The 57,671-nt window shown below is 71.3% G+C and carries 48 protein-coding genes and 1 pseudogene (1 of these 49 running past the window's edge); 16 read left to right on the top strand and 33 right to left on the bottom strand.

What is annotated here, in order from left to right; genetic code table 11:
- Nucleotides 1-371: 371 nt before the first annotated feature.
- Nucleotides 372-1,301: an SMP-30/gluconolactonase/LRE family protein gene (locus OP04_RS13165; RefSeq protein ID WP_033340104.1), complete on the bottom strand. Its 930-nt coding sequence runs from the start codon at nt 1,299-1,301 to the stop codon at nt 372-374.
- Nucleotides 1,302-1,451: 150 nt separating this feature from the next.
- On the opposite strand from OP04_RS13165, the gene OP04_RS13170 reads away from it, so the two are divergent.
- The 3 genes from OP04_RS13170 to OP04_RS13180 all read left to right on the top strand — a co-directional run bounded on the left by OP04_RS13170 (nt 1,452) and on the right by OP04_RS13180 (nt 5,782).
- Complete coding sequence (locus OP04_RS13170) at nt 1,452-3,962, top strand: ABC transporter permease (RefSeq protein ID WP_157239783.1); 2,511 nt, start codon at nt 1,452-1,454, stop codon at nt 3,960-3,962.
- Between the two features lie 498 nt (nt 3,963-4,460).
- On the top strand, nt 4,461-4,790 hold the full coding sequence (locus OP04_RS13175) for a MerR family transcriptional regulator (RefSeq protein WP_033339941.1): 330 nt from the start codon (nt 4,461-4,463) through the stop codon (nt 4,788-4,790).
- 80 nt (nt 4,791-4,870) lie between these two features.
- Complete coding sequence (locus OP04_RS13180) at nt 4,871-5,782, top strand: cation diffusion facilitator family transporter (protein WP_033339942.1); 912 nt, start codon at nt 4,871-4,873, stop codon at nt 5,780-5,782.
- A gap of 6 nt (nt 5,783-5,788) precedes the next feature.
- On the opposite strand, the gene OP04_RS13185 is transcribed toward OP04_RS13180, so the two are convergent.
- Complete coding sequence (locus tag OP04_RS13185) at nt 5,789-6,910, bottom strand: cellulose-binding domain-containing protein (protein WP_051797802.1); 1,122 nt, start codon at nt 6,908-6,910, stop codon at nt 5,789-5,791.
- 134 nt (nt 6,911-7,044) lie between these two features.
- On the opposite strand from OP04_RS13185, the gene surE reads away from it, so the two are divergent.
- Complete coding sequence (gene surE, locus OP04_RS13190) at nt 7,045-7,842, top strand: 5'/3'-nucleotidase SurE (protein WP_063746601.1); 798 nt, start codon at nt 7,045-7,047, stop codon at nt 7,840-7,842.
- A 17-nt stretch (nt 7,843-7,859) separates the two neighbouring features.
- Here surE and OP04_RS55580 read toward each other — a convergent pair.
- Nucleotides 7,860-8,597, bottom strand: a pseudogene (locus tag OP04_RS55580) (serine/threonine-protein kinase); the annotation flags it as partial.
- An 85-nt stretch (nt 8,598-8,682) separates the two neighbouring features.
- Nucleotides 8,683-9,042: an STAS domain-containing protein gene (locus OP04_RS13200; protein ID WP_033339945.1), complete on the bottom strand. Its 360-nt coding sequence runs from the start codon at nt 9,040-9,042 to the stop codon at nt 8,683-8,685.
- Nucleotides 9,043-9,724: 682 nt separating this feature from the next.
- Here OP04_RS13200 and OP04_RS13205 point away from each other — a divergent pair.
- Nucleotides 9,725-10,117 carry a hypothetical protein gene (locus OP04_RS13205; protein ID WP_033339946.1) on the top strand — a complete coding sequence of 131 codons (393 nt, stop codon included), beginning with the start codon at nt 9,725-9,727 and terminating at the stop codon, nt 10,115-10,117.
- 55 nt (nt 10,118-10,172) lie between these two features.
- On the opposite strand, the gene OP04_RS13210 is transcribed toward OP04_RS13205, so the two are convergent.
- The 4 genes from OP04_RS13210 to OP04_RS13225 all read right to left on the bottom strand — a co-directional run bounded on the left by OP04_RS13210 (nt 10,173) and on the right by OP04_RS13225 (nt 13,257).
- Nucleotides 10,173-10,976, bottom strand: coding sequence for an alpha/beta fold hydrolase (locus OP04_RS13210; RefSeq protein WP_033339947.1), 804 nt, complete (start codon nt 10,974-10,976; stop codon nt 10,173-10,175).
- 4 nt (nt 10,977-10,980) lie between these two features.
- The gene (locus OP04_RS13215; RefSeq protein ID WP_033339948.1) at nt 10,981-11,211 is read right to left on the bottom strand and encodes a phosphopantetheine-binding protein; all 231 of its coding nucleotides are present in this window, start codon (nt 11,209-11,211) and stop codon (nt 10,981-10,983) included.
- A complete protein-coding gene (locus tag OP04_RS13220) occupies nt 11,208-12,527 on the bottom strand; it encodes a lysine N(6)-hydroxylase/L-ornithine N(5)-oxygenase family protein (RefSeq protein WP_033339949.1) in 1,320 nt (439 codons plus the stop codon). The genes OP04_RS13215 and OP04_RS13220 overlap by 4 nt, the downstream gene beginning before the upstream one ends.
- Before the next feature lie 145 nt (nt 12,528-12,672).
- The gene (locus OP04_RS13225) at nt 12,673-13,257 is read right to left on the bottom strand and encodes a GNAT family N-acetyltransferase (RefSeq protein WP_033339950.1); all 585 of its coding nucleotides are present in this window, start codon (nt 13,255-13,257) and stop codon (nt 12,673-12,675) included.
- 189 nt (nt 13,258-13,446) lie between these two features.
- Between OP04_RS13225 and OP04_RS13230 the strand changes: the two genes are divergently transcribed.
- Both OP04_RS13230 and OP04_RS13235 read left to right on the top strand, forming a co-directional pair.
- On the top strand, nt 13,447-13,713 hold the full coding sequence (locus OP04_RS13230) for a hypothetical protein (protein ID WP_033339951.1): 267 nt from the start codon (nt 13,447-13,449) through the stop codon (nt 13,711-13,713).
- 33 nt (nt 13,714-13,746) lie between these two features.
- Nucleotides 13,747-14,553: an ABC transporter ATP-binding protein gene (locus tag OP04_RS13235; RefSeq protein WP_033339952.1), complete on the top strand. Its 807-nt coding sequence runs from the start codon at nt 13,747-13,749 to the stop codon at nt 14,551-14,553.
- A gap of 35 nt (nt 14,554-14,588) precedes the next feature.
- On the opposite strand, the gene OP04_RS13240 is transcribed toward OP04_RS13235, so the two are convergent.
- Nucleotides 14,589-15,902, bottom strand: coding sequence for an MFS transporter (locus tag OP04_RS13240; protein WP_033339953.1), 1,314 nt, complete (start codon nt 15,900-15,902; stop codon nt 14,589-14,591).
- Between the two features lie 112 nt (nt 15,903-16,014).
- Here OP04_RS13240 and OP04_RS13245 point away from each other — a divergent pair, with 112 nt between their 5' ends.
- Nucleotides 16,015-16,629: a 5-oxoprolinase subunit B family protein gene (locus OP04_RS13245; RefSeq protein ID WP_033339954.1), complete on the top strand. Its 615-nt coding sequence runs from the start codon at nt 16,015-16,017 to the stop codon at nt 16,627-16,629.
- Entirely contained in the window at nt 16,626-17,477 is an 852-nt protein-coding gene (locus OP04_RS13250; protein WP_033339955.1) for a 5-oxoprolinase subunit C family protein, read from the top strand. The genes OP04_RS13245 and OP04_RS13250 overlap by 4 nt, the downstream gene beginning before the upstream one ends.
- A 12-nt stretch (nt 17,478-17,489) precedes the next feature.
- On the opposite strand, the gene OP04_RS13255 is transcribed toward OP04_RS13250, so the two are convergent.
- Complete coding sequence (locus OP04_RS13255) at nt 17,490-18,395, bottom strand: AraC family transcriptional regulator (protein ID WP_033339956.1); 906 nt, start codon at nt 18,393-18,395, stop codon at nt 17,490-17,492.
- An 88-nt stretch (nt 18,396-18,483) separates the two neighbouring features.
- Here OP04_RS13255 and OP04_RS13260 point away from each other — a divergent pair, with 88 nt between their 5' ends.
- Entirely contained in the window at nt 18,484-19,521 is a 1,038-nt protein-coding gene (locus OP04_RS13260; protein ID WP_033339957.1) for an acyl-CoA dehydrogenase family protein, read from the top strand.
- Here the strand turns inward: OP04_RS13260 and OP04_RS13265 are convergent.
- The 4 genes from OP04_RS13265 to OP04_RS13280 all read right to left on the bottom strand — a co-directional run bounded on the left by OP04_RS13265 (nt 19,513) and on the right by OP04_RS13280 (nt 21,840).
- Nucleotides 19,513-19,929 carry a hypothetical protein gene (locus OP04_RS13265; protein WP_033339958.1) on the bottom strand — a complete coding sequence of 139 codons (417 nt, stop codon included), beginning with the start codon at nt 19,927-19,929 and terminating at the stop codon, nt 19,513-19,515. The genes OP04_RS13260 and OP04_RS13265 overlap by 9 nt on opposite strands.
- A gap of 44 nt (nt 19,930-19,973) precedes the next feature.
- Entirely contained in the window at nt 19,974-20,720 is a 747-nt protein-coding gene (locus OP04_RS13270; protein WP_033339959.1) for a TIGR03089 family protein, read from the bottom strand.
- A 14-nt stretch (nt 20,721-20,734) separates the two neighbouring features.
- Nucleotides 20,735-21,508: a GntR family transcriptional regulator gene (locus tag OP04_RS13275; protein WP_232323575.1), complete on the bottom strand. Its 774-nt coding sequence runs from the start codon at nt 21,506-21,508 to the stop codon at nt 20,735-20,737.
- A 140-nt stretch (nt 21,509-21,648) separates the two neighbouring features.
- Entirely contained in the window at nt 21,649-21,840 is a 192-nt protein-coding gene (locus OP04_RS13280; protein ID WP_033340107.1) for a hypothetical protein, read from the bottom strand.
- Nucleotides 21,841-21,857: 17 nt separating this feature from the next.
- Here OP04_RS13280 and OP04_RS13285 point away from each other — a divergent pair, with 17 nt between their 5' ends.
- Nucleotides 21,858-22,520, top strand: a complete 663-nt coding sequence (locus OP04_RS13285; protein WP_033339960.1) for a hypothetical protein — start codon at nt 21,858-21,860, stop codon at nt 22,518-22,520.
- Nucleotides 22,521-22,564: 44 nt separating this feature from the next.
- Here OP04_RS13285 and OP04_RS13290 read toward each other — a convergent pair whose 3' ends face one another.
- Together OP04_RS13290 and OP04_RS54610 are read right to left on the bottom strand one after the other, a co-directional pair.
- Nucleotides 22,565-25,264 (bottom strand): cellulose-binding domain-containing protein, encoded by a 2,700-nt coding sequence (locus OP04_RS13290; RefSeq protein ID WP_051797804.1) that lies wholly within the window; start codon nt 25,262-25,264, stop codon nt 22,565-22,567.
- Nucleotides 25,265-26,177: 913 nt separating this feature from the next.
- Nucleotides 26,178-26,558: a hypothetical protein gene (locus OP04_RS54610; RefSeq protein WP_033339962.1), complete on the bottom strand. Its 381-nt coding sequence runs from the start codon at nt 26,556-26,558 to the stop codon at nt 26,178-26,180.
- 273 nt (nt 26,559-26,831) lie between these two features.
- On the opposite strand from OP04_RS54610, the gene hrpA reads away from it, so the two are divergent.
- Nucleotides 26,832-30,773 carry an ATP-dependent RNA helicase HrpA gene (hrpA, locus tag OP04_RS13300; RefSeq protein ID WP_033339963.1) on the top strand — a complete coding sequence of 1,314 codons (3,942 nt, stop codon included), beginning with the start codon at nt 26,832-26,834 and terminating at the stop codon, nt 30,771-30,773.
- A gap of 73 nt (nt 30,774-30,846) precedes the next feature.
- Here the strand turns inward: hrpA and OP04_RS13305 are convergent, their stop codons facing one another.
- The 4 genes from OP04_RS13305 to OP04_RS13320 are packed head-to-tail and all read right to left on the bottom strand — an operon-like array spanning nt 30,847 to nt 34,549.
- Nucleotides 30,847-31,125, bottom strand: coding sequence for a hypothetical protein (locus OP04_RS13305; protein WP_033339964.1), 279 nt, complete (start codon nt 31,123-31,125; stop codon nt 30,847-30,849).
- A 32-nt stretch (nt 31,126-31,157) separates the two neighbouring features.
- On the bottom strand, nt 31,158-32,642 hold the full coding sequence (locus tag OP04_RS13310) for an adenylosuccinate synthetase (RefSeq protein WP_035086232.1): 1,485 nt from the start codon (nt 32,640-32,642) through the stop codon (nt 31,158-31,160).
- Between the two features lie 2 nt (nt 32,643-32,644).
- Entirely contained in the window at nt 32,645-33,685 is a 1,041-nt protein-coding gene (locus OP04_RS13315; RefSeq protein ID WP_033339965.1) for a hypothetical protein, read from the bottom strand.
- 24 nt (nt 33,686-33,709) lie between these two features.
- Nucleotides 33,710-34,549, bottom strand: a complete 840-nt coding sequence (locus OP04_RS13320; RefSeq protein WP_033339966.1) for an NUDIX hydrolase — start codon at nt 34,547-34,549, stop codon at nt 33,710-33,712.
- Nucleotides 34,550-34,725: 176 nt separating this feature from the next.
- Between OP04_RS13320 and OP04_RS13325 the strand changes: the two genes are divergently transcribed.
- The 3 genes from OP04_RS13325 (at nt 34,726) to OP04_RS13335 (ending at nt 40,147) form a co-directional block, all read left to right on the top strand.
- The gene (locus OP04_RS13325; RefSeq protein ID WP_051797806.1) at nt 34,726-37,032 is read left to right on the top strand and encodes a putative bifunctional diguanylate cyclase/phosphodiesterase; all 2,307 of its coding nucleotides are present in this window, start codon (nt 34,726-34,728) and stop codon (nt 37,030-37,032) included.
- 51 nt (nt 37,033-37,083) lie between these two features.
- Nucleotides 37,084-38,832 (top strand): bifunctional metallophosphatase/5'-nucleotidase, encoded by a 1,749-nt coding sequence (locus tag OP04_RS13330; RefSeq protein ID WP_033339967.1) that lies wholly within the window; start codon nt 37,084-37,086, stop codon nt 38,830-38,832.
- Between the two features lie 112 nt (nt 38,833-38,944).
- Nucleotides 38,945-40,147 (top strand): acyltransferase family protein, encoded by a 1,203-nt coding sequence (locus tag OP04_RS13335; RefSeq protein WP_051797808.1) that lies wholly within the window; start codon nt 38,945-38,947, stop codon nt 40,145-40,147.
- Nucleotides 40,148-40,185: 38 nt separating this feature from the next.
- Here OP04_RS13335 and OP04_RS13340 read toward each other — a convergent pair whose 3' ends face one another.
- The 10 genes from OP04_RS13340 to OP04_RS13385 form a co-directional block, all read right to left on the bottom strand.
- Nucleotides 40,186-42,204: a sigma-70 family RNA polymerase sigma factor gene (locus OP04_RS13340; protein ID WP_033339968.1), complete on the bottom strand. Its 2,019-nt coding sequence runs from the start codon at nt 42,202-42,204 to the stop codon at nt 40,186-40,188.
- Nucleotides 42,205-42,383: 179 nt separating this feature from the next.
- Complete coding sequence (locus OP04_RS13345) at nt 42,384-44,219, bottom strand: carbohydrate-binding module family 20 domain-containing protein (protein WP_033339969.1); 1,836 nt, start codon at nt 44,217-44,219, stop codon at nt 42,384-42,386.
- Between the two features lie 169 nt (nt 44,220-44,388).
- Nucleotides 44,389-46,023 carry a phosphoenolpyruvate--protein phosphotransferase gene (gene ptsP, locus OP04_RS13350; RefSeq protein ID WP_033339970.1) on the bottom strand — a complete coding sequence of 545 codons (1,635 nt, stop codon included), beginning with the start codon at nt 46,021-46,023 and terminating at the stop codon, nt 44,389-44,391.
- Nucleotides 46,016-46,303 carry an HPr family phosphocarrier protein gene (locus tag OP04_RS13355; RefSeq protein WP_033339971.1) on the bottom strand — a complete coding sequence of 96 codons (288 nt, stop codon included), beginning with the start codon at nt 46,301-46,303 and terminating at the stop codon, nt 46,016-46,018. The genes ptsP and OP04_RS13355 overlap by 8 nt, the downstream gene beginning before the upstream one ends.
- A 25-nt stretch (nt 46,304-46,328) precedes the next feature.
- Nucleotides 46,329-47,369 (bottom strand): zinc-dependent dehydrogenase, encoded by a 1,041-nt coding sequence (locus tag OP04_RS13360; RefSeq protein ID WP_033339972.1) that lies wholly within the window; start codon nt 47,367-47,369, stop codon nt 46,329-46,331.
- An 84-nt stretch (nt 47,370-47,453) separates the two neighbouring features.
- Nucleotides 47,454-47,900: a PTS sugar transporter subunit IIA gene (locus tag OP04_RS13365; RefSeq protein WP_033339973.1), complete on the bottom strand. Its 447-nt coding sequence runs from the start codon at nt 47,898-47,900 to the stop codon at nt 47,454-47,456.
- Complete coding sequence (locus OP04_RS13370) at nt 47,893-48,201, bottom strand: PTS lactose transporter subunit IIB (RefSeq protein WP_033339974.1); 309 nt, start codon at nt 48,199-48,201, stop codon at nt 47,893-47,895. The genes OP04_RS13365 and OP04_RS13370 overlap by 8 nt, the downstream gene beginning before the upstream one ends.
- A gap of 107 nt (nt 48,202-48,308) precedes the next feature.
- Nucleotides 48,309-49,481 (bottom strand): PTS mannitol transporter subunit IICB, encoded by a 1,173-nt coding sequence (gene mtlA / locus OP04_RS13375; protein WP_085066434.1) that lies wholly within the window; start codon nt 49,479-49,481, stop codon nt 48,309-48,311.
- Between the two features lie 305 nt (nt 49,482-49,786).
- Entirely contained in the window at nt 49,787-50,731 is a 945-nt protein-coding gene (pfkB, locus tag OP04_RS13380) for a 1-phosphofructokinase (protein WP_033339975.1), read from the bottom strand.
- The gene (locus OP04_RS13385; RefSeq protein WP_033339976.1) at nt 50,728-51,489 is read right to left on the bottom strand and encodes a DeoR/GlpR family DNA-binding transcription regulator; all 762 of its coding nucleotides are present in this window, start codon (nt 51,487-51,489) and stop codon (nt 50,728-50,730) included. Before OP04_RS13385 ends, pfkB begins: the two co-directional genes overlap by 4 nt.
- Nucleotides 51,490-51,749: 260 nt before the next feature.
- On the opposite strand from OP04_RS13385, the gene OP04_RS13390 reads away from it, so the two are divergent.
- A complete protein-coding gene (locus OP04_RS13390) occupies nt 51,750-52,928 on the top strand; it encodes a GNAT family N-acetyltransferase (protein ID WP_033339977.1) in 1,179 nt (392 codons plus the stop codon).
- A gap of 42 nt (nt 52,929-52,970) precedes the next feature.
- On the opposite strand, the gene OP04_RS13395 is transcribed toward OP04_RS13390, so the two are convergent.
- From OP04_RS13395 to OP04_RS13405, 3 genes are all read right to left on the bottom strand, one after another.
- Entirely contained in the window at nt 52,971-53,609 is a 639-nt protein-coding gene (locus tag OP04_RS13395; RefSeq protein ID WP_051797813.1) for a CG0192-related protein, read from the bottom strand.
- A 1,294-nt stretch (nt 53,610-54,903) separates the two neighbouring features.
- Nucleotides 54,904-55,917 carry a LacI family DNA-binding transcriptional regulator gene (locus OP04_RS13400; RefSeq protein ID WP_033339978.1) on the bottom strand — a complete coding sequence of 338 codons (1,014 nt, stop codon included), beginning with the start codon at nt 55,915-55,917 and terminating at the stop codon, nt 54,904-54,906.
- Between the two features lie 145 nt (nt 55,918-56,062).
- Nucleotides 56,063-57,671, bottom strand: the 3' portion of a protein-coding gene (locus OP04_RS13405) for a glycosyl hydrolase (protein WP_033339979.1). Its footprint extends 1,274 nt past the window's final position; the window shows 1,609 of its 2,883 coding nt (coding positions 1,275-2,883); the start codon falls outside the window, past its right edge — the gene reads right to left on this strand; it ends in the stop codon at nt 56,063-56,065.

A 57,671-nucleotide genomic window follows, 5' to 3' on the forward strand; every position in this document is an offset into this window, starting at 1 on the left:
ACCCGCCACCACCCACGCCCGGAGGACGACAAAACCGGCCGCACCACCATCATCCACAACCACAAATGGGCAACAGAGTCGCTCCCGCGGGCAAACCTCCGGCTACCCGAAGACTCCGCTGGCGCTCCGCTTCGGTCCGCCGGTCGGAGCCGGTCCCGCCGCTGGTCACGGAAGAGCACGCGAGACGGGCGGTGGTCACGGCAGATGCCGCGACCACCGCCCGTCTCCGCACGGTCGCCGTGGGCCGCGCCACCGGGTGGGTCTTCGCTCTGAGCCGGTGCCGCGCGGAAGCGGAAGGGAGGAGCGCCAGCGACGACCGGTGCCCGCGGGAGCAACGCTGCCGGACCACAGCGAAGTGGGAATATCTGCTTTCAGGGCTTTTTGATGGAAACGGCCGCGTAGGTCGTTTCCGGCGTGGGCGGGGTGGTGAAGCGCGCGTTCGGGAGCCAGAGGCGGTTGCCGAACGCGGCGACGGTGGCGGGGACGTCGAAGGCCGGGTCGGTGACGCGGGTGAGGACGCGGCCGGAGGTGCCGTCGTGGGAGAGGCGGACGGCGGCGACCTGGTTGAGGCGGTTCTGGACCGCGTAGAGCGTGCGGCCCTCCAGCAGCAGTCCGTCGCCGTTGACCAGCGTCTCGCCGGCCAGGTCGACCGCGGTGGCGGCGCCGGTCCGGGTGTTGACGCGGTAGAGCACGCCGCTCGGGGAGTGGATCACCAGGAGCGCGCGGCCGTCCGGCGTGAGCGTGAGGCCGTTGGTGTTGACGCCGCCGGAGGTGAACGGGATGCCGGTCAGCGCAAGCGGCGTCGCCTCCGCGGGCAGGCTGCCGCGGCGGCCGAACGCGAGCCGGTACAGCACCGGGTTGAACGAGTCGGTGAACCACGCGCCGTCGCCGGTGAGCACCACGTCGTTGATGAACGCGCCGCTCGCGGCCAGCCGGTAGGAGCGCAGGACCGCGCCGGAGCGGGCGTCGAGCACGCGCGCGTCGCCGCCGGTGCCGCCGGAGACGAAGAGCCGGTCGCGGTCGTCGAGCTTCAGGCCCAGCGACGGCGTGCCCGGTCCCGGGCTGAAGACCTTGCCCACGCCGGTACGCAGGCTGGCCCGGTAGATCGCGCCGTCGGCGCGGGAGCCGAAGTAGGCGTACGGGCGGCTCCCGATCGCGATGCCCTCGGGCTGCCAGCCGGCCGGCAGATCGATGGTGGTGACCCCGGCGCCGGCGTAACCGGCGGCCTGCGCGGTGCCCGGCGCGGCCAGCGCTGCCACGGGAACGGCGGCGGCGATCGAGAGAACAGTGCGGCGTTGCATGATCAACTCCATCCATGGACGTCTCTGATGCGTACCGAATCATGCCTGTCCCGGCCGGTTCCCGCAGACGTTCGCCTATTTGGCGCTTCAACGTTGAGAGGCCACACTTGGCGCCGTGCCGCCTGTTGATCAACTCTCGTGCCGGTCCTCGTGAGGTACCCGCTGCTCCGCACCGCGCTGGCGGGCCTCCGCGCGCACTACGTCCGGCTGCTGATGACCGCGGCCGCGATCGTGGTCGGTGTGAGCTTCCTCGCCGGATCGCTGGTCTACGGCGACACCGCGCGCGCCGCGTTCTACGACGACCTGGCCAAGTCCTCCCGGAACGTGGACGTGGTGGTCCGGTCCGGCTGGAGCCTGCTCGACCGCGGCACGCTGGACCGGGTACGCGCGGTCGACGGCGTGGCCGCGGCGGACGGCCGGGTCATCGCGAACATGGGCATGCTCGGCGCGGACGGCAAACTGCTGATCACGGGCGGACACGTCGGCTACGGCATCTCCGTGCCGGCCGAGCCGGGCCTGTCCCGCTTCGACGTCGCCGAGGGCCGCGTGCCGGCGAGCACCGGCGAGATCGCGGTCGAGAAGCAGACCGTGGAACAGCAGGGCCTCACGCTCGGCGGCACCGTGCGGCTGGTCGGCCGGGACGGTACGCCGGTCGCGTTCACCCTGGTCGGTGTGCTGGACCTGGGCGTGAACAAGCTCTTCGGCGGCTCGTCCGTGGGTGCGCTCACCGACGCCGACCTGCTGCGGATCACCGGCACCGACCGCTACACGCAGGTGGTCGCGACCGCCGCACCCGGTGTCGGCCAGGAGGAGCTGCGCTCGCGCGTGCAGTCGGCGGTCCGGGGCGGCTGGACCATGACCGGCGACGAGCTGGCGGACGAGCTCGCGACCGAGGCCGCGAAGTACGTGGACGGCTTCCTCTCCGTGCTGATCGGTTTCGGGCTGGTCGCGCTGACCGTCTCCGGGTTCGTCATCTACAACACGTTCTCCGTGCTGGCGGCGCAGCGTGCCCGTGAGCTGGCGCTGCTGCGCTGCGTCGGCGCGTCCCGCCCGCAGGTGCTCGGCATGGTGCTGATCGAGGCGTCCGTGCTCGGCGTGATCGCATCGCTGGGCGGCGTGCTGGCCAGCATGGTGGTCGGCTGGGGCCTGCTCGTCTCGCGCGAGCTGGTCGCCACCTCGATCCCGGACCACGCGCTGGTGCTGCGCTGGCCGACCGTGCTGGTGGCGGTCGTCTTCGGGACCGCGCTGACGCTGCTGGGCGCGCTGGTGCCGGCCGTGGCCGCGAGCCGCGTGCCGCCGCTGACCGCGCTGCGCGACGCGGGCACGATCGAGCACCGTTCCACGGGCCGCCGGTCGCGCGCGCTGGTCTGCGCCGTGCTGATCGGGCTCGGGCTGCTGATCCTGCTGGGCGGCCTGGGGCTGGACTTCGCCGGTCTGCCGCTGGTGCTGGGCGGCGCGATGCTGATGTTCCTCGGAATGGCCGCGGGCGCGCCGCTGGCGATCGGGCGGGTGATCCGCGCGGTGGGCTGGCTGCCGTCCCGCGTGTTCGGGCTGCCGGTGCGGCTGGCGACGCTGAACGCCTACCGCAACCCGCGCCGCGTCGCGGCCACCACCACCGCGCTGATGATCGGCGTGACGTTGATGTCGCTGTTCAGCGTGCTGCTGGCCACCGCGCGCGACCAGGCCGGGCGGGAGCTGGCCGAGAACTTCCCGGTCGACTTCGTGCTCACGCCGAAGCGGGTGAACGTGGACGGGCCGGTGACCGCGGCGGACGGCGTGCCGCAGGCCGTGATCGACGCGCTGGCCGCCCGCCCGGAACTGGCCGTGGTCGCGCCGGTGCGGCTGGCCTCGCGGGAGACGGATCCGCGCTTCTACGGCGACGCGGCGGTGTGGGCGACGTCCGGCACGCTGGGCCCGGAGGTCGTGGAGGGGGACCTGGCCCGGCTCGGTGCGGGGACCGCGGCCGCGCGGCGGGACTACGGGGTCTCGCTGGGCGACCGGATCACGCTGCGTTCCGGGACGGCCACGGTGGTGGCGCTCTACGACGACTCGCCGGTGGACGCGCAGATCATGCTCTCCTGGGACGGGTTCGCCGCCGCGTACGGCACCGGGCAGCCGAACCGCGTGCTGATCGACGTGGCGGACGGCACCCCGACCGCCACCGCGCGTCAGGCCGTCGACGCCGCGCTGGCCGGGTATCCGCTGGTGCAGGTGGAGAGCGCGGCGGACCAGGCCGAGTCGCTGGCCGCCTCGCTGGACGAGCTGCTGGCCATCTTCGCGGCGCTGCTCGGTATGTCCGTGCTGATCGCGCTGTTCGGCATCAGCAACACGCTCTCGCTCTCCGTCTTCGAGCGCACGCGCGAGTCCGCCACGCTGCGCGCGCTCGGTCTGACCCGGGCACAGCTGCGCGCCATGCTGCTGAGCGAGGCCGCGCTGATGGCGCTGGTCGGCGCGCTGGCCGGGATCGCGTTCGGCGCGGCGACCGGGTGGGCCGCGTCGCTCGGGCTGATCAGCGCGTACGGGCACGGCCTGCCGGTGCTGCCGGCCGGTCAGCTGGCCCTCTTCGCCCTGGTGGCGGCGTTGTCCGCGCTGGTGGCGGCCGTGCTGCCGGCGCGCCGGGCCGCGAACGCGTCCGTGGTGTCCGCACTGACCGACAGTTGATGTGACCTCGAAACTGTTGACCGTTGTACTAAAAAATCTCCCGTCGCGGGGCTAGATATTTGCCCGTCGCGGATCTAGTCTTCTTCGTAGAAAGCCCGCTCGCAATGACCGAGAGCATGGCGACCGGGCAAGAGGCGCCGGTGCAGCCTCCGCACCGCCGAGAGGCGTGAGCGTTCGGGCGGCCCGGCTCTGTAAGCCGAGTTGGTAAGGAGGGCGACGACATATCTCAGGTATCTGAAGTTATCCCGTCCCCAACCGACAAAGGGGTGGTCGCCACGAGCGCTACCTTGGCCGATTTCGGTCGGCTCACGAGATTTGGGTAGTTTTCCGTCGCCGGGCAGCACAAATACCCGGCAGTTCGGATTGTTTCGCGCGGCGCCGTTCGTCATCGTGGTCTCGTACCTGAAGGCGAACGACGACCGAGCAGGAAACTGTCTGCCCCGGGCCCCGGGACGCTCAGCGTCCCGGGGCTCTTTACGCGCGCGAAAGGCATCACCGGTGGCCACCCGCCCCAGCCACTTCCATGACGAGAACTACCCCGCCTACACCATCGGCACGGCCGCGGACCTGGTCGGCACCACGCCGGCATTCCTCCGCGCGCTCGGCGAGGCCGGGCTGATCAGCCCGCAGCGCTCGGCCGGCGGCCACCGCCGCTACTCCCGCCACCAGCTCGATCTCGCGGCCCGCGCCCGGGAACTGCTCGACGAGGGACTCCCGCTCACCGCCGCCTGCCGCATCGTCCGCCTGGAGGACGAGCTGGCCGAGGCCCGCCGCGAACTCACCGCGCTCCGCGACGCCATCCCACCCCCGCGCACGCCGCGGGACTGATTTCCAGTGCCATGTTTGCATACATAGCAATACGAACATATATTGCGTGCGTGAGGACGGCACGACGGAAGGTGTAGCTCGTGGGTGCAGGACACGACCACGGACACGCGCTGGCCGACGCCGGGCAGAAGCACCGGGGCAGGCTGTGGGCGGCCGTCGCGCTGCTCGCCGTGTTCCTGCTGGTCGAGGCGGTGGCGGCGGTCCTGAGCGGGTCGCTGGCGCTGCTGTCCGACGCGGGGCACATGTTCACCGACGTGCTCGGCATCGCCATGGCGCTGGCCGCGATGACCGCGGCGGCCAAGGCGGCGGGCGGCGATCAGCACACGTTCGGGCTGTACCGGCTGGAGGTGCTGGCCGCGCTCGCCAACGCACTACTGCTCACCGGCGTCGCGGTCTACGTGCTGATCGAGGCGGTACGCCGCCTGGGCGCACCGCACGAGGTGGCGACCGGCCCGATGCTGCTGGTCGCGGTCGGCGGCCTGATCGTCAACCTGATCGCGTTCGCGCTGCTGCGCTCCGGCGCGAAGGAGAGCCTGAACGTGCGCGGCGCCTACCTGGAGGTGCTCGGCGACCTTTTCTCCTCGGTCGGCGTGATCGTGGCCGCGCTGGTCATCTCCGTCACCGGCTGGTGGTACGCGGACCCGCTGGTCGCCGTGGTCGTGGCCGTGCTGATCGTGCCGCGCACCTGGAAGCTGGGCATGGCCGCGCTGCGCATCCTGGTCCAGGCCGCGCCCGCGCACCTGGACGTGACCGCGGTCCGGTCCCGGCTGGCCGAGGTGCCGGGCGTGTGCGACGTGCACGACCTGCACGTCTGGACGCTGACCTCGGGCATGGACGTGGCCAGCGCGCACCTGCGCCTGGAGCCGGCCGCGGAGGCGTCGATGGTGCTGACCACAGCACGTGAGGCGCTGCACCACGACTTCCACATCGACCACGCCACGCTCCAGCTGGAGCCGCAGACTCCGACGCCCTGCGGCCCCAGCTCCTGGTAGGGCGTCTCAGCAGCCGATCCGGGACGCGCCGAGCGCCACGTCGTCGTACCAGAGTGTGTCCGCACCGTCGCCGTAGCTCTCCCAGCCGAGCCGGAAGTCGGTCAGCGCGGGACGCCACGTCCTGGTCAGCCACTGCCGGTCCACGTCCGGCGTGGGCACGCCGTCCACCTGCAGGCCGGTCACCTCGGCGCCGTCGACCCAGGTCTGCAACTGAGACCCTTCGACGCGGAACTCCACGCAGGTCCAGGCGTTGAGCGGCAGTGGGCGGCTGAGCGCCACCCCGGCCGGGCTCTGCTCGGGCAGCGTGGCGTCGTCGGACTGCCGGTTCCACTGCAGCGCCGCGTTCTGACCGCCCATCCGCAGGTCCGTGTTGCCGTCGTTGGCGTCGCGCATCGCCAGGAAGGTGACGTGCGCGGCCGGGAGCGCGGTGGTGTGCCGGACGTAGAACCGGCCGAAGCTGAACGCGGCGGGCGCGGCACGGACGAACACGTGATTGCAGTACCCCGCCGCACCGGCGATCTTGATCGAGCGGGTGCCGCTGTGCGCCGTGGTGGGGTCCACGGTCGCGGCGCCCAGTCCGGAGCAGTCCTGGGACGTGATGGTCCAGGCGCCGGCGGGCGCGGTGCCGGTCTGCGACTCGAAGTCGTCACAGAGCACCGTCCCGGTGCCACAGCCCACGCCGGGTGACGGAGTGGGCGTCGGCGATCCCGTGGGGACCGGGTCTGAGCCGTTACAAGGGACCCCGTTGAGCGTGAAGCCGGTCGGCGCCCCGTTGCCGGACGAGAACGTGCCCTGGACACCGAACTCGGCCGCACCGTTCGCCGGAATGTTCCCGTTCCAGCCGAGATTGACCGCGGTGACCGCGGCCCCGGACTGGTTGACCTGCGCGTTCCACGCGTTGGTGATCCGTGAGTCGCCCGGGTAGGTCCAGGTGACGGTCCAGCCGCTGACCGAGGACGCGCCGGGGCTGACCCTCACGTTCGCGGTGAACCCGCCGGCCCACTGGTTGACCGTGTAGTCGACGGCGCAACCCGCGGCGGCGTTCGCCGAGGGAGCGAGCGCCCAGCCGGCCGCGACCGCGACCAGCGCCGCGGTGAGGACGGCGAGAAGATGACGTGCTGCTGCCAAGGAAGGATCCTTCCGGATGGCACCGCCGCGGACACGGCGGGCCGAAGCTGACGAGGACGGCTGCCCGGCTCCCGAATCCATCGACGCCCATCATTCTAGCCACGAACGGACCGCGCGCGGCGACAATGGACGTCATGCGGGTTCTCATCACGAACGACGACGGCATTCACGCGATCGGGCTCCGGGCCCTGGCCGCGGCGGCGGTGCGGGCCGGCCACGAGGTGGTGGTGGCCGCGCCGAGTTCGGAGCACAGCGGTTACAGCGCCGCGCTGATCGCCACGCGCACCGAGGACAAACGGATCGGGGCGGAACCGCACGAGTTCGACGGGCTGCCGGACGTGCCGGCCTACGGCGTCGACGCCTCCCCCGCGTTCATCGTGGTGCTGGCGCTACGGGACGCGTTCGGCCCGGCACCGGACGTGGTGCTCTCCGGCCCGAACCGCGGCGCGAACGCGGGCCACGCGGTGATCCACTCCGGGACGGTCGGTGCCGCGCTCACGGCCGCGGCCGGCGGGATCTCCGCGATCGCGGTCTCGCTGGACGTGGTCTCGCCGCTGGCCGGTGGCTCGCTGCACGCGCTGAGCGAGGCCACGGACGAGGGGCGGAACTGGGACGTCGCCGCCGGCACCGCGGTGGGCCTGCTGGACGTACTGACCGGCCTGCCCGCCGGCACCGTGCTCAACCTCAACGTCCCGGACGTGAAGGCCCAGGATCTCAAGGGGGTACGCCGCGCGGCGCCGGCCGGCTTCGGCCAGGTGACCGTGACGCTGGACGAGTCCGGCGAGGGCTACCTGCGGACCGGCATGCGGATCAGCGAGGAGCGTGGCGCGCCCGGCACCGACCTGGGGCTGCTGGCCGACGGCTGGGCCACGGTCACGCCGCTCACGTCCGTGGACGACGACCGCGCGCTGGAACTGCCCGCGCTCTCGTAACCGCGCCACAGCGCCCTGGCCAGCTCCTCCGCGGTGGGCCGCTCCGCCGGTGGCTTGCGCATGCTCCACCGGCAGGCCTCCGCGACCGAGGGCGGCAGCCCGTCGATCGGCAGCACCGGCGTGGGCGCGAGCCCGTGCATCGGCCCGGCGAGCAGCGCGCCGGACCGTGCCCCCGGGTACGGCGACCGCCCGGTGAGCAGCTGGTAGAGCAGCACGCCGGCCGCGTAGACGTCGTCGGCCGGCGACGGTGGCGGGCCGGGCCGGGCCCGGCGCCGCCCCTCCGGCTCGATCAGCGCGGCCAGCCCGAAGTCGACGATCTTGATGCCGTGCGAGGTGAGCATGACGTTCGACGGGTTCAGGTCGCGGTGCACGACGCCACGGCGGTGGGCGGCCGCGAGCACGTCCGTGACGGTGGCGGCGATGCGGACCGCCTCGCGCCAGGGCAGCGGGCCACCGGCGACCCTGCCGGCCAGCGAGACGCCGGTGAGCAGCTCCATCACCACGTAGGGCACGGTGCGTCCGTCGGCCACGGCGTCGCCGTAGTCGTAGACGCGGGGCACGCCGGGGTGGACGAGCCGCGCGGTGATGCGGGCCTCGAGACGCACGCGCTCGCGGACACCGGGATCGTCCGAGCCGAGCACCTTGACCGCGGCGGCGCGCCCGTAGAGCGAGTCGATCGCGCGGTAGACCGTGGACACGCCACCCCACGCGACGGGGCCGATCAGAACGTAGCGCCGGGCGAGGGCGGTGCCCATCCGCAGGGTCCGCCCGGCGTTGAGCTGCGAGGAGGCCACGAGTGGACTCTTCCGCAGCGGCTCGCGCCGGGCAAGACCCGCGTTGTCAGGCTCCCGCGGGAGCTTCCGGCACCGCGTCCGCGAAATAGGGCTCCGGGGCACCGAACAGGCCGAGAAGCCCGGTCACCCAGAGTTGCCGGTGAACGAACCGGCTGGGCTGCGTCACCGCGAGCTTGCAGCCGCTCACCTCGGAGGCTTGGAAGCCCGAGACGAGCGCGCTGATGCCGACCGAGTCGATGAAGCTGACCAGTCGCATGTTCAGCTCGATGCGGGACGGGCGCCCCTTGGTCAGCACCGCTGAGACCGCTTCGCGGATCTCATGTGCCGTGTCAACATCGATTTCTCCGCGCGGAGCGATCTCGACGACATCATTGGGGAGCATGGTCGTGATGATCGACAGGCTCACGCGAGCACCTCCACCCAACACCGTGATTCAACAGAGTCTCTAAAGTGCGCGGGCCGCGACCGAGCGTATTCCGCCGCCAAGCCCGGTCGCTAGTCCTTCGACACATGGCATTTTCACGGATCTGCAGCGTGAATCTCAGCGCCAAATCAGTCAAAACGCCCATAGTGCATACAAAGCATCCCATCCTCGCGGGCACCGACCCCTCCGGGCTCGCGACCCGCACCACCATAGCGACAGCGAACCAACTTCGCCTGTGTGGAAGCTGAGTGGCTGATCGGAAAAGGGTTTCCCGCGTGACGGACGGTGACAGAGGTTAGCAAGGGACACCTGGTACCTGCCGCCCCTTTTCCCGCGCCGTGCGAATATCCGCAGCGCCCGCGCCGGTCACCCGATCGGGGGCGCGGAACCCGCCGCGGGGGTACCCGATCGGGGTACCACCCACGCGGCGGTGCCCGGCGCCAAGGGTCCGGCGCCGAAACCAACAGGAAACATATCCCCCCTCCGGGTGGCGCCCGCATCCGACCTGGGCATACGTGACGCCGCACACGGACCGTGTCAATCGGCACGCGAGGGTTTGCCCAGGCCGATCCGGGGGCACCCACATCGCAGGGCTCACGCGAACGAGTTGCACGGGCGCCGCGCTTTCTCTGGTGGCCGGCAAGGACCTGGAGGAGGTAGAGCTATGGGAACCAATCTGCTTCACCGGAAGAGCAAGACCGAGAAGGCGACCCAGCAGGCCTGGGAATACCTCAAGCACACGGTGGAGTCGGCCGGAGATCTGGCCGGCAGCACCCGCAGCACGGTCAGTTCCGCCGCCGGCACGCTCGGCGCGGCCGGGAGCGAGGCCAAGTACCGCGCTTCCGCCGCGCTGGACGCGCTCGCCGGCCGTCGCCGGTCCATGCCCTGGACGTGGATCGCGGGCGCCGCGGTGATCGGCGCGCTCGCCGGTTTCGCGGTGACCGTCGCCGCGCGCCGGACGCTGGCGGAGCGCCCGGCCGACGATGAGATCGACGACGCCGACGAGGTGGTGGCGATCTACACCGGCGACCGGACGCCGGTCGGTCTGAACGACTGACGCACACGGTGCGGAAGGGGACGCCACGGCGTCCCCTTCTTCATGCCCCGGACGGTCATGCCCCGAAGAACTCCAGCAGCGCCGCGTTGACGGCCTCGGGCTGCTCGAAGTAGCCGTAGTGACCCGCGCGCGGGATCTCCGCGTACCGCGCGCCCGGGATCACGCCGGCGATCTCCCTGCCCCGCGCCGGCGGCGCCACGATGTCGTCCGTGAACGACAGCACCAGCGCGGGCGTGCGGATCCCCCGGTACGCCTCCAGCCGGTCCCCCATCAGGTCCACGTCCAGCTGCGCACGCGTCCCCTTGCCGTCGTCCGGCGGGCCCGGCAGCTGGAAGATGTCCAGCCAGTCGCGCACGGCACGGTCGTCCGCGAGCGTGTGCGGTGACAGGTTCTGGCTCGCGCGCACCACCGCGGCGTACCCCGGAGGCAGCATCGTCCCCCGGTCGAACAGCTCCCGGTCCGCGTGCAGCAGCGCGGTGCAGAACGCGTCGTCCCGGCCGCGCGCGCCGAGCAGCGCAACGCGGCCGACCAGGTCCGGCCGGGCCAGGCACAGCTCCTGCGCGATCTGCGCGCCCATCGAGTGCCCGGCCACCCGGCACGGCCCGAGGCCCAGCGACTCGATCACGCCGGCCGCGTCCCGGACCAGGTCGTCTATGGTCATGGCCGGCGTGACCGTGCTCGGCGGGATGCCCCGGTTGTCGTAGGTGACCACCCGGTACCCGGCCGCGACCAGCGCCGGGACCTGGTGCAGGTGCCAGGTGCGGCCGCGCGCACCGGTCCCGGCGATCAGCAGCACCGGCGGTCCGGCGCCGGTGTCGTCCACGTGCAGCCGCACGCCGTCGAGGTCGAGGAACGGCACGTGCTCAGTCCCCGCGGGCGAGCACGGACTGCCAGCCCGCGACCGTGGGGTTCTCCGCCAGGTCCAGGTAACCGGCCTCGTGCCCGTCCTGCCGCCACTTCTCGACCAGCGTCATGATCCGGATCGAGTCGAGGCCGCGGTCCAGCAGGTTCTCGTCGTCGGTGAGGCCGTCCGGGCTCTCGCCGAGCGCCTCGGCCACGTCCGCCCGGATCCGGTCCCGGCCGAGCGCGGTCACGACGCGCCCCGCACCAGCGCGAGCGGCGCGGCGACGTCGACCCGCGGCGTGGCGGCCACCGCGCGCACGATCTCGCCGGACCGGATCGCCACGTTGGACAGCAGCGTGGAGGTGATGCCGTGCACGTGCTCGGTGCCGCCCTGCAGGTAGATGCCGGCGCGCACGCCCGCCACCGTCCCGACGCGGTAGTCACGATCCACATCGACGAGCCCCTCACCGGTACGCCGCGCGAGCGGCCCGGCCGTGCCGAGCAGCCGCACCGGGTCCACCGGGCGGTAGCCGGTCGCGTAGACCAGCACATCCGCGTCGAGCTGCTGCCGGTCGCCGGTCGGCAGTGCCTCGACCGTGACCGTGACGCCGTCCTCGCGCGGGGCCACGTCGACCACGCGGGACGCGTTGAGCATGCGCAGGCGCTCGCGGCCGAGCACCTTCTCCCGGTAGACGCGCCGGTAGAGGTCGTCGATCAGGTCGATGTCCACCACGGAGTAGTTCGTGTTGCGGTGGTAGTCGAAGAGCATGCGCTTCACGTCGGCCGGCGCGTCGTAGTAGAGGTCCACCGCCTCCGGGTCGAAGATCCGGTTCGCGAACGAGCTGTCGTCGGCCGGGCTGTAGCCGTACCGGTAGAAGACGGAGCAGACCTCGGCGGACGGGTAACGCTCGTGCAGGTGGCCGACCACCTCGGCCGCGCTCTGCCCGGCGCCCACCACGACGAACCGGCGCGGCGCCGCCTCCGGCAGCGTGGACAGCCGGCCCAGCAGGTCGAGGTTGTGCCAGACGCGGGCGGAGAGCTTCGCCTCCGGCGGCAGGCTCAGCTCCAGGCCGAGCGCGATCACCACGTTGCGGGCGCGGCGCACGCCGTCGCGCGCCACCACGTCGAAGCAGACCACCTCGCCGGACTCGTCGTGCACCGGCAGCACGTCGGTGACCTCGGCGTCGTAGGCCACCAGGTGGTCCATCCGCGCGGCCGCCCAGGCCAGGTAGTCGTGGAACTCGATGCGCAGCGGGAACAGCGTCTTGTGGTTGACGAAGTCGACCAGCCGGCCGCGCTCGTGCAGGTAGGAGACGAAGCTGAAGTCGCTCGACGGGTTGCGCAGCGTCACCAGATCCTTGAGGAACGAGACCTGCATGGTGGCGTCCTCGAAGAGCATGCCGCGGTGCCAGCCGAAGCCGCTCTGCCGCTCCAGGAACACCGTGCGCAGCGCCTCGGCCGGCGCCACGCGGTCGTTGTGCTCCTGCACCGCGACGGCGAGCGCCAGATTCGACGGGCCAAATCCGATCCCGACCAGGTCATAGACCGGGGTTTCCGGTTCGCTCAAGGCACAAGCCCTTCTCTGGTACGGCCGGGACCGGCGCCGCCACTACGGTGTGTGCACGAGTCCGCCCAATGAGTGAGGTAAGGCTAACCTAATATTTCGTACCGGTAAAGACGTCGAATGTGATGTATATCTACATATATGCTGCTTAAACAGCAGGGCGTACATAGCGCAGAATGGCGGCCCGCTTGTGGCCCAGATCCCGCACGCCCCAGAGCGTGAAACCGGCACCGGCGAACATCCGCCGTGCCATCCCGTGCCGCTCGTCCGGGTCCGCCACCACCACCGCGCACCGCGGATCCGCCTCGAACAGGCCGTCCGCCACCGCCCGCACCATGGCCCGGCCCAGCCCGCGCCCGGTCGACGCCCGCTCGCCGATCGCCAGGTGAATGCCCAGATCGTGGGCGTCCGCGTCGTACTGCAGGCCGACCACGTCGCGGGCCACCCGGTAGATCTCGACGTAGGCCAGCGGCGCGTCCTCGTAGGACACGACGTACGGCCGGGAGTAGTCGCCGCCCAGCTGGCCGTCGATCGCGGCCCGCCACCGCGCGACCGGCCAGGCCTGCTCCCAGAACAGGTCCACGTGCGGCGCGGCCATCCAGCGTGCGACCAGCGCGACGTCCTCGTCGGAGGCGGCCGGGCGCAGCGACCACGGCGCGGACAGCTTCGGCTCGGGCGGCGCACCGGCCGCGACCACGGCCTCCGCCAGCCCTTCGGTGACCTCGCGACTCATGCTCGCTCCACTTCGGTCCGGGCACTGCACACAGAGCGCGAGGGGTGCGCTGGACATCGACCGCCCTCACGCCCACAGAAGCTTAGGCGACCCTAACCTAAGGGCCGCGAGGGTGACGTGGCAAGGAGCGGCTCCCACCCGTACCCCCGCCGGCTTTGATCGTGATCCGGGGTCGATACGGTGTGGACCATGGCGCGGCAGCAGTCCCCCGAGGAGATCGTCCAGACCCGGCAGGTGTCGGTCGGCGCGGTGCTGGAGGGACGCGCGGACCTGCGGGACTACCACTACAAACATCTGGCCGTGCTCTCCGACGGCTCGGTCGAGCCGGAGCGGCTGGCGCGCCTGATGGCCGCGGTGGAGCACCTCGACGCCTACGGCTGGGAGCTGGTCACCATGTCGCCGTCGACGGACGCGCGACGGCTGATCGCGATCCTTCGCCGCAAGTTGTTAGGCTAGCCTCACCTGAGTCCGTCGTGAGGGGTAGGCACCGTGAGCAGGCTTAGCGCCGATGGGCTGACGCTGGCGTATGACGCGCGCGTCGTGGCCACCGGTCTCAGCGTGGAGATCCCGGACAACTCCTTCACCGTGATCGTCGGGCCGAACGCATGCGGCAAGTCCACGCTGCTCCGCGCGCTGTCCCGCATGCTCAAGCCGCGCACCGGCACCGTGCTGCTCGACGGGAAGGGCATCGGCTCCTACCCGGCCAAGGAGGTCGCCCGCCGCCTCGGACTGCTCCCCCAGACCTCGATAGCGCCGGACGGCATCACGGTCGCGGACCTGGTCGGGCGCGGCCGTTTCCCGCACCAGCGGCTGCTGCGGCAGTGGTCGCGCGAGGACGAGCGCGTGGTCGCGGAGGCGATGGCCGCGACCGGCGTCGCCGAGCTGTCCGGCCGGGTCGTCGACGAGCTCTCCGGCGGCCAGCGGCAGCGCGTGTGGCTGGCGATGGCGCTGGCCCAGCAGACGGACATCCTGCTGCTCGACGAGCCGACCACGTTCCTCGACATCACGCACCAGATCGAGGTGCTCGACCTCTGCGCGGACCTGCAGGAGGCCGGCCGCACCATGGTCGCGGTGCTGCACGACCTCAACCAGGCCTGCCGGTACGCCACGCACCTGATCGCCATGCGCGACGGCGCGATCGTGGCCCAGGGCGCGCCCGGCGACATCATCACGGCCGACCTGGTGCACGACGTCTTCGGCCTGCAGTGCCGCGTGGTCCCGGACCCGGAGTCCGGCACGCCGCTGGTCGTCCCGGCCGCCCGCCGCCGCGCGGCACCGGTCACGATCGCCGCCTGATGCCCTCGCGCTGAGGACATCAGGCAGGCGATGGATCAGGCCTTGACCGGCGCGGGCTCCTCGTCCAGGTCGAGCGCCGGAAAACGGGACGTCTCCGGTGCGAAGGCCAGCGCGACCAGCGTGAGCAGCAGCGCGGCGGCGACGTAGACGGAGACCGCGAACGCGCTCCCCGTCGACGCGACCAGCTTGATGGCGATGATCGGCGCGAGCGCACCGCCGAAGATGCCGGCGATCTGGTAGCCCATCGACGCGCCCGAGTAGCGCAGCCGGGTGGAGAACAGCTCCGCGACGAACGCGGCCTGCGGGCCGTACATCGTGGCGTGCGTGGCCAGCGCGACCACCACGGTCAGCACGATGACCAGCGTGTTCCCGGTGTCGAGCAGCGGGAAGAACGCGAACGCCCAGACCGCGGCCGCGATCGCGCCGGCCGCGTAGACCGGCCGGCGGCCGACCCGGTCGGAGAGCGCGCCGAAGTACGGAATGAGCAGCAACTGCAGGCCGGAGGCGACCAGCACGCCGGTCAGCGCCACCGTGCGCGGCAGGCCGACCGTGCCGGTGACGTAGGTCAGCACGTAGAGCGAGAACGTGTAGAACGCCACGTCCGTGCCGATGCGCGCGGCCATCGCGACCAGCAGGCCGCGCGGGTGACGGCGGAGCACCTCGATCAGCGGGAGCTTCGCCTTGACGCCGTGCGACTCGACGGCCGCAAACGCCGGCGACTCCGTGACCGAGACGCGGATCCAGAGGCCCACCAGCACAAGCAGGCCAGACAGAAGGAACGGGATGCGCCACCCCCAGCCGAGAAAGGCATCCTCCGAGAGCGTGGCGGAGAGCAGCCAGAGCACGCCGGACGCGAGCAGGTTGCCGGCCGGCACGCCCACCTGCGGCCACGATGCGGAGAGGCCGCGCCGTGCCGGGTCGCCGTGCTCCAGCGACATCACGACCGCGCCGCCCCACTCGCCGCCGAGGCCGAGGCCCTGCAGGAATCGCAGGGACACCAGCAGGAGGGGCGCGGCGATGCCGATGGTGGCGTGCGTCGGCAGCAGGCCGATGAGAAACGTGGCGCCGCCCATCAGGATCAGCGTCACGACCAGCACGCCCTTGCGGCCGACCCGGTCGCCGAAGTGGCCGAAGACGATGCCGCCGAGCGGGCGGGCGACGAAACCGACCGCATAGGTGGTGAACGCCAGCAGCGTGGCGGTGAGCGGCTCGAACGTGGGGAAGAACAGCTTGCCGAAGACGAGCGCGGCGGCGGAGGCGTAGAGAAAGAAGTCGTACCACTCCAGTGAGGTGCCGACCAGACTGGCGATGATGACGCGGCGGGCTTCCTTCGGGTTACGGGTCGTCATGACGGGCTCCTCTGTGGGATCCGATGTGCCGTATGCCACACTGTAGGAAATCGTAGAACGATCCGGCAATCCTTCAATATGAAGATGGTGTAAACGACAGAGGAGCGACGTCATGCACGTGCGCCGGGCCGGACCGTCGGCCATCCTGATCGAGCTCGCCGGCACCGAAGCCGTCTTCGCCGCCTATGAGCTGCTCACGGCCGCGCGAGAGCGGGGCGAACTGACCGCGGAGGAGATCATCCCGGCCGCGCGCACGGTGCTGCTCGACGGCGTGCCCGACCCGGACCTCGTCTTCCGGCTGCTGCCCGCCGAGCCTTCCCTCTCCGGGGAAAAGCCCGAAGACCCGAAAACCATCACGATCAGCACGCGGTACGACGGAGAGGACCTGGACGACGTCGCCCGGCTCTGGGACACCGACCGGGCCGGCGTGATCGCGATCCACACCGGCACGGAGTTCCGCGTGGCGTTCTGCGGGTTCGCGCCCGGCTTCGCGTACCTGACCGGGCTCGGCCCCCGGCATCACGTGCCGCGCCGGCCGTCGCCGCGGACCCGGGTGCCGGTCGGGACGGTGGCGCTGGCCGGGCCGTACAGCGGCGTCTATCCGACGGCGTCGCCGGGCGGGTGGCAGCTGATCGGGCGTACCCGCGAGCGGCTCTTCGATCTGGAGAGGGACGAGCCCGCGCTGCTCACGCCGGGTGCGGTGGTCCGTTTTGTCGAGGACGAATGACGCTGGAGATCATCCGAGCCGGCGTCCGGACCACCGTGCAGGACCTCGGCCGGCCCGGCCTGGCCCACCTCGGCGTGCCCCGCTCCGGCGCGCTCGACGCGGGCGCGCTGCGACTGGCCAACCGGCTGGCCGGCAACCCGCCGGACGCGGCCGGGCTGGAGATCACGCTCGGCGGGCTGCGGGCGCGCGCGACCCGGGCGCTGACGCTCGCGGTCACCGGTGCGCCCTGCCCGGTCCGCGTCGACCGGCGGCCGGCCGACCCGGGGCTGCCGCTCGCGGTGCCGGCCGGCGCGGTGGTCGAGATCGGGCGCGCGAGCGCGGGGCTGCGCGTCTACCTGGCCGTCGGCGGCGGGATCGCGGTCGCGCCGGTGCTGGGCAGCCGCGCCACGGACACGCTCTCCGGGATCGGGCCGCCGGTGGTCGCGGACGGTGACGTGCTGCCGGTCGGCCCGGCCACCGCACTGCCACCGGGCGTGGACCTGGCCGTCGTCCCGCCGCCGCCCGCCGCGCTGTGCCTGCCGGTCTGGGCCGGGCCGCGCGACGACTGGTTCACCGCGGAGGCGCGGCACACGCTGCGCAGCGCGGAGTTCCGCGTGTCGACGCAGACGGACCGGGTCGGCGCGCGGCTGACCGGGCCGGCGCTCGCGCGCGCGATCACGGACGAGCTGCCCAGCGAGGGCCTGGTGCTCGGCGCGATCCAGGTGCCGGCGGACGGGCAGCCGCTCGTCTTCCTGGCCGACCACCCGACGACCGGCGGCTACCCGGTGATCGCCGTGATCGACCCGTCCGGCGTGGACTCCCTCGCCCAGGCCCGCCCCGGCACGCCCGTCCGCTTCCGCACACCGTGATCCGGGAGCGGCTCAGCTCAGCAGCGGCTCGGTGAGCTGGCGGAAGCGGCCCGGCGAGATGCCGAACTCGCGGCGGAACGCGCCCGCGAACGCGAACTCGGTGGCGTAGCCGACCTGGCGCGCGATCGCGGAGAGCGGCGCGTCCGACTCCCGCAGCAGCTGGGCGCCCTGGTGGAGGCGGCGGCCGATCAGGTACGTCATCGGCGGCGTGCCCACCAGCGACGTGAACCGGCGGGTGAACGCGGTCCGCGACATCCCGGCCGTGCGACTGAGCCGGTCCACGGTCCACGGCGACTGCGGGCGCTCGTGGATCTCCTGCAGCGCGGCCGCTATCCCCGGGTCGCCGAGCGCGCTCCACGCCGGGGCCGCCTGGTCCTGCCCGGCCCGCCAGAGCCGCAGCACGTGCACCAGCACCAGGTCGACCAGCGCGGGCCGGGTGACCAGCATGCCCTCGCCCGGCCGGTCCAGATCCTCGGTGAGCAGCTCGATCAGCGCGGCCAGCTTGTTCTCCCGGCGGTAGTCCGGCGAGACCAGCACCACCTCCGGCAGCGAGCGCAGGAACCGGTGGATGCTGCCGCCGCGCTCCAGCCGGTAGATGCCGCAGATCATGTCCACGGCCATCGGCGCCGGCGGCCGGGGCTGCGGGCCCATCGGCGCGGTCGGCAGCGCGTCCAGCATGCACGGCGACGGCGCGAAACCGTGCGCGGCACCGTACGGCACCAGCACGATGTCACCGGCGCGCATCCGCAGCGGCGCGGCCGACCCGGAGATCAGCCAGCCCTCGCCGCGCAGCATCACGTGGAACCCGACGCCGTTGACGGCCTCGAACCGGGCCGCGAACGTCGCCGGCACCTCGGCGCGGCGCCCGTAGACCTGACCGATGCGCAGATCGTCGATGGCCTCACTTATCACGTCCACCTGGCGAATGGTATCCGGCGCACAGACGCGTATTGCCCGGGTCCGATCGCGCATGGCCGCGGCGTACCCCCGCTGATTGGCTCTGTTGATGAGCACAGAGATCGTGAGCACAGCACCGATAGCCGCACAGGCGGCGGACGGTGAGGCCCGGGACCGGCTGACCCCGGAGGCGATCGCGGCGCTGCGGGCGGCCGGCGACTTCGCGCTGGCGGTGCCGGTCGAGTACGGCGGCCGCGGCGCGAGCACGGAGACCATCCTGCGCCGCCAGATCGAGATCGGCCGGGCGGACGCCTCCGCCTCCTGGGTCGTCGGCGTGGCCGTGACCAGCAAAACAATGGCCGCGGCGATGGCCACCGAGGCGACGAAGAAGGAGCTGTTCGCGGACCCGGACGCGCTGATCTGCGGCTCCGGCCGGCCGGACTGCGGCCAGGGCGACGGCACCACGATCACCGGCGCCTGGCCCAACGTCTCCGGCTGCGAGGACGCGGCCTGGGCCGGCGTCGCGCTGATGGTGAACGGCGTGCCGCACTTCGCCCACGTGCCGCTGGCCGACCTGCGGATCGAGAAGACCTGGCGGGTGGCCGGCATGCGCGCGACCGGCAGCCACACCGTCGTCGCGGAGGGCCTGGAGGTCCCGGACGGGCGGCTGGTGCCGTTCCGCCCGTTCGCGGTCAACGACGCGCTGCGCTTCGGCCTGACCGTGCTCGGCCCGGTGATCGGCGGCGCGCGTGGCGCGCTGGACACGGTCCGGGCCATGTTCGGCTCCGGCCGGAAGCCGTTCATGACCGCCTACACCTCGATGGGCGAGTCGCCCGGCGCACGGCACTGGCTGGCCGAGGCCACGCTGTTGATCGAGCGCGCCGAGCGCACCGCGCTGGCCGTGGCCGCGGCCGCGGACGGGCCCGAGGTGTCACGGGGCGAGATGCCGCGCTGGCACATCGAGGAGGCGACCGCGGCCCGCGACTGCCGGACCGCCGTGGACATGTTGCTCGACCTGCACGGATCGAGCGGTTTCGGCACGTCGAACCCGTTGCAGCGGTTCTGGCGGGACGTGGCGGTGGGCAGCCGGCACCCGCACCTCAACCCGTACCTGGCGGTGGAGAACTTCGGGAAGGCGCTAGTTTAGGTCCTTCTCGTCGTCCGCGACCGGGCCGCCGAGCTCGCCGGTGCCGTAGGCATCCAGGATCTCGGTGACCCGCCGGCCCCACCGCTCGTGCGCGGCCTGACGACTGGTCCCGGCCGCCTTGGCGATCATCTCCCAGGTGACGCCCCAGCGGCGCAGGCCCATCACGATGAACAGCGGGTCCAGGTCGGCGGCGAGGCTGAGCCGCAGTTGGACGAGCTGGTTGGCCAGCTCCCACTCGGTCGCCTCGGCGCTGTCCTGCCACGCGTCCCAGCCGGGGTCGCCCGGGGCCTTGCGGCCGCCGAGCAGCGCGTCGGCCTGACGGGAGACCTCCAGCACGGCGGCCGAGGTCACGGCCGCGGTCGCCGCGGTGAGGTCCACCGCCAGCGCCATGTCGGTTGCGTTCTTCATGACGTCAAGGCTGCCCTGACAGCCTCGCACTGTCAAGGCCACCCTTACAGAATGCGCGTCACGCGCTCCGACTCCGCGCGCGCGGCCGTCTTCGACGCGTCCGGGTTCGCCACCAGGACGATCGTCGCGCCCGCGGCGAGCGGCGCCAGCAGCCACTGCACCGGCTGCTCGTGCTTGGCCGCGTCGATCAGCACGCGGTCGCCCGGCTTCAGGTCCATCTCGCCCGCGATGTGCGCGATGATCTCGCCCCACGCGCCGAACGTGGTGCCGTCCGCGGTGGCCGGCGTCGACGGCGAGGGCACGGCGGACGCGCGGAAGAAGTCGCCGTAGAGCCGCACGTCCGCGTTGAAGTCCCGGTAGCCGTCCGGGACCTCGCGCATCGGCATCGCGAACGGATGCATGCTCAGCACGAACCGCTCGTCCGCGTCCGGCACGTCCTCCAGGAAGCTGCGCTCCCGCTCCTGCGACACGAACACGACGTCCGGCGTGCCCTCCTCCGGCGTCAGCCCGGCGGTCGACCACGGCCGGTAGCCGACCGTCAGCCCCGCGGACCAGGACGCCAGCAGGATCGCCGCGGTCTGCCAGTGCGGCGGCAGCAGCAGGTCCGCCCGGTCGCCCGGCCCCAGGCCCAGGCCGTCCACCAGCAGGTTCGCGGTCTTGGACACCCAGTTGCCGAGCGTGATGCCGGACAGCTCGGTGCGCTCGCCGGTCGCGTCGTCGTAGTAGGTCAGCAGCGGTCGGGCCGGATCCGCCGCCACCGCGGCGGCGAGGATCGCCGGAACATCGGACACGTGAGTTCTCCCTGTCAGGCGTTGACCGCGGCGTACGCCGCGAGCAGCTGTTTCTCGGCCTCGTCGAAGTAGCGCTGCAGCGCCTCCTCGGCCCCGCGCACGTCGCCGCCGGCCAGCAGCGTGTAGAGCGCACGATTGCCCGCGACGTAGGGCTCGTGAAGCTGCCGCGGGTCCGCCACCACCAGGAACACGAGCCGCAGCTCGGCCAGCAGCGCGCGCACCGACTCGGCCACCCGCCGGCTCCCGGACAGGTCCGCGATCGCCTGGTGGAAGCGCATGTTCGCGGTGCCGACCGCGCTCCAGTCCGCCCGCGCGGCCGCCTCGTCCGCGGCGTCGATCGCGGTCTTCAGGCCCTCGACCGCGGGCGTCGGCACCGCGTCCAGGTTGCGCAGCGCGCCGCACTCCAGGATCCGCCGGATCGCGTAGAGGTCACGGATGTCCGCGCTGGTCAGCAGCCGCACGAACACGCCGCGGTTGAGCTGGTGCTCCAGCAGGCCCTCGTGCGCGAGCAGCCGGAACGCCTCGCGCAACGTGTTCCGCGAGATGCCCAGCGCGTCGCGCAGGCTCTCCTCGCTCAGCCGCGTCCCGGGCCGGAACACGCCCTCGGTGATCCGCTCCCGGAGGATGTCCGCCACCCGCTCCGCGGTGCTGCCGCGATCGAGCAGCGCCCGATCCCCGGCCAGCCGCGCGCCCCACCCGGTCCCGTCGCCGCTCACGCCGCCGGTCACGTCGTTCGGCACGCCGCCGGTCACGTCGTTCGGCACGCCGCCGGTCACGTCGTTGGTCACGCTCAGATCGTAGAACAATCCATCGCTTCACCCACTCACGCCGTGGTCCGGAGGGTTGGCGTTCACTCCGGTGCAGGGGTGGGGGCCGGGGCGGCAGCGGGCCGCGGGCTCACCGCCCGTGGGTGGTCGCGCTCAGACCCTCACGAGTCTTGAATCTCCGCATGCCTCGCACGGAGCCGGTCCTTGATCTCATCGGGCGTATACGAGCGCCGCCGGCGCTCGGCCCGCGCCACGACGATGCCGGTGGCGGCCACGCCGACCACACCCGCCACGCCGAGGATCTTCCAGAAGGGGAGCGCCTTACCGGTCTGCCGCACCTTGGACCACTGCATCCACATAGAGTAGTTCGATGGCCGAAGCGACGAGCATCACCCTGGACGAAGCAGTCGATCTCGCTCGTACGGGTGACATGTGGGTGTTCCGCGGGCGCAGCGCGGCCGATCGCGCTATCCAGACGCTGACCAACAGCCCGGTCAACCACGTGGGCATGGCCGTGGTGCTGGACGACATGCCGCCGCTGATGTGGCACGCGGAGCTGGGCCGGTCGCTGCCGGACATGTGGAGCGGCGGGCACCAGCGCGGCGTGCAGCTGCACGACATGCGGCAGGCCGTGACCGTCTGGGGCATGCGGTACGGCCAGCGCGGCTGGCTGCGGCAGCTGGAGCCCGGCGTGACGCGTCAGATGGAGGACGCGGTGCTGAAGACGATCGCACGGCTGGACGGCACGCCGTTCCCGTCGACCGCGCAGCTGGCCCTGCGGTGGGCGAAGGGCCGCGTGCCGAACATCCGGTTCCGCAAGAGCGAGGCGCAGGAGAACGAGCTGGAGAAGGCGTACTGCGCCGAGGTGGTGGCCGTGACCTACGAGGAGATGGGCCTGCTCGCGCCCGGGAAGCGGCCGAACTGGTACGACCCGGGCTCGTTCTGGTCCGGCGACGACCTGCCGCTGCGGCTCGGCTACAAGCTCGGTGACGAGATCGCGGTGCAGATTCCGGGCGTGGACGAGAGGGACTGAACGGGCGCCCCGGGGCGTACCCCCGGGGCGCCCTTTGTGGGTTCTCAGATCCTGGTGCAGGTCACGGCCGGGATCGCGTTGGTGCCGGTCCACGAGCCGAGGAAGCCGAACGTGGTGGACGCGTTCGGCGCGAGCGTGCCGTTCCAGGACACGTTCGCGACGGACACGGCCGTGCCGGTCTGGGTCAGCGTGCCGCCCCAGACCTGGCTGATCGACTGTCCGTCGGCGAACGTCCAGCCCACGCGCCACCCGGTGGTGGCGGTGCTCCCGGAGTTCGTCACCGTGACCTCGCCCTGGAATCCGCCGGTCCACTGCCCGGTGACCTTGTAGACGGCGGCACAGCCACCGGCCGGATTACCGGTCGGGCTCGGGCTCGCCGTCGGGCTGACGGTCGGGCTCGCGGTCGGCGTCGGGGAGGCCGGGCCGGTCGGCGTGGCCGTGGCGGTCGGCGTGGACGTGCTGTTGCGGTCCGCGTAGAGGATGCCGCGGCCGTTCGTGCCCAGGTAGACCCGGCCGAAGATCCGCGGGTCGCCGGTCAGCGCGTCGCCCATGTTCCCGTACTGGTGGGCGTCGTCGTTGATCCGCACCCAGGCGCCGCCCGCGTTGTCCGAGCGGAACACGCCGGTCACGCCGTCGACCGTGCCGACCAGGTAGACGGCCTGGTAGGAGCCGCCGGGCGCGGCCTTGCCGAAGCCCACGTTGATCGCGGACGTGACCGTGGCGACCTTGGTGAACGACGCGCCGGAGTTCGTCGACCGGAACAGGCCCTGGTCACCGGTGATCCAGACGTCGCCCTCCGACCCGGCGACCGCCTTGAAGTTCACCCGTCCGCTGGTCGGGACCGTGGCGGACGAGGCCGTGAACGTGGCGCCGCCGTTGGTGCTGACGTAGAACACGCCGCCGGACCAGCCGTAGAACGTCGCCGGGTTGACGCGGTCCGCCTCGATCTTCGCGCCGGCCGGGATGCCGGTCGACTGCGACCACGAGCTGCCGCGCGTGGTCGAGTAGAAGACGTTCGTGCCGTCCGGCGCCCACACCACGGAGCCGGCGTCCGCGCTGATCGCGACCTTGCCGCCGTTCGTGACGCCGGCCGGCTCCTGGCCCTGGTACCAGGTCTTGCCGCCGTCCGTGGAGACGCCGATCCGGTTGACGTTCGGATAGTCGGTCTTGTTGACGTTGCCGACCCGGACCATCACGGACGGATTCAGCTCCGCGAAGTCGATGCCGGTGTTGCTGCCCAGCGTCGGCGACAGGTGCATGTCGGCCGGGACCGTGTCCAGGTTCGCGTGGTGGAAACCGCCGATGTCGCCGAGCGCGGAGACCAGCGGCGCGCCGGTCGGCGGGCTGACCAGGTCGAGGACCGCGGTCTCCTCCAGGCCTTTCACGAACGGCTTGATCGTGAACGTGGCGCCGGAGTCCCAGTTGGTCAGCTGCGTGGTGCCGTAGACGGTGGCGCCGGTGCCGTACAGCATGCGGTCGGAGTTGAACGGGTCGATCTCGATGGACTCGTTCATCCAGCCCAGCTTCGGGGCCTGGACCGGCGCGGACGGCGACTCGCCGAAGTCCAGCCACGGCGCGGAGGAGATGTCCATCGTGTACTTGTTGACCCGGTTCGGGTAGCCGTTGTAGTCCCAGATCCGGCTCCAGGTCGCGCCGCCGTTCGTGGACCGCCAGAAGATCGCGTCCGGCCACCAGGAGATCTGCGTGCCGACGATCAGCGTGTTCGGGTTCTGCCGGTCGACGGTCAGGCCGGAGTAGCCGAAGTACTGGTCCGCGGAGGAGACCGGGACCGGGGAGATGTCGGTCCAGGCGCCCGTCCCGGTGCCGAACTTCCAGACCTGGCCGTGGCCGCCGTCGTACGGGCCGCCGGTATCGCTGGTCGCCAGGTAGAGCTGGTCGTTGACGGTGTCCAGCACGCCCTTGTGCGCGAGGTATCCGGTCGGTGAGCCGGGGAGGCGCTCCCAGCTCGTACCCCCGTTGGTGGTGCGGTAGACGGGGTTGGCCTTGTCCGCCACGCCGACATAGATCGTCTGCGTCGTCGAGCCCGCACTGCCGGTCGACTCGTCGAACGTCACCCAGGTCACGCCCTGGTTGTGGTTGAGATATCCGTTCGCGTCGCTCGGGTCCTGCGCGTAGTTGCCCACGTTCGGGAAGTTGGTGACCTTGGCCCAGGTAACGCCCTGGTCGGTGGAGCGCCAGAGCCCGTTGCCGTCCTCGGCGCCGAAGTACAGAATCCTGTTGTTGTTCGGGTCGATCGAGAGCCGCTCGCCCTGGCCACGGCCGGGCATGTTGCCGCCGACCTTGAAGGGCAGCGGCGTGACCTGCCAGGTGGCGCCGCGGTCCGCGGACCGGATGATGGCGCCGTTGTTCGGGTCCCAGTCGTTCGTATACATGCCGACGGCCGCGTAGACGCGGTTCGGGTCGACCGCGTCCGTGGCGATGCTCAGCACGCCGTTGTAGCCCCAGTTGTTCTGGCCCACCCAGTCCAGCAGCGGCACCCAGTTCTGCCCGGTCTCGTTCCACCGGTACGCGCCGCCGATGTCGGTGCGCGCGTAGATCAGGTTCTTCTCCTTCCGGTTGAAGACGACGCCCGGCACGAAGCCGCCGCCGTCGATGCGCACATTTTTCCAGGTGTACGGGTCGGCGGCGGCCGCGAAGGCCTGCTGGCCGGTGGCCTGCGTGACCACGGCCACCACGCCGGTGGCAAGCACGGCCGCGAGCGCGCCGGCGAGTTTCCTGCGCATGCTGACTTCCTCTCTCACCCACGCGCGTTGCCGGGGCGGGTGACTGACGGATGCGGAGCGAATGCGGATGCGGCGGGCCTGCCCGGGGCCCGCTGACGCACCGGGGCGTGGCTCCCGCACCGGTCAGAAGGTGAGATTCACACGCCCCCGAACCGCATGTCAATAGTTTGTCGACTCAACAAAACCTTTCGACACGTTTCGATTCACACCGCTCGGGTGTGGCCGGAGGCGATCACGCTTTGTGATGAAATTTCGGGTGCGGAGCGCCCGGTCCATCGATGCGCCGCGGGAGACTCGCGCCCGCCGGCACGGACGCATCCGAGGCACCTTTATGGTGAAATTTCGGGCACGGAGTGCCCGGTCAGCAGGCGTGCCGCGGGAGACGCACGCACAGGCGGCGTGCTTTCCACCGCACCGCAGCGCAGCTCTCAACGGCACCGCAGCCCGACTTTCGGCGGGACCACAGCGCGACTTTCAACGGCACCGCAGCGCGACTTTCGGCGGGACCGCAGCGCGCGATACCCGGCGTGAGCAGCGACGGGGCCGGCGAGACCGCAGCGCGCGATACCCGGCGTGAGCAGCGACGGGGCCGGCGAGACCGCAGCGCGCGACGCCCGGCGCGAGCAGCGACGGGGATCGCGGCCTTTCCGGGACCACGGCGGAACCGGCTCCGATGCGGCGTGGCAAGCGGAGCGCCAGCGGAGTCTTGGCGCGTCGCGAGGTTTGCCCGCGGGAGCACACGGGCCGGACCACGCCGGAAGCGGGAAAATCTGGTCCTGAAAGCTTTTACGCCGCCAGGCGGGAGCCATCACCCAGCGGCTCTCGCGCCATCAGACGAGGGTCAATCGTCTGGCGGCTCTCGCGCCGCTCGGACGAAGGTCAGTGGCTCTCGGCGCCGTCAGGCACCGGAACCTCAGGCCGCCAGGCTCGGGTCCGCGCTCGGCGACGTGGAGGCGGGCGGCGTCGGCGTGTGCCCGGTGGGCGGGCCGGAGGACGCGGGCGGCGTGATCGACGGCGAGGCCGAGGGAGACACGGACGGCGACGGCGAGGGCGGCGTCTTGGACGGCGTGGGTGAGAGCGACGGGGACGGCGAGGCGGACGGTGAGGACGACGGCGGGACCCAGGCGTCCGCTATGTCCGAGAAGTCGGGAGTGTCGGACGGCTCGACCGCTATGTAGACCGTGCTGATCGAGACGGTCGGTGACGGGTGCGGCGTGTTGCCGGGCACCGTGTCGGCCTCCGCGGTCGCGAACGTGCCGCCGATCCACACCGCCGGACCGAGGCCGAAGGCCACGATCGCTCCGAAAAATAATGCCGGGCCTCGCTTCATGGCCCCTCCCCCGTGCTCGGCTCCGACCGGATGATCTTCGCCATCCTTCAGAGTAGTTACCGCAATCCACACTCGGCGAAGCATTTTTCGGTGAACGTCTGATGTGTGACACGCGACGCACCGCCGGTTGGTTTCGGCGACCCTCTGCTGTGTGACACGCGCCGCAGCATTGCCCGGTTCGGCCCGGCGGTAATCGAGTCGGGAAAACGCGCGGTCCGGCCTATCCTTGACGGCGGTATGCACACGAATCCCGTCGCCGCCCTGCAGCAGCGCCTCCCCCACCTGATGCTCCGTGACGAGCGACGGCTCGGCCGTCGGCTCGAGGGTGTCCGCAAGGTCCGCGATCCGGAGTCCCGGGCCAAGGTCCTGGCGAACATCACCGCGGAGGTCGACGCCGCGGAGGCGCGGATCGCCGCGCGCACGGACAGCCGTCCTGAGATCACCTACCCCGAGCAGTTGCCGGTCAGCGCGCTGCGTGACGACATCCGCGACGCGATCCGGGACAACCAGGTGGTGATCGTGGCCGGCGAGACCGGCTCCGGCAAGACCACCCAGCTGCCCAAGATCTGTCTCGAGCTGGGCCGCGGCGCGCGCGGGCTGATCGGGCACACGCAGCCCCGGCGGCTGGCCGCGCGCACGGTCGCGGAGCGCATCGCGGAGGAGCTGAAGACCGGGCTCGGGCAGACCATCGGCTTCAAGGTCCGGTTCAGCGACCAGGTCAGCGACGCCTCGATGGTCAAGCTGATGACGGACGGCATCCTGCTCGCGGAGATCCAGAACGATCGGAACCTCTCGCAGTACGACACGCTGATCATCGACGAGGCGCACGAGCGCAGCCTCAACATCGACTTCATCCTGGGCTACCTCAAGCAGCTGCTGCCGCGCCGGCCCGACCTGAAGGTCATCATCACGTCGGCGACGATCGACCCGGAGCGGTTCGCGGCGCACTTCTCGGATGCGAACGGGAAGCCGGCCCCGATCATCGAGGTGTCCGGCCGGACCTATCCGGTGGAGGTCCGGTACCGGCCGGTCGTCGACCCGGACGACGAGGACTCCGACCCGGACCGCGACCAGACCTCCGCGATCCTGGACGCGGTGCGGGAGCTGCAGGGTGAGGGGCCGGGCGACATCCTGGTCTTCCTCAGCGGCGAGCGGGAGATCCGCGACACCGCGGACGCGCTCACCAAGGCGGATCTGAAGAACACCGAGATCCTGCCGCTGTACGCCCGGCTCTCCATCGCGGAGCAGCACCGCGTCTTCGCGGCGCACCGGGGCCGCCGCGTCGTGCTCGCCACCAACGTGGCCGAGACGTCGCTGACCGTGCCCGGCATCAAATATGTGGTGGACCCCGGCACCGCGCGCATCTCCCGGTACAGCCACCGGCTCAAGGTGCAGCGCCTGCCGATCGAGCCGGTCTCGCAGGCCAGCGCGAATCAGCGCAAGGGCCGCTGCGGCCGCGTCTCCGAGGGCATCTGCATCCGGCTCTACACCGAGGAGGACTTCCTCGGCCGGCCGGAGTTCACCGATCCGGAGATCCTGCGGACGAACCTGGCCTCGGTCATCCTGCAGATGACCGCGATCGGGCTGGGCGACCTGGCCGCGTTCCCGTTCGTCGAGCCGCCGGACAAGCGGAACGTGAAGGACGGCATCAACCTGCTGCACGAGCTGGGCGCGATCGACCCGGTCGCGTTCGACCCGGCGAAGCGGCTCACCCCGCTCGGCCGCCGGCTGGCCGCGCTGCCGGTCGACCCGCGCCTGGCCCGCATGGTGATCGAGGCGGAGAAGAACGGCGTCGTACGCGAGGTGATGGTGATCGCGGCCGCGCTCTCCATCCAGGACCCGCGCGAGCGCCCGCAGGAGGCGCAGCAGCAGGCCCAGCAGCAGCACGCCCGCTTCACCGACAAGGACTCGGACTTCCTGACCTACTGGAATCTGTGGCGTTATCTCCGGGACCAGCAGAAGGAGCTGTCCAGCAGCGCGTTCCGGCGGATGTGCAAGAAGGAATATCTGAACTATCTGCGCGTCCGCGAGTGGCAGGACATCTACACGCAGCTGCGCGAGGCGATGGACGTACCGCGTGGGGCTTTTGACGTTGACGGTCTCGACTCGCAGAAGGTGCACGCCTCGCTGATCACCGGCCTGCTCTCGCAGATCGGGCTCAAGGACGTCGAGAAGCCGCAGGAGTACGTCGGCGCCCGTAACGCCCGTTTCGTCCTCTCGCCCGGGTCCGCGCTGTTCAAGAAGTCGCCACGCTGGGTGATGGCCGCCGAGCTGGTCGAGACGAACCGTCTCTGGGCCCGCGTCGCCGCCAAGATCGAACCGGAGTGGGTCGAGCCGCTCGCGGAACACCTGGTCAAGCGCTCCTACAGCGAGCCGCACTGGGAGAAGAAACAGGGCGCCGTGATGGCGATGGAGAAGGTCACGCTCTACGGCGTGCCGCTCGTCGCACAGCGGAAGGTCAACTTCGGCCGGATCGACCCGGTGCTCAGCCGCGAGCTGTTCATCCGGCACGCGCTGGTCGAGGGCGACTGGCAGACGCACCACACGTTCTTCCACGCCAACCGCGCGCTCATCGACGCCGTGGAGGAGCTGGAGCAGAAGACCCGCCGCCGGGACATCGTGATCGACGACGAGACGCTGTTCTCGCTCTACGACGCGCGCATCCCGGCCGACGTGGTCTCCGGCCGGCACCTCGACTCGTGGTGGAAGAAGGAGTCCCGCACCAACCCGGACCTGCTCACGTTCGACCGGCAGATGCTGATCAACGCGGGCGCCGGCGGCGTGGACGAGGCCGATTATCCGGACCAGTGGGAGGTCGAGGGCCTCACGCTGCCGCTGTCGTACCAGTTCGAGCCCGGCACCGAGGCGGACGGCGTGACCGTGCGCATCCCGCTGCCGGTGCTCAACCAGGTGCCGCCGGACGCGTTCGACTGGCAGGTGCCCGGCCTGCGCGAGGAGCTGGTCACCGCGCTGATCCGGGGCCTGCCGAAGAATCTGCGCCGCAACTTCGTCCCGGTCCCCGACCATGCCCGCGCGGTCCTTGAGCGGGTCGGCCCTGCCGACGGCCCCCTTCTCGAGGTGCTGGAACGCGAGCTGCGCCGGATCACCGGCGTGCTGGTGCCACCGGACTCCTGGGAGGTCGCCAAGCTCCCCGACCACCTCCGGATGACGTTCCGCATCGCGGACGAAAAGGGTAAAACGGTCGGCGAGGGCAAGGATCTCCGCGCGCTGCGGGCTCAGCTGCGCCCGCAGACCCGCCAGGTCCTCGCGGCCGAGGCCACCTCGATCGAGCGCACCGGCCTGGTCACCTGGGACCTCGGCGAGGTCCCGAAAACCTTCCAGAAGCAGTCAAAGGGGTACGTCGTGCGCGCGTTCCCCGCGCTCGCGGACGAGGGGACGACCGTCGGACTGCGGCTGTTCGACACCGAGCCGGAACAGCGCCGCGCCATGTGGGCCGGCAACCGGCGGCTGCTGCTGCTCGCGCTGCCCGCGCCCGCCAAGTTCGTCGCCGACATGCCGAACGCGACGAAGCTGGCGCTGGCCCGCAGCCCGCACGGCAGCTTCGCCGCGCTGCTCGACGACGTGATGGCCTGCGCCGTCGACAAGGCCATGACCGACTTCGGCGGCCCCGCCTGGGACGCCACCGCGTTCGCCACGCTGCTGACCAAGGTGCGCCAGGCCGTCGGCGACGTCCTGGCCGACACGATCTCCTGGGTGCAGCGCATCCTCGGCGCCACGTACGCGGCCGAGCAGCGAATAACGCTGACCGGCAGGGCCTCCTCCGGCGGTGGCATGGCCGCGATGATGGTCGTGCCGGCGCTCAACGACGTGCGCGCCCAGCTGGCCGGCCTCATCCACAAGGGCTTCATCACCGAGACCGGCTGGCAGCGCCTGCCGGACCTGGTCCGCTACCTCCAGGGCATCGAGAAGCGCCTGGAGAAGCTGCCGGCCGGCGCTGCCCGCGACGGCCAGATGCTCAAGCAGCTGGCCGAGGTCCAGAAGGAGTACCAGTGGCTGCTGTCCAACCAGCGCCCCGGCCGTCCCGCCGCCGACCAGATCACCGACATCCGCTGGCAGATCGAGGAACTCCGCATCAACTACTTCGCGCCGTCGCTCGGGACCCCGTCCCCGGCTTCCGACGTCCGCCTCTTCCGCGCCATGGACGCCATCCAGCCGTAGGAGTCCGCGCCACAGGGCACCACCGAGGCGAGCCGGCGGTAGGCGCGAGGCCTTGCGTGAGCGGTGAGGGGAATCAGACCCGGTCGGTCTCGGGAGCCGGGCGGACGGGCCGGCCGCACTCGGGGCAGTGGTGGTGCGGTGGTCGCGGCGGCTGCTGGATGCCACGGCGGGCCCAGATCAGGGTGAACGAGACGGCGGCGAACGGGACGAAGCTGAGCAGCACCATGCTCATGAAGTGGACCATGAACTCGTAGGGGATCGTGGCGCTGAGGAGCACGGTCCAGATCGCGATGAGCGGCAGGCCGATGCCCGCGCCGATTGCCAGCCGCCGTGCGTCGAACTGCTCGAACACCGCCGCACCCCCTGATCGTCGCCAGGGCAAGGCTACGACACCGCGGCTCTCTCTTGATCTTCGCGGGGGGTGATTTCATCCACTGTGGCCGGTTGTTTGTCGCCTGAACGAGGACCGTGCGAGGTGACCGCGACCGGGAGGCCGAGCGCGTCCGCGAGCAGCGCGTCCCACGCGCGGCCGGGCACGGTGAGCTCGGGCCGGGCCGTGTGGGCCAGGTCGGTCAGGCGTTGCTGGTGGGCCAGATCCTTGAACGGCCCGGGGCGCAGCCGGGTGATCCGGGTGCCGCCGGCACGCCAGGCCGTGGCCACCCGGAGGTGGTCGCGGGCGCGGTCGGCCGTGTCCAGGTGCGTGACGGCCAGCGCGTCCGCGCCGCCGCAGACCTCCAGCGCGTACCGCAGCAGCACGAGGTCGAGGTGGCCGACCCGGAACGCGCCCTGCCAGCGCCCGGTGCCGTTGTGCGGCTCGGGCAGCAGCGGCGCGAGTGCGGGGTCCTCGGACGGGAACGGGCCGGCGCCGTGCCGGGTGGCGTAGGTGCGGGTCACGCCGAGCCGGCACGCGTCGCCGCGGTCGACGCCGGCCTCGGACAGCAGCTCCAGCGCGTTCGCGAACGTGGTGGTGGACCAGGTGGTGTGCGGGTGGAAGCCGCGCCACTCGTCGAGCAGCACGCCCTGCGCACCCTCGAAGATCAGGCGACCGGCGGCCGCGAGCCGGGCGATCTCGCCGTCGCCGGTGAGCCGGATCCGGCGGCCGAACGACCGATATGCCCGGATCAGCTCATCAACATCGGGCAGCGGCTGGTCCGCGGCCGGCGCACCGGCCCAGTCCCGCAGCGCCAGCAGGCGGCGCCGCAGGCGGGACGGCGATTCCGTGTCACCGGCGCGCAGCGCGAGATCGGGGTGGTTCAGCGCGTAGGCCGCGGTCTCGCCGACGCCGATGCCGCAGCTGCCGTGCGCGCCGTCGCCGCGCGCCACCTCGCGGGCCCGGTTCACGGCCGCGTGCAGCGGCGTGGTGATCAGCGCGTGCCGATCAACAGAGACCAGATCCAGCGGGTACGGCACGCCGAGCGCGGCCAGCGCCGCTGCTTCCCGGGCCAGCGCCAGCGGTTCGACCAGCATGTGCCGGGTGAGCAGCGTCGGCACCCCCGCGAACGTGCCGGCCCCGAACTGCGCGAACGTATGCGCCCGCCCGTCCGCCCGGACCACGGTGTGTGCGGCCTGCGCTCCCCCGTTGAAGCGCAGTACGGCGCTGACACCGTGGCCGGGGCTGAAGGCCGCCTGCCCGGTTGCACGGGCGGGACCGGCGCCGGCACGGCCTGCCGCACCGGTGGTGACGCTGTCGTGGAAGCGGCTCGCGGCCGTGAATTCGCGGCGGCCCGATGGTGCGGTGGGGCTGCGGGCCGGGCGGGCCGTTGCCGCAGCGCGCCCGGCGAGCCAGTCGACGATGGTGCCTTTGCCCGCGTCGCCGAAGCCCAGGTCGACCACGATCACGTGGCGCGCCTCCGCCGGAAATGTCGTCATGTCTAGACCCACCGGGCTCCGCGCGTGTCCCGGCGGCGGACCACGCTGCGGCGCGCGACCGGGACCCGGGTGGAGCGGTCCCGGCGGGCGACCTGGGCGAGCGCGCGCTCGACCGTGCCGCCGGCGCCGGAGCCCTGGCGGCGCAGGTCGTCCAGGCCCTGGTCGAGGCCGATGGTGCCCTCGCCGATGCCGATGGTGAGCGCGATGGTCTCGCTGACCGCGTCCAGGTCGTCGAGCTCGATCACGTTCTGCCCGAGGAGGCCGCGCCAGTGGTCGAGCACCTGGCGGTCGCCGGAGTAGGACGTGCCGCGGGGCAGGATGTAGTAGGTGTCGTACATCTCGCGGACCTCGGCGAAGATGTCCCGCGTGTCGATGTCGTCCTGGAGGCGGTCGCCGATCACCTCGGCCACGCCGCGGCGGCCGCCCCGGTCGTAGCCGGTGACCGGCGTGTTCGCGCCGCGTGCGTACACCCGTGGGTAGGACATCTCGTCGCCGATGATGAACAGGTAGCCGCGCTTGCCGCGCCGCTCCCAGCAGTCGATCGAGGTGTGCCGGGCCATGAAGTAGGCGGCCAGCTCGTAGCTCTCCGTCTTCTGGCCACCGCCGCCGCCCTCCAGCAGGATGCGGCCGAGCTGCTCGTCCATCCGGTTGTCGGACTCGAACTGGCCGACCTGCAGCGGCACCCGGTCGCAGGTCGCGTCGCCGATCGCGCCGAACATCAGTTGCGGGTCACGCACGTAACCGCGGTCGAGCAGCAGGTCGAACAGCTGCGGCAGCTTCTCCTGGAGGCGGCGGGGCACGTAGCCCATCGAGCCGGTCACGTCGAAGAGCACGGCCACGGCCAGGCTCTCCGGGTGCTCGGCGGAGTCGCGCGACTCGCGGACCTCCACGCCGAACGGGTCGAGGTCCGGGTGGGCGGTCCAGTCCTGCCGGCGGCGTGAGGCGCGCACGCCGGCGTCGTAGTCGAACGCGTCCTGTCCGGTGCGGGCCCGGTAGGACTCCGCGGCGTCGTAGGCATCGGCCGACCAGCGTCCACTTCCCATGATAAATCTCCTTAAATGGGGGAATTACCGAATCTGTTCCTCAGTCACGGTGCGCAGCAGCGCCGGGTGCAGGAGCGTGGCGTCGCCGGCGCGGTAGAGCTGGGAGCGCGGGCCGCCGCGCGCGCCGCCGCGCTCGGTGGTGGCGCCGACCGACTCGACGAAGCCGGGCACGGACAGGATCTTGCGGCGGAAATTCGGCCCGTGGAGCTGCTCGCCCCACACGGTCTCGTAGACAGCGCGCAGCTCCGCGATCGTGAACGTCTCGCCGACGAACGCGGTGGCCAACGCCGAGTACTCCAGCTTGGCGCGGGCGCGCTCCAGCCCGTCGAAGAGGATCTGCGCGTGGTCGAACGCGAGCCGCCGGCTGGTGCCGGGACGTTGCTGCACTGCCCGGCCCGGAATCGCGTCCAGCCCCTCCGGCAGGCCCAGGTCGGCGACCGGCACCCAGGCGGCGGACCGTGCGTCCGAGCCGGGCTCCGGGTCGGGCATCTGCGGGCCGAAGCCGAGGTAGGCCACGGAGATCACCCGCATGCGGGGGTCGCGGCCGGGGTCACCGTACGACCCCAGCTGCTCCAGGTGCACGCGGCCGAGTCGCTCCGCATCCAGCCCGGTCTCCTCGGCCAGCTCTCGACCGGCGGCCTCCACCAGCGTCTCCGCGAACGGCGTGCCGTCCTCGCCCTGCTGCTTGAGGAAGCCGCCGGGGAGGCTCCACAACCCCTCGTACGGCGGGGCGTCGCGCTCCACCAGCAGCACGCAGAGCCGGTCGTCGCGGATGGTCAGCGCCACCACGTCGACGGTCACCCCGACGGCCGGATAGTCCCGGGGGTCGTAGGCGGCGAGGAACTCGGCCTCGGAATCCGGCATGCCACTCTCACAATCTCAGCGATTCATAAAACTCAACCTGAGTCCATCTCGTTCTGAGCGCAACCTTACTACCCCCGCGAGGCGCGTGCAACGCCGATCACCACACGATGTCCTCACGCACAGCGACGCCGCGTCGATACGACAACCAGCGACTCGCGACAGGAGGAGGAAGCCGCGTGCGTGCAGCACTGTGGCGGGACCCGATCCTGCTCGGCATGGCCGGCCTCTGGCTGCTGGCGGCCGTCGGCTCCTACCTCTGCGCGGGCAGTCCCGACGCGCAGGTGGAGATCTTCTGGGCGGCCCAGGTACCGCTGGACGCCGCGCTGGGCTACTACGCCTACCGCATGTTCCGGGCCACCTCGGCGCCCCGGCGGCGGTTCTGGGGCGTGGTCGCGTTCGCCGGCACGCTGTTCACCGTCGCGGACGGGTTCCAGGCCCTGGTCAGCCTGACCGAGCCGGACGCACGCACGCTGAACGGCGGCCCGGTCCAGTCCGCGATCTTCGCGTTCGGGATGGCCACCGTGGTGATCGCGATGCTGATCCACCCGCAGAACACGCAGACGCCCAAGGAACGCCTGGCGCTGTGGCTGGACTCCGCCACCGTGCTCGTCGTCGGCGCGGTGCTGACCTGGTGCTTCGTGATCGATCCCGGCGCGCCGGCGATCGCCACGACGATCACCGTGATCCTGCCTGCCGCGGTCGTGATGGTCGCCTCGTTCGCGGCCGTGAAGCTGGTCATCAGCGGCGGGCGCCCGATGAGCAAGCTGGCCGCGTGGTCGATGGCGATCGCCGGCGCCATCCAGTGCGTCGGCATCCTGACCAGGCCGGAGGAGCTGACGCCGCACACGGACCCGGCGCTGCTGGCGATGAGCCTGCTGCCGTCGCTGCTGATCTCGGCCGGGCCTCGCATCCAGGTGGTGCAGACCCGCGTGAACCCCGAGGTCAACACGCCGCGGCGGCGCAAGCCCTACAGCCTGCTGCCGTACGGCATGGCCACGTCGACGTTCGGCGTGCTGGTCGTGGTCATGCCCCGCGGCGCCGGGCACCAGATCTGGGGCGCGGTCGCCGGCGTCGCGATGATCACCCTGCTGGTGGCGGCCCGGCAGCTGATCACGTTCCACGACAACGCGCTGCTGATCCACCGGCTCGACACCACGCTGGACGATCTGCGCCGGCACGAGTCCCGGCTGCGCGAGGCCGCGTCCGTGGACGGCCTGACGCTGCTGTCCAACCGCACGCACTTCGGCGAGCAGGTGGCGGCCACGCTGCGCGGCACGGACGACCCGGGCACGATCGCGCTGCTGCTGATCGACCTGGACGACTTCAAGACGATCAACGACACGCTCGGGCATCCGGCCGGCGACGCGCTGCTGGTCAGCGTGGCCGAGCGGCTCCGCCAGGCCGTGCGCGAGCAGGACCTGGTCGCCCGGCTCGGCGGCGACGAGTTCGCGGTGCTGTTGCGCGACGCCGACGCGGAGACCGCGGCCCAGACCGCGCAGCGCATCCTGACGCTGCTCGGCCGGCCGGTCCGGGTGCAGGACAACGACCTGATCGTGCGCGCCAGCATCGGCCTGGCCACGGCCGACTCCGGCGACGACCTCGACTCGCTGCTGCGTGACGCGGACATCGCCATGTACGCGGCCAAGGACCGGGGCAAGAGCAACTGGGTCGCGTACACGCGCGAGATGGGCGTGCGGATCCGGGACGGCGCGGAGCTCGCCAGCCAGCTGCGCGAGGCGATCGACGAGGACCAGCTCTACCTGGTCTACCAGCCCGTGGTGCGGCTCGGCACCGGCGAGATCTCCGGCTGCGAGGCGCTGGTCCGCTGGCGGCACCCGGTGCGCGGCCAGGTGCACCCGACCGACTTCATCCCGGTCGCGGAGTCCAGCGGGCTGATCGTGCCGCTGGGCCGCTGGGTGCTGCGCGAGTCCGTGCGTCAGGCCGCGCGCTGGCGGGAGCACGGCCTCCGGATGAACGTGAACGTGGCCGGCCGCCAGCTGCGCGAGCCAGGCTTCGTGGACGAGGTCGCGGCGGTGCTCACCACGTGCGGCTATCCGCCGGAGCTGCTGACCGTGGAGGTCACCGAGACCGCTGTGCTCTCCGACGACGAGGCCATCGCGGCGCTGCACGCGCTCCGCGCGGTCGGCGTGAAGCTGGCGCTGGACGACTTCGGCACCGCCGCGTCCTCGCTCGGCCTGCTGCTCACCTGCCCGATGACCACGCTCAAACTGGACCGGTCGTTCGTGGAGGGCATCACCACGGTCACCCGGCAGGCCGCGGTCGCCACCGCGGTCGCGCAGATGGCGAACGCGCTCGATCTGAACGCTGTCGCGGAGGGCATCGAGACCACGGACCAGGCACGGCTGCTGCGACGGCTGGGCTACGAGTTCGGGCAGGGCTTCCTCTTCTCCCGCCCGCTCGCCCCGGCCGACTTCGAGAAGCTGCTGCTCACGGGCGTACCCGGAGAGTTGATCTTTTCCTGAGGGTTATCCACAGGCCTTGCCGTCGATGTGTGCCGCGACCAGGATCGAGGCATGAACCTCTCCCGTCGAAACGTGATCGTCGGATCGATAGCCGCCGGGGCGGCCACCGCCATCCCCGGCACCGCACAGGCACACGGCAGGGAAACCTACGACCTGACCGTGCTCGGCACGTCCGACATGCACGGCAACGTCTACAACTGGGATTATTTCAAGGACGCGGAGTTCGACGACAGCGCGCACAACGACGTCGGCGTCGCGAAGCTGGCCGCGCTGGTCAACCGGATCCGCGGCGAGCGGCGCGGCAAGGCCACGCTGGTGCTGGACGCCGGCGACACGATCCAGGGCACGCCGCTGGCGTACTACTACGCGGTCCAGGAACCGATCACCACCACCGGGAAGACGCACCCGATGGCCAGGGCGATGAACATTCTGCGGTACGACGCCGTGACCCTCGGGAACCACGAGTTCAACTACGGCCTGCCGCTGCTCGCGACGTGGATCCAGCAGCTCGGGTTCCCCGCACTGGCCGCTAACGCGATCAACGTGAAGACCGGGAAACCCGCGTTCCAGCCGTACGTGATCAAGCAGGTCTCGCTCGGCCACGGCGCGCCGACGCTGCGCGTGGGAATCCTGGGGCTGACCAACCCCGGCACCGCGATCTGGGACAAGGGCCACGTCGAGGGCAGGCTGACGTTCGCTGACCTGGTGGAGACCGCGAAGAAGTGGGTCCCGGAGATGAAGCGCAAGGGCGCGGACATCGTCATCGTCTCCGCGCACTCCGGCGACAGCGGCACCTCGTCCTACGGCCCGGAGCTCCCGGTGGAGAACGCGGCCGGCCTGGTCGCCACGAAGGTGCCGGACGTCGACGCGGTGCTCTTCGGCCACGCGCACGTGGAGATCGCCCAGAAGTTCTACACCAACGAGGTCACCGGGAAGCAGGTGCTGACCTCGGAGCCGTCCAAGTGGGGGCAGCGGCTGACCAGGATGGACTTCACGCTCTCCCGTTCACGCGGGAAGTGGGCCGTCGAGGCCGCGAGGTCCGCCACGCTGAACACGAACACGGTGGAGGCGGACCCGGTGGTGCTCGCGGCCGTGCAGGCGCAGCACCGGACCACGGTCGCCTACGTCAACCAGGTGGTGGCCACGTCCACGGAGGAGCTGTCCGCGGCCGAGTCCCGCTACCGGGACACGCCGATCATCGACTTCATCAACCACGTGCAGACCGAGACGGTCACGGCCGCGCTGGGCACCGGCCTGCCGGTGCTGTCGATCGCGGCGCCGTTCAGCCGGACCGCGGTCTTCCCGGCCGGCGACGTGAAGATCCGCGACGTGGCCGGGCTCTACGTCTACGACAACACGCTGGAGGCGGTCGAGCTGAGCGGCGCGGAGGTGCGGGCGTATCTGGAGTACTCCGCGAAGTTCTTCGTCACGCTCGCGCCGGGCGCGCCGGTGGACCCGGCCTCGATCAGCGACCCGGCCGTGCCGGACTACAACTACGACATCCTCTCCGGCGTCGACTACGACATCGACGTCGCAAAGCCGGTGGGCTCGCGGATCACCCGGCTGGAACGGGACGGCGCGGCGGTCGCGGACACGGACCGGTTCGTGGTCGCGGTGAACAACTACCGGCGGTCCGGCGGCGGCAACTTCCCCGGCATCGTGAGGACGCAGGTCTACAACGAGCAGAAGGAGATCCGCCAGCTGCTCATCGACTGGGCGCAGGCGAAGGGCGCGATCGACCCGGCCGACTTCTCCGTGCCGAACTGGCGGCTGGTGCGCGAGGGCACGCCAGTCTTCTGAGTGGACTTCGCGAAAGGGCGCCCGGACCGGGCGCCCTTTCGCCTATACAGGGGACATCCGCCGCCCCGGACGGATTACTCACCTTTCCTGAAATATGCGGATAAAGCTAACGTTGCGCGGCCAGAGCACCGAGCGTGAGGACACCATGGCCCGCGAGCGCTACTTCGACCTGTTACGAGCCGTCGCCATCGCTCGCGTCGTCACGTACCACATGTTCCCGCTCACCGTGCTGGAGCTGGGATTCCCCTCGATGGGCGTGATGTTCGCGCTCGGCGGATCCCTGATGGCGCTGTCACTCGACAAAGCGGCCACGCGGGCGACCGGCGTGATCCTCAAGCGGCTGCGGCGACTGCTGCCCGCGCTCTGGGTGCTCGGCGCGATCGCGGTCCCGGCCATGCTGATCCACGGCTGGGAGGACCCGCCGTGGGCCACGCTGCTCTTCTGGGTGCTGCCGCTGGCCGACCCGCCGTCGAACGAGTTCGGTGCGGAGGCGGCCGGTCCGCTCTGGTACCTGGTGACGTACCTCTGGCTGGTCGTGCTCTCCCCCGGCCTGCTCCGGCTCTACCGCCGCGCGCCGCTGCCGGTGCTGGTCGCACCGCTGGTCCTGCTCGGGATCATGCTGGTCACGCCGCTCGGGCTGCCGGAGATCGTGGAGCGGACCGCCGGGACCGTGCTGGCGTTCGCGAGCAGCTGGATGCTCGGCTTCGCGCACCGGGACGGGCACCTGCGCCGCGTGCCGGGCGTGGCCACGGTGGTGATCGCGATCGCGTGCGTGGCCGGCGCGCTCGCCTGGTGGCAGGTCTACCCGGGCGACGAGGGCGGCGGCATCACCGACCTGCCGCTCGCCTACGCGGTCTTCTCGGCCGGGTTCACGCTGGTGCTGCTGCGCTGGACGCCGCCGACCGGATGGCTGGCCCGCGCACCGTTCCTGGACGGGCTGGTCTCGCTGGTCAACGCGCGCGCCGTGACGATCTACCTGTGGCACAACGTGGCGATCACGGCCGCGATCATCGTCGGGAACGCGCTGGAGCTGTGGAACCTCGGTCCGGTCGGCGAGGAGGGCGGCACGTTCCTGCTCGCGCTGGGGCTGCTGTCCTGCGCGGTGCTGGCGATCGGCTGGGTCGAGGACGTCTCCGCGAAGCGCCCGCCCCGATTGCTCCCGTGGCCGTCGAAGGCCGCGAAAGCCGCAGGGGCGACGCCGAGGCCGCCGATGCCGGGCCCGATGCCCGTGCCGGTCCCGCACCACCCGACGCCCGTGCCGAGCCAGAGCCGCATCGAGGACCAGCCCACTCAAGACCTGACGCCCCGGCCCTGACGAGGACCGAGGCGTCAGCAAGAAATTTCAGAAACCCGTCAGCCCGCTTCCGCGTACGCCCGGCCGCCCTCGGTCAGCGCCTTCGTGCCCGGGTCGTAGAGCCCGTTGCCGAAGTCGGCCTCGACCGGCAGCGAGAACCAGGCGTACCGCTCGACGTACGGCAGGCGCTCCATCATCGCGGTGGACGCGTCGATGAACGCGGCCTGCTGCGCGCCGGTCGGGAACTTCGGCTGGCCGGAGAAGTTGATCAGGCCGTACTCGGTGACCCAGATCGGCAGCCCGTACCGGTCGTGCACGCTCTTGATGTACTGCTCCAGGTGCCCGACCGCGGCCGTGCTGAAGTCCGAGCCGTACCAGTGCAGCGTGATGAAGTCGACCTTGTAGCCCTTGGCCTTCGCGCCGGTCATGAACCGGTCCAGCCAGCCGCCGGTGGCGTCGCCGCCGTAGGCCACGGACGGGCTGCCGAGCCGCTTGCCGGTCGCCTGGATCTGCGGCCACAGCTCCAGCGCCTTCTCCACGGTCATCTCGGCCTGCCCGGCCAGGTCCGGCTCGTTGAAGCCGAGGATCGTGTTCCCGTTCGCCTTCGCCTGCGCGAGGTTGCCGGCGTTGACCGAGTCCGCACCCCAGATCATCGGCACGAACTCGACGCCGGCCGGTGCCTTCACCTGGTCAGGACCGGCACCCCAGGTGTAGTACCAGGACGCGCCGACCGCGGTCATGCCCGGTCCGACGCCGGCCACCTGCCAGGTGCTCACGCCCTTCTTCGACGACGCCTCCACGACCGCGGGCGCGGCCGGCACCTTCGTGCTCGGCGTGGCGGACGGCGTCGGGCTCGGGCTCGGCGACGCGGACGCGCTGGGTGACGGCGACGGCGACGGGCTCGGGCTGTCGGACGCGACCGGCACGATCGCGGCCGGCGGCGGCTCCTGCGCGGCCCGGTCTGGCTCCTCGTTGCCGGTCAGCGCGAACACGCCGCCCGCGGTGATGACGGCCGCGGTCGCGATGGCCGCCGCGATAGGCTTCAGGCTCAAAAAACCACCAAAAGCAGCCTTCGCGGGTACGGCGTGCGCGCTCGCCTGCCCGGCCGAGGCCAGCTCCGGGCGGGTCAGCACGTGGGTGGCGGTGGAGCCCGGGTCCACGCCGCCCATGTTCATCGGCGCGGTCACGTCGTGGGCGGGCGCGGCGTCGTACCCCGGTGAAGGGTTGAATGCCTGGTCGTAGCCTTGAAGACCGGTGTCCTGCGCCCCGGCCGCGGCGGCCGCGCTGTGCAGCGCCGGCTCCAGCAGCCAGGCCGGGATCGGCACCATCGCGAGGCCGGCCAGCAGGCGCTCCGCGTCGACCATCTCGATCCAGGCGCGCGCGCACTGCTCGCACTCGCGAGTGTGCCGGGCGAAACGCTTGCGCCACAGCGGCTCCGGACGCCCGTCCCAGCCGATCGCCAGCAGCGTCAGGTCCGGGCAGGCCGGGTGGGCGCGCAGCGCGCGAACCACCACGCGGGCGGCCTCCAGCTGCGCCTTCATCCGCTGCACGCGCACGGCCGTGTGCTGCTTGGTCAGGCCGAGCGCGGACGAGACCTCGTCGCGGTCCAGCTGGCCGGCCGCCTCCAGCCACCACAGCGACAGCAGCTCGCGGTCGTCCGGGTCGAGCCAGCGGGTGGCCTGCGCGACCTCCTGCCGCTGGCCGGAGAGGCCGAGCCGGACGATGGTCAGGTCGACGAAGTCCGCACCCGGGTCCGCCACGTCGTCCGGGGTGGCGTCCGCCGGGTAGGCGCGGGTCAGGTCGCGGTGCCGGTCGCGGACCAGCCGCATGGCGATCGCCACCACCCATGACCGGAACGCGGACGGGTCACGCAGCTCGGGCAGGCTGTGCACGACGCGGAGCATGGTCTCCTGGACCACGTCGTCCACGTCCGCGTGGCCCTGCAGGGCCCGGCCCACGATGTTGTAGACGAGCGGCAGGTACCCGGCGACCAGGCGGTCCAGCGCCGCCGCGTTGCCTGCGCGGGCCGCTTGCACGGTCGCCGGATCGACGCCGTCACGCCCCTCTGGAGTCCACATCCCGCACCCTCTCCTCGGTTGGCCATCCTGGCGCAACCCGAAAGGACTCACCAGGGCCGCGCGGACAGGAGACGGGCCACCCCGGCACCGATAACAGGAAACTGGACGAGATTTTTTCGCGAGATGTCCGGCGGTGGCCGCCTCCGGCCCGAAAACGGCCACCAACCAGGGGGTTTCCTCTACCTCCAGGTGTCGGAACGGGTGGCGGTGCCGCTCGCGCCCGTGGTGAACGTCCGGTTCGCGCCGGACTCCCAGGTGACGTTTCCAGATTCGTCCTTCTTGATGTATTTGTACTCGATCGCGGTGTTCGGCGGCAGGCTCACGGTCGCGGACCAGACCGGGTAGGCGGCCGAGGAGAGCGGCACCGCCGCGGCCGGGCTCCACGCGCCGAGCGCGGCCACGTTGCCGGCCACGAACACGTTCGTACCCCAGGTGGTGGTGACGGTGCCGTTGAACGTGACCGCCACGGCCGAGCTCGGAGGCGGCGTGGTGCTGCCACCACCGGACCGCGACCCGGCGTGGATCGCGAACGCGCCGTTGGCCGGAATGGTCACCGCGGCGCTCCCGCCGGAGACCGTGACGGACGCGCCGGTGCAGCCGGTGCTCGTCGCGGCGCCGCTGATCACGTCGCAGTAGACGCCGTCCGGCAGGCCGGTCCGGTACGTGGCCGTGGACGCGCCGCCGGACGCGTTCAGCCCGAACCAGCCGAGCGCGCCGCGCCGGAAGCCGATGACGTTGCTCGCCGTGGTGGTGAAGTCGGAGACCGTGGTGGCGGCCGCGGTCGCGTTGTGCCAGCCGACCATGCCCTTCACGCCGGTGCTCCGGTGCAGGCACTGCCACGCGCCGTTGCCGCAGTTCGCGTCCGTGACGAAGCCGTTGGTGTCCGCGGGCGGGGACGCGCCGGTGTTCGACGTGCTGAACGTGAACCCGTCGTAGACGAACGGCCGGCCGTACGGGTACGCGAGCAGGAAGTAGTTGGCCAGCGTGTACCGCGCGCCGTCCTGATAGCGCAGCGTGGTGCCGTCCCGCTCCAGGTCGTGGTTGGTGATCATCGCGGCGGTCCGGTCGCTGGTCGCGTCCAGGCTCCAGGACGGGATGGTAGCCAGGTTGTTCAGCGTGCCGTTGGTGAACTGCGTCCGCAGGCCCATCGCGTAGGAGAAGCCGAGCACGTCGCCGTTGGACGTGAACGCGGCCGGCTTCAGATCCGGGTTCGTGGCGCCGGTGAAGATCTCCTGAGCGATGTACGGCGCCCGGCCCTCCGCCGTGGTCGGGTTGAGCTGCGACCGGATCGCGGCGAAGTCGGGCTGCGCCACGTGCTTGGCCGCGTCCACCCGGAACCCGTCCACGCCCAGGCCGATCAGGTCGTTCAGGTAGGCGGCGATCTTCGTGCGTACCGTGGCGCTCTGGGTCTTGAGGTCGGAGAGCGAGAGCAGCATGCAGTTCTGCACCTCGGACGTGTTGTTCCAGTCGTCGATGACCGCGTCGTCGTCCGCGCACCAGCCGTCGTTCGCGTGGTGGAAGTCGTCGTAGGCGTAGGGCACGGCCGGGTAGCCGTAGCCGGACGGGTTGAACGTGGAGCCGCCGTACGTGGTGGTGATCGTGTTGTTCGCGCCGGCCATGTGGTTGATCACCGCGTCGACGTAGACGCGCACACCCGCGTTGTGGCAGGTGGTGGCCATGGCGGCGAACTCGGCGCGGGTCCCGAGCCGGCTGGTGAGCTTGTAGGAGACCGGCTGGTAGACCTCCCACCACGGGTGGGCGCCGCCGTCGCTGGTGGCGAGGCTGATCGACTCCGCGGGCGGCGCGACCTGCACCGCGCCGTAACCGGCCGGGCCCAGGTGGTCGGTGCACGCGGCCGCGACCGAGTCCCAGGTCCACTCCCAGAGGTTCGCGGTGACGTCGCTGCTGTTCAGTACGACGGCGGCCTGGGCGGGGGTTTGTGTGGTGGTCAGCGCGGTGAGGCCGAGGACGGCCACCGCGAGCGGGACGAGCGCTCGTGCGATGAGTTTCTTCATGTGCGGACTCCTGTCCACGGGAGCGATGAAACTTCCTGCATGATTTCCGCAAAATCTGCAAGACGTTTCAGCACGGTAACACCCGCAACCATGTCCGTCTATGAAAAGACCCCGCCCCGCCTCGCCGAGGGGGGATTCGGCAGGACGGGGCGGGGCGGTGCGGGAAGGATCAGGAGACCAGCTTGCGCGCCTGCGCCGGGTCGTCCGCGTCGAGCACGGCCGCGGCCAGCCGCTGACATTCCGCCAGCGTGTGTGCGGCCAGCGCGGCACGCACCGCGGGCAGCGCACGGGCGGACATGCTGAGGCTGGAGATGCCGAGCCCGGCCAGCACCGGCGCGAGCGCCGGGTCCGACGCTGCCTCGCCGCAGATGCCCACGGACTTGCCGGTCTTCTTCCCGGCCGCGCCACAGGCCGCGATCAGCTGCAGCAGCGCCGGCTGCCACGGGTCGAGCAGCTCGGCCAGCGTGCCGACCTGCCGGTCCGCCGCGAACGTGTACTGGCTCAGGTCGTTCGTGCCGATGCTGAGGAAGTCGACCACGCCGAGCAGCCGCTCCGCGCGCAGCGCCGCGGCCGGCACCTCGATCATCACGCCGGCCTTCGGCAGGCCCGCGTCGTGCACCAGCGCGGCGAACTCCGCGGCCTCGGCCACGGTGGAGACCATCGGGGCCATCACCCACACGTCCGCGTCCGCCTGCATCGCGGCCTGCGCGATCGCGGCCAGCTGCGTGGTGAGCACCTCCGGGCGCTGCCGGGCGATGCGCAGGCCGCGCACGCCGAGCGCCGGGTTCGGCTCACCGTCCTGGTGCAGGAACGGCAGCGGCTTGTCCGCGCCGGCGTCCAGCGTCCGGATCACCACGCGGCGGCCGGCCATCGCGGTGAACACCTCGCGGTACGCGGTGACCTGCTCGTCCAGGCCGGGCTCACGCGTCCGGTCCAGGAACAGCAGCTCGGTACGGAACAGCCCGACGCCCTCGGCCTCGGTCGCTTTGGCCGCGTCCTTGCCCGATCCCACGTTCGCCAGCAGCGCGACCGCGTGCCCGTCGGACGTGCGGCCGGGGCCGCTGCTGTTCTCCACGGCTGCCTTGACTTCCGCGGCCTTGGCGGTCACCGCGGCCACGTCCTCGGCGCTGACGCCGGACTCGACGCGGCCGGTGCTGCCGTCCAGCGTGACCAGCGTGCCGTCCTCGATGTCGAGCACGCCCTTGCAGGACACCACGGCCGGCAGGCCCAGCGCGCGGGCCAGGATCGCGGTGTGACTGGTCGGGCCGCCGTCCGCGGTGATCAGGCCGACGACCTGCTCCGGGTCAAGGTCCGCGGTGTCGGCCGGGGCCAGGTCGCGGGCGGCCAGCACGTACGGGTGGCCCGGCTGCGGCACGCCCGGCATCGGCCGGCCGAGGCAGACCGCGACCGCACGGTCGCGCAGGTCGTCCAGGTCCGCGACGCGCTCCGCGAGGTATCCGCCGGCCGCCTCGAACGCGGCGCGGTGGGTGGCGAACGCGGCGTCGATCGCGTGCACCGCGTCCGTACCGGCCTCGATGCCCTCCTGCACGGCCTCGCGCAGCATCGGGTCGTCCGCCATCATCGCCTCGGCGCGCAGCACCTCCGCCACGGTGGCGTCCTTCGTCCGGTCGGCCCGCCGGCCGAGGTCCGCCACGACCTCGGCCAGCGCGGCGAACGCCCGCTCCACCTCGGCCGCGGTGTCCGCGACCGGCGCCGGCTCGGGCAGCGCCGGGACGGCGGCGATCCGCAGCAGCGGACCGCCGGCCAGTCCGGTGCTCACGCCGATGCCGGTCAGCTCAGCCATTGGCCGGCTCCTCGGCGTCCAGGTCGCGGGCGAGCAGGTCGGCGAGGCTGTCCAGCGCCTCGTCGGCGCCGTCGCCCTCGGCCGCGAGAACCACCTCGGTGCCCTTCTTCGCGCCGAGCGACAGCACGGAGAGCATGCTGTTCGCCGGGACGGCCCGCTTCTCCCCCACCTGGATCGTCACCTTGACCGGCGCGACGGCGGCAGCGGCCTGGACGAAGAGCGCGGCGGGGCGGGCGTGCAGGCCGCTGGCGGATCCGACGGTAACGGTGCGCGTAGGCATCGATGCCTCCTAATAGAAAGTGGGCTCAGGGCTCGATCGTGACCTTGATGGCCTCGCCGCGCGCGACGATGCCGAACGCGTCGATCGCGCTCTCGAGCGGCAGCCGGTGCGTGATCAGGTCGTCGACCGGCACGGAACCGGTGGCGATCAGTCGCAGCGCCTCCGCGTTGTGCGCCGGGCTGGACCCGTTCGCGCCGACGATGGTCAGCTCGCGGTAGTGCACCAGGTTCGAGTCGACCGTGACGGTGGGGTTGTCCTTCGGCAGGCCGCCGAAGAAGCTGACCCGGCCCTGGCGGGCGACCATCTGCAGCGCCTGCTCCTGGGCGGCGCCGGACGCGGCGGCCGTGATGATCACGTCCGCGCCACGGCCGTTGGTGGCGTCGAGCACGGCCTGGACCACGTCGACCTCCTCGCCGGCGATCGCCAGGTCCGGCTTGACCAGGTTGGCGGCCATGTCCAGGCGGGCCCGGTTCAGGTCGACCAGGAAGACGCGGTTCGCGCCGCGCGCCTTGGCCAGGCGGACGTGCAGGCAGCCGATCGGACCGGAGCCGATGACCACCACGTCGTCGCCCTCGCCCACGCGGGCCAACTCCTGGCCGTTGAGCACGCAGGCCAGCGGCTCGGCCACGGACGCCTCCGCGAAGCTGACGCCCTCCGGGATGCGGTTGAGGCCATTGACGGCCAGAACCTTCGCGGGTACGACCATGAACTGCGCGAAGCCACCCTCGAAGTGGTAGCCCATCGACTCCTGGTTCGGGCAGATCGTCATGCGGCCGCGCTTGCACTCGTCGCACTGCCCGCACGGGATCGCGGCGATGACCTGCACGCGGTCGCCCTCGGACCAGCCCTCGACGCCGTCGCCCAGCGCGACGATCTCGCCGGCGATCTCGTGGCCCATCACCCGCGGCGGGTGGATGTGGTGGTGCCCGAACTTGGAGATCTTGACGTCGGTGCCACAGGTGGAACAGTTGCGCACCCGGATCTTGACCTCACCCGGGCCCGCCTCCGGCTCGGCGACATCCTCGAAGCGGATGTCGCCCGGGGCGTGAAAGCGCACTACCTTCATGATGAACCTTTCCTCATCGCGGCCCCACCGGGGTCACGAACACACGGGAACCTGTCGCGAGGCGCGGTGCGCCCCGCGGGCGGTTCACTCCTGTTCCGCTCCGACCGGCTTCAGAAGCCGGAGTACCTCGTCGACCTCGGTGGCACCGCGCAGCGCGGCGGCCTGGTCCGGGTCCAGCAGGATCTCGGCCAGCGCGGACAGCAGCTCGACGTGCCCGTCACCCTTGGCCGCGATCGCCACGCAGACGGAGACGGGGTTGCCGTCCCAGTCCACGCCCTCCGGGAAGCGCAGCACGGCCAGCGCGTCCCGGTTCACCAGCTCCTTGCCGCCGAGCGTGCCGTGCGGGATCGCCACGCCCTCGCCGACGAACGTGGAGACGGACTGCTCGCGCGCCAGCATCGTGTCGATGTAGCCGGGCTCGGCCGCGCCGATCGCCACCAGCGTCTCGCCGCAGAGGCGGATGGCCGCGTCCCGGTCGGCCGCGACCGCGTCGAGCCGGATGGCCCGCTCGTCCAGCAGCGAGTCAGCCATTGATGTCGGCACCCGTCTGGATCGCCTTGACGACCTTGGTGACGGCCGGGTCGCCCAGGAACACCTGGAACGGCACGATGATCTTGTCGGGCGCGCCGGCGCGGGCACGCGCGGCCAGCCCGCTGTGGCAGACCACCACGTCCGCGTCCGCGGGGATCGAGTTCACCGGGGTGTGCTCGACCGTCACGTTGTTCTTCACGAGCTGCTTGCGCAGCGTGCTGGCCAGCATGACGCTGCTGCCCATGCCCGCGTCACAGGCGACGACGAGCTTCTTGACGTCACTGCCGTTGATCGTTGCCATAACCATGCCCTTCGATTGTGTGTTGCCGCCCTGGGGTGATCCAGGCGTCCCTCATGTCGCTGGAACACCATCGGGGACGCCTGGATCACCAGAGAATCGGGCTGCTGTCAGGCGGTGCCGGGCTCGGGGCTCGAGTTGCGGGCCACGGCCGGGCTGTCGTGCTTGGTCGCGCCGTCCGCGGGCTCCGCGCCCAGCGCCTCGGCCGACGAGTCGTCGACCTCCTGGTCCTCCTTCAGCCGGCCGAAGCCGAGCAGCGCGGCGGCCACGACGAACGAGACGGCGGCGGCGATCAGGATGCCGGCGATCATGCCGATCCAGTTGCCGGCGCCCTTCGGCGTGACGGCCGCGTAGGCGAAGATCGAGCCCGGCGAGGGGCTGGCGACCAGGCCGGCACCGGTGATCATGAAGGTGGTGACGCCGGCCGCGCCGCCCGCCATCGTGGCCAGGATCAGCCGCGGCTTCATCAGCACGTACGGGAAGTAGATCTCGTGGATGCCGCCGAAGAAGTGGATGATCATCGCGGCCGGGGTGGACGGGCGCAGCAGCTTCGGGCCGAAGAAGAAGTAGGCCAGCAGCAGGCCGAGACCCGGGCCGGGGTTCGACTCGATCATGAACATGATCGACTTGCCGTTCTCCGCGACCTGCTGGACGCCGAGCGGGGTGAACACGCCGTGGTTGATCGCGTTGTTCAGGAACAGCACCTTCGCCGGCTCGACCAGGATCGACACCGCGGGCAGCACGCCCAGGTCGACCAGCCAGTCCACACCGTTACCCAGCAAGGTCATGATGTTCTGGGTGACCGGGCCGATGATCCACTTCGCCAGCAGCGCGAACGCGCCACCGATGATGCCGGCCGAGAAGTTGTCGACCAGCATCTCGAAGCCGGGGCGGACCCGGCCCTCGATCAGCTTGTCGAACATCTTGAGGACGAACGCGGCGAGCGGGCCCATGATCATCGCACCGATGAACATCGGCATCTCCGCGCCGACGATCACACCCATGGTGGCGACGGCGCCGACGACGGCACCGCGCTGCCCGTGCACGATCCGGCCACCGGTGTAACCGATGAGGATCGGCAGCAGGTACTTGATCATCGGGTCGACCAGCTGCGCGAGACCCTCGTTCGGGATCCAGCCGGTCGGGATGAACAGCGCGGTGATCAGGCCCCACGCGATGAACGCGCCGATGTTGGGCATGACCATGCCGGCCAGGTGGCCGCCGATGCGCTGCACCCCGGCTCGGAAGCCTGAGCCCTGGACTTGTGGGGTGTATGTGCTCATGGAGGGGGACTCCGTTTCTGGAGGGCGCCGCGCGGTGCCGCGCGACGTAGAGCGTTGAGGCGTTTCCCCGTGATGCAGTTGTATGTGGTGCTGGGACGTCGCGCTGCCCGCGCTCGATCCCGGGGGTGGTGCTGGGCTTCGCGCTGCCGGCGCTCGGCCCTGGGGGTGGAGCTGGGCCTCACGCCGCCCGCGCTCGGCCCGGGGGTGGTGCAGGGATTGTGCGCTGCCGGCGCCCAATCCGGGAGGGGCTTCGCGCTGCCGCGCGCAGACCCGGTGGTACGGCTGGGACTGTGCGCTGCCGGCGCTCAGCCCCGGGGGTGAAGCCGCCGGCCCGTATCGGGCCGGGGATCGAGAAGAACGGTCTCCCGTTCCATGTCGGCCGGTCCCGGCATGCGACTGCCGGGCTGACGCACCGCCGCCGCGCCCCAGGCCAGGCCCTCGGCCAGCGCGGCCTCGCCGGACGCGCCCGCGGAGAGGAACCCGGCCAGCAGCGCGTCGCCGGCGCCGACCGTGCTGCGCGGCGCGCTCACCGGTGACTTCCCGGTGACCACGCCGGAGTCCTCGATCAGCACGGCGCCGTCCGCGCCGAGGCTGGCCAGGACCGCGCCGGCGCCGGCCTTGCGCAGCTTGTTCGCGGCGTCGACCACGTCGCCGAGCGTCTCCAGCGGGGTACCGGCGGCCTCGGCCAGCTCCTCGCGGTTCGGCTTGACGAGCGCGGCACCCGCGGCGGCGGCAGCGCCGAGCGCGGGACCGCTGGTGTCGACCGCGAGCCGGACGCCGGCGGCCACGAGCCGGGCGCACAGCTCACCGAACGCCTCGACGGACGGGCCCGGCGGCAGGCTGCCGCAGAGCACGACCCACTCGGCCGAGCGGGCCGCATCCAGCACGGCGTCGGTGACCGCGGCGAACTCGTCCGGCGCGAGCACCGGACCGGCCTCGTTGATCTTCGTGACCGTGCCGTCCGGCTCCGCGAGCGTGATGTTGGACCGGGTGGTGCCGGCGATCGGCACCGCGACCATCGCGACGCCCTCCGCCTCCAGCATCCGGACCAGCTGCGCGCCCTCCTCGCCGCCGCACGGCACCACGGCCGTGGAGGCGACGCCGTTGGCGAGCAGCGCGCGGGAGACGTTGACGCCCTTGCCACCCGGGTCGAGGTGGGTGTTCGTCGCGCGCAGGACCTCGCCACGGGTGAGCGTGTCGATCTCCATGGCCCGGTCCAGGCTCGGGTTCAGCGTGACCGTGACGATCATGCCCGCACCACCCGTACGCCCGCGGCCTCGACCTCGGCGGCGAGCTCGGCGTCGAGCCCGTTGTCCGTGATCAGCAGGTCCAGGTCCGACATCGACCCGAACCGCGCCAGGTAGTCGTTGCCGACCTTGGTGTGGTCGGCGAGCAGCACCACCCGGCGGGACGCGTTGATCATCGCGCGCTTCACCGCGGCCTCGGCCGGGTCCGGTGTCGTCATTCCGCGCTCCGTCGAGAGCCCGTTGGTACCCATGAAGGCGACGTCCACGTACATCTCCTCGAGAGGACGTAGCGCCCAGTCGTCGACGGTGGCCAGGGTCTTGCCCCGGAGCCGGCCGCCGAGCAGCAGCACGCTGAGGTTGGACTTGAGTGCGAGCGAGGCGGCGATGACCGGCGAGTTGACCACGACGGTCAGCTCCCGGTCGGAGGGGAGCAGCTGCGCCAGACGCGCGGTGGTGGTGCCGGCGTCGAGGATGATCGCCCCCTCCGAGGGCACCTCGGCCAGCGCCGCCTTCGCGATCCGTTCCTTCTCGCTGATCAGGACGGAATCGCGGGTGGCCAGCGCCGGCTCGAAACCGATCCGTTCGACCGGGATCGCACCGCCGTGGACCCGGCGCAGCACGCCGGCCCGCTCCAGGACGGTGAGGTCGCGCCGGATGGTCTCAGCCGTTACGTTGAGGCTGTCGGCGAGCGCCATCACGTCGACCCGCCCGTTGGCGCGAGCGAGCCGCAGGATCTCCTGCTGGCGCTCTTCGGGGTACATCGCGTTCCACCGCCCCGCTTCGTGTTGGCTTTGCCTTTGTTTACGCCCGACTGTGTGGGAAGTCAACACCGCTACGTAACTTCTCTGACATCTACGGGTGGCCGACCCAGTGATGTCGGACATATGGGGCACTGACTACCAGCACTAATACGCTCCGTGTGGCATGGCTCACGCCGTACCCCTGCATGTTTGATTCTGTGGTTTTTTGGTCTTCGGTTTAACCGATGGCGGCGGCGCGGTGCGCGGGGTGGGATGTGGCCATGGAGATTCGCCAGATCAGTGCCGACGAGGTGGGCCGGATCCTGCCGATCCGCGCCTACGCGTTCGAGGCCACGCCGCTCACGCCGGAGCGGACCGAAGAGGCGCTGCGGTTCATGAGCTTCCGCATGCAGAACATCACGCTGACCGCGGAGGAGGACGGCGAGGTCCTGGCCAGCGTCGCCGGCATCCCGATGCGGCAGAACGTGCGCGGCGCCGTACACCCGATGCTCGGCGTGGCCGGCGTGGTCAGCAACCCGATCGCGCGGCGGCGCGGGCACGTCCGCACGCTCATGCACGAGCTGCTGCGCCGCGGGCGCGACGAGGGAAGCCCGGTCAGCACGCTCTACCCGTTCCGGGGCACGTTCTACGGACGGCTCGGCTACGTGGGTCTGCCCGCGGACCGCATCGTCACGCTGCGCCCCACGGACCTGGCATCGCTGCTCCCGCTCGACCTGCCCGGCGAGGTGCGCGTCCGCCGGGTCGCGGACGCCTGGGACGATCTGGAAACGCTGCTCGACCGCGGAATCGTCACCCGGCACGGGTTCGCGGAGTTCCCGCCCTACCGTCGTGCCCAGATCCGCGACGAGAACCTGTACTGGCTGGTCACCGCGCACATCGACGGCCAGGTGGTCGGCGCGCTCCCCTACCGGATCACCGACTACGGCGGCGAGCTGATCGGCGACACGCTGCTCTGCGACGGCCCGATCGCCCGCGCGCTGTTGCTGCGGTTCCTGGCCACGCACGCCGACCAGGTCGAAACGGTCACGCTACGGGTGGATCCGGCCGAGCGGCCGGAGCTGTGGAGCAACGATTTCGCCGGCACGATCACCAGCACCGTCAAGGTCCCGCACCCGGCGCCGCCCATGGCCCGCGTGCTCGACCTGCCCGCGCTGGCCGGGCTGCCGACCGGCGAGGCACGCGTCGCACTCACCGTGGTGGACGACCCCTACATCGGCGGCGACTGGACGCTGGACGGTGCGGGCGGCGCCCTGTCGGTGACCGCCGGCTCACCCTCGGACGTCCGGCTCACCGCGGCCGCCCTGTCCGGGCTGGTCTACGGCGTGCTCGGCCCGCAGGAGATCGTGGCGCGCGGTCTCGGCGTCGTACCGGCGTCCACCTGGGACAGCCTGTCCACCCTGTTCCCGCGCGCGGACGCATGGGTCTTCCTGAACTTCTGATGATCGGGGCGTCCCCCGGCCCCCGGGGGACGCCCCGGATGACTAGATGTAGGCCGTGGCCAGCGTGAACCGGTGCGCGCCGGTCTCCGCCTCCAGCCGCTCCCGCCCCTCCGCCCACGCCGGAACCACACCCGCGGTGTCCACCACACGCACAATCGTCAGCGTCAGGCCACCCGACGTGATCACCGTAGGATCACCGTCCTTCACGGACGGACGGGTGTTCACCGCCGGCGCCTGAGAAGCCGTGCCGGTCCCCTTCGCACGACAGTCCGGCGTGCGCGACCGCCGATCCTCGGCGAAAATCTCGTCCGCATTGGTGCCACCGGTCAGGACCGCATGCGCCAGCGCCGTGGCGTAGACCGGATCCGCCGCCGCATCGTAGATCCAGCGCTTACCCAGCACCGAGTGCTCACACGTGCCGACCAGGTGCGCCTCCGCCCCCGCGAGCGGCGCCCCTCGATAGGTCAGCGGCACGTGATAGACATCCCGCCCCTGCGTCACCAGAACCGTCTCGACCCCCACACGCCCCGCCGGATCATCGAACCGAAACGCGGCCACCCGCTCGATTCCGGCGCCGCTGTCACCCGCCGCCTCGCCATCGAACCAGGCCCGGGACGGCAGCCAGGCCTTGAGCAGATCAAGCTTCGAGGGGACGAGTTGCGCCTTGTGAAGGATCGCCATGCTTAGAGCCTAGAGACGACCGCCATACGTTCGCCTCGCGGCCAGACAATGGCCGATTTACCCATTTTTGTGGCGATAGGCGCCATTTACTCCCCTCGCTTTCCGCCGGCCGCAAGCCGATCTCCCCGCCCACGCGGTGCGTAACCGGCCACAACCAGGCGGTCAAGTGCCGCCTCCAACGCCACAGTGCGTCCCACCCGCAGACAGCCGGGCACTCCGTGCCCGAAATTTCACCTCATTGGGTACGCCTCGTCAGCCGGGAGAGTGACGCCGAGCGCGGGCCGGCATCGGCAGGTCGTCGCAGGCGATCGAGAACGGACACCGGAACACCAGATCCGAACGCACGGCGGGCATCGGCGCCGCGCCGCGCGAGCAGAGGCAGGCGCGGCGCCAGCGCTACACCGGGTCGCGTCGGGAGCGCCACACACCCGGGAGACGCGGAGCGACCAGCGGCGGGCGGCCTACCGACGGGATCCGACCACGAGGGGCGTCGCTTGACATAGAGGCGCACACCGCACCTCTGGCACCAGGATCAGGTCCGGACGCGATCACCAGGCAGCCCATACCCATCCGAGCTCCCGAACTCCGAGAAAGATCTTCCATCATGCGGGATGCAACCCGCTCTCTCACCTGCCCACGGGCGGGTCTTTTGTCTTTTATGCGTAAGCAGCCACAGGGGTGACCGCCTGGCTGCCCCGTATGCCGTCGACCCGCCCGCAGGGGTGCAGATCATCGGCAGGGCCGCCACCAACACACCGGCAGCAAACAGCGAAACGCAAGCCTGAACCCGGCCACGACGCAACCGCCGGCGGGCCGCGATACGGAACCCTCAAAACCGGACCACCCGAGAACCGCCGCCCATCAGCGAGAAGCGCCCACCCAAACGCGAGAACCACGAACCCGCCGCACGACAGACCAAAGCCGGCGGCCCTGCCGATGATCTGCTCGGCTTGCCCCGAGTCGACGGCAGACGGGGCAGCCAGGCCGCACGAAACCCCACCACCCGGATCTGGGGCATCGCATTTGAAAGGCCTTTCCGCCGCCCCGGTGTCGGAGGCTCCCGCCGGAGGCCCGCCGGAGGCCGCCCTTCAGACCACCGCTCACGAGTCGACCGCGCGCGGCCCGCCCCCTCCATCACGACAGATCCGAGTCGCCCACGTTCCTTCGGCGATCACCCGCAGAACGGGCGCGCAGCGCCCGTTGCTCTTCTGGTGACCACCCACGGATCCGAGGCCCGCGGGAGCACGCGGAACGCAACCCACGACCAAGTGGGAATATCCGCTTTTAAAGCTCTTTAAGCCGATTCCCGAATGATCAGATCCGTGGGAAGAAGAACCGCCGGCGGCACCGGCTCCCCCGCCAGGATGATCAGCATCTGGCGCGCGATCTGGCGCCCCAGATCCACGATGGGCTGGCGGACGGTCGTCAGTGGCGGGTCGGTGAACTGCGCGATCTCGATGTCGTCGAAGCCGATCACCGCGACGTCGTCGGGAACGCGGCGGCCGGAAGCCCGCAGCGTGCGCAGCGCACCGTGCGCCATCAGGTCCGAGGCGATGAACACCGCGTCGAGATCGGGGTCCGCGTCGAGCAACTCACGCATCGCGGCGGCCCCGGACTCGCGGGTGAAGTCGCCGTAGGCGATGCGGGGAACCTGCCCGTCCGCCTCGATCGCGTCTCGGTACGCCGTCAGCCGGTCGATGCCCGCGATCATGTCCTGCGGCCCCGCGATGGTGGCGATCCGGCGGCGGCCGGACGAGATCAGATGCCGCATGGCGGACGAGACGCCCGCGATGTGGTCGACGTCGACGTAGGGCACGCCGCTGTGGTGCTGCAGCGGACGGCCGCTGCACACGACCGGGATGCCGATCGCGGCCAGCGCGGCCGGGAGCGGGTCGGCGCCGTGCATCGAGGCGAACATGACGCCGTCGACGTGGCCGGCCATCGCGTAGCGCTCGACGCGGCTGTGGCCTGCGGTGGAGCCGGCCAGCATCAGGACCAGCTGCCGGTCGCCGGCCTCGAGCTCCTGGCTGACGCCGCGGATGATGCCGGGGAAGAACTGGTCGTCGGAGAAGACGCGGTTGGGCATCTCGGGGAGGATCAGCGCGATCGAGTCGGTCCGCTGGGTGACCAGGCTGCGGGCGGCCTGGTTGGGCACGTAGCCCATCTCCCGGACCGCGATCTTGACCTTCTCCTGGATGTCCTCGGCGACCGTGGTGGAGCCGTTGACGACGCGGGACACGGTGGCCCTCGACACGCCGGCCCGGCGGGCCACGGCCTCCAACGTCGGACGCTCCCGAGCCGCCGTCACGTGCGCCCCCGCTCTCTCAAGAAAGATCGTTTCGAAACCGTTTCAGCGCTGCGTGTGCAGCCTACCGGCCGGACGCCAAGGCGGTTGACCGCATGCGTCCCGCCCGGCACGGCACAGGGCCGGCCGGACGGGACGGTGACAAGGGCTAGGACAACGGCAGCCGGACGATCGACTGGTTGCCGACGCCGAGCGTGGACGCGCCGTTGCCGATCGCGTTCCACACCTCGACCTTGATCGTGCCGTTGCGCAGGTTGCCGAGCGCGCCGGACGAGGACGCGAGGCCGGCGGCCTGCGTGTAGTGCTCGTAGCCGCCGACCGGGTCGGTGGCGAAGTACCGGTACGTCTCGACGCGGTCGAACGTGCCGTCGCCGGTCAGGTCGTAGGAGACCCGGACCTGCGTGCCGAGCCCGACGCCGGTGCCCGCGTCCACGTAGAGGTCGAAGGCGGTGCTGCCCCCGTTGTACGTGTTGGTGACGCCGGTCGCGGTGAACGTGGTCGGGTTGTGCGGCGTGCCGTCGTAGTTCGCCCCGCCGGCCGAGCTGATCGACACGCTCCCGGCGCCCGCCGCCGTGCCGTTGAGCCCGCCGCCGGAGATCAGGTAGCGGTTGGCGGCACCGGGAGAGCCCGTGGAAGTGGGAGTGGGCGTAGGGGTCGCGGTGGGAGTCGGCTGCGGGGTGCCGCCTCCGCCGCTGCCGCCGGACCAGGTCCAGGCGCCGGTCGTCGCGGTCTTGCCGGCCGCCACGGTCAGCGTCGTGCCGTTGGAGAACGTGACCGTGATCGGGCTGGAGCTCACGTTGGACGCCACGTAGGTGCGCGCCCCGTTCTTGACGAACGTCGCGGCCAGCGGGTGGTTCGCGGTGACGGTCGTGTCCACGGTGCCGAGCGCGGACAGGTTGCGTATCCAGTGGAACGTGTGCGCCTTGCTCTCCCCCTCCTCGGAGGTGAAGCCGCTGTTCGCCCGGAAGTTCGCCAGCGCCTGGTCACCGTTGCCGAGCGCCAGGAACTCCCAGAGGATGTCCTGCCACACGGTCGGCGCGCCGCCGTTGTTGCGTACCAGCTCGTTGTAGTTCGTGGTCACATAGGCCGGGTTGTAGCCCATGTAGAGGTGACCGCCGGTGACCGGCAGCATGTTGATGCCCTGGATCATCTCCGGCTCGGCCGTGAACCAGGTGGCGTACGCACCGCCGCTGCCCCAGACCATGCCGACCGTGCTGTGCCCGAACGAGGACGGGAAGTTCGTGTCCGACGAGTCGAACCAGTACTCCTGGATCGCGGCCGCCTGCGTGGTGTAGATGAACACGCCGGCGTCACGGACTGCGGTGTTGCCGGTGACCTGGCCCCACTGGATGAGCGCGTTCGCGAAGTTCATGCCCTCGGAGCTGGACTCCTGGTTGTTCCCGGAGCCGAACGAGCCGTGACCCGACGCCCAGTCGTGACCGGCGTAAATATCAAAATCGCGGAGGTACGGGAAGCGCGTGTCGTTCCGGTCGTAGTTGTTCGCGTCCCGGATCAGCAGGTCGATCATGCCGCCGTACTGCCCGCTCGACGCCCACGCCGGTTCGAACCGGGCGAGCGTGGCCGCGGCCGCGATGTAGTACCCGTAGTGGAAGTGGTGGTCGTTGAGCTCCTGGTCGGAGCCGTACGACGCCGGGTAGCCGATCAGCGTGCCCCAGTTGGCGTTGTAGTAGAACAGCGACTGCGACTCGCCGGACGACGCGGTCAGCCAGTTCGTCAGCCGGGACTTGATGGCGGCG

The sequence above is a fragment of the Catenuloplanes japonicus genome, assembly GCF_000717135.1.
GTDB lineage: Bacteria > Actinomycetota > Actinomycetes > Mycobacteriales > Micromonosporaceae > Catenuloplanes > Catenuloplanes japonicus.

Coding starts and splice junctions, on each gene's coding strand:
- OP04_RS13250 (WP_033339955.1), top strand. CDS start 16,626: ATGACGCTGGAGATCATCCGAGCCGGCGTCCGGACCACCGTGCAGGAC.
- OP04_RS13345 (WP_033339969.1), bottom strand. CDS start 44,219: ATGAAGAAACTCATCGCACGAGCGCTCGTCCCGCTCGCGGTGGCCGTC.
- OP04_RS13290 (WP_051797804.1), bottom strand. CDS start 25,264: ATGCGCAGGAAACTCGCCGGCGCGCTCGCGGCCGTGCTTGCCACCGGC.
- OP04_RS13260 (WP_033339957.1), top strand. CDS start 18,484: ATGAGCACAGAGATCGTGAGCACAGCACCGATAGCCGCACAGGCGGCG.
- OP04_RS13265 (WP_033339958.1), bottom strand. CDS start 19,929: ATGAAGAACGCAACCGACATGGCGCTGGCGGTGGACCTCACCGCGGCG.
- surE (WP_063746601.1), top strand. CDS start 7,045: ATGCGGGTTCTCATCACGAACGACGACGGCATTCACGCGATCGGGCTC.
- OP04_RS13310 (WP_035086232.1), bottom strand. CDS start 32,642: ATGACGACATTTCCGGCGGAGGCGCGCCACGTGATCGTGGTCGACCTG.
- OP04_RS13385 (WP_033339976.1), bottom strand. CDS start 51,489: ATGTACCCCGAAGAGCGCCAGCAGGAGATCCTGCGGCTCGCTCGCGCC.
- hrpA (WP_033339963.1), top strand. CDS start 26,832: ATGCACACGAATCCCGTCGCCGCCCTGCAGCAGCGCCTCCCCCACCTG.
- ptsP (WP_033339970.1), bottom strand. CDS start 46,023: ATGGCTGAGCTGACCGGCATCGGCGTGAGCACCGGACTGGCCGGCGGT.
- OP04_RS13230 (WP_033339951.1), top strand. CDS start 13,447: ATGGCGCGGCAGCAGTCCCCCGAGGAGATCGTCCAGACCCGGCAGGTG.
- OP04_RS13355 (WP_033339971.1), bottom strand. CDS start 46,303: ATGCCTACGCGCACCGTTACCGTCGGATCCGCCAGCGGCCTGCACGCC.
- OP04_RS13315 (WP_033339965.1), bottom strand. CDS start 33,685: ATGGGAAGTGGACGCTGGTCGGCCGATGCCTACGACGCCGCGGAGTCC.
- OP04_RS13330 (WP_033339967.1), top strand. CDS start 37,084: ATGAACCTCTCCCGTCGAAACGTGATCGTCGGATCGATAGCCGCCGGG.
- OP04_RS13320 (WP_033339966.1), bottom strand. CDS start 34,549: ATGCCGGATTCCGAGGCCGAGTTCCTCGCCGCCTACGACCCCCGGGAC.
- OP04_RS13165 (WP_033340104.1), bottom strand. CDS start 1,301: ATGCAACGCCGCACTGTTCTCTCGATCGCCGCCGCCGTTCCCGTGGCA.
- mtlA (WP_085066434.1), bottom strand. CDS start 49,481: ATGAGCACATACACCCCACAAGTCCAGGGCTCAGGCTTCCGAGCCGGG.
- OP04_RS13340 (WP_033339968.1), bottom strand. CDS start 42,204: ATGTGGACTCCAGAGGGGCGTGACGGCGTCGATCCGGCGACCGTGCAA.
- OP04_RS13390 (WP_033339977.1), top strand. CDS start 51,750: ATGGAGATTCGCCAGATCAGTGCCGACGAGGTGGGCCGGATCCTGCCG.
- OP04_RS13370 (WP_033339974.1), bottom strand. CDS start 48,201: ATGGCAACGATCAACGGCAGTGACGTCAAGAAGCTCGTCGTCGCCTGT.
- OP04_RS13365 (WP_033339973.1), bottom strand. CDS start 47,900: ATGGCTGACTCGCTGCTGGACGAGCGGGCCATCCGGCTCGACGCGGTC.
- OP04_RS13280 (WP_033340107.1), bottom strand. CDS start 21,840: ATGCAGTGGTCCAAGGTGCGGCAGACCGGTAAGGCGCTCCCCTTCTGG.
- OP04_RS13245 (WP_033339954.1), top strand. CDS start 16,015: ATGCACGTGCGCCGGGCCGGACCGTCGGCCATCCTGATCGAGCTCGCC.
- OP04_RS13240 (WP_033339953.1), bottom strand. CDS start 15,902: ATGACGACCCGTAACCCGAAGGAAGCCCGCCGCGTCATCATCGCCAGT.
- OP04_RS13395 (WP_051797813.1), bottom strand. CDS start 53,609: ATGGCGATCCTTCACAAGGCGCAACTCGTCCCCTCGAAGCTTGATCTG.
- OP04_RS13225 (WP_033339950.1), bottom strand. CDS start 13,257: ATGAGTCGCGAGGTCACCGAAGGGCTGGCGGAGGCCGTGGTCGCGGCC.
- OP04_RS13360 (WP_033339972.1), bottom strand. CDS start 47,369: ATGAAGGTAGTGCGCTTTCACGCCCCGGGCGACATCCGCTTCGAGGAT.
- OP04_RS13205 (WP_033339946.1), top strand. CDS start 9,725: ATGGGAACCAATCTGCTTCACCGGAAGAGCAAGACCGAGAAGGCGACC.
- pfkB (WP_033339975.1), bottom strand. CDS start 50,731: ATGATCGTCACGGTCACGCTGAACCCGAGCCTGGACCGGGCCATGGAG.
- OP04_RS13285 (WP_033339960.1), top strand. CDS start 21,858: ATGGCCGAAGCGACGAGCATCACCCTGGACGAAGCAGTCGATCTCGCT.